Origin of the sequence: Amycolatopsis iheyensis, assembly GCF_024703995.1 — a bacterium.
Taxonomy (GTDB): Bacteria; Actinomycetota; Actinomycetes; order Mycobacteriales; family Pseudonocardiaceae; genus Amycolatopsis; species Amycolatopsis iheyensis.
Map to the genome: position 1 here is coordinate 56,392 of NZ_JAMXQV010000020.1, position 56,388 is coordinate 112,779.

The 56,388-nt window shown below is 70.7% G+C and carries 54 protein-coding genes and 1 pseudogene (2 of these 55 cut by a window edge); 30 read left to right on the forward strand and 25 right to left on the reverse strand.

Annotated features, from left to right (window positions below):
* Together M8542_RS32760 and M8542_RS32765 are read right to left on the reverse strand one after the other, a co-directional pair.
* Positions 1-1,233, reverse strand: partial view of a PQQ-dependent sugar dehydrogenase gene (locus M8542_RS32760; protein WP_257924169.1) — the 5' portion only. 843 nt of this gene lie to the left of the window's left edge; 1,233 of the gene's 2,076 nt are visible here — the first part of the coding sequence; it begins with the start codon at positions 1,231-1,233; its stop codon lies beyond the left edge, outside the window.
* Between the two features lie 191 nt (positions 1,234-1,424).
* Entirely contained in the window at positions 1,425-2,282 is an 858-nt protein-coding gene (locus M8542_RS32765; RefSeq protein WP_257924170.1) for an alpha/beta fold hydrolase, read from the reverse strand.
* A 105-nt stretch (positions 2,283-2,387) separates the two neighbouring features.
* Here M8542_RS32765 and M8542_RS32770 point away from each other — a divergent pair, with 105 nt between their 5' ends.
* Complete coding sequence (locus M8542_RS32770) at positions 2,388-2,963, forward strand: CGNR zinc finger domain-containing protein (RefSeq protein WP_257924171.1); 576 nt, start codon at positions 2,388-2,390, stop codon at positions 2,961-2,963.
* A 187-nt stretch (positions 2,964-3,150) separates the two neighbouring features.
* Here the strand turns inward: M8542_RS32770 and M8542_RS32775 are convergent, their stop codons facing one another.
* Positions 3,151-3,987, reverse strand: a complete 837-nt coding sequence (locus tag M8542_RS32775) for an oxidoreductase (RefSeq protein WP_257924172.1) — start codon at positions 3,985-3,987, stop codon at positions 3,151-3,153.
* A gap of 101 nt (positions 3,988-4,088) precedes the next feature.
* Between M8542_RS32775 and M8542_RS32780 the strand changes: the two genes are divergently transcribed.
* Both M8542_RS32780 and M8542_RS32785 read left to right on the forward strand, forming a co-directional pair.
* On the forward strand, positions 4,089-4,649 hold the full coding sequence (locus M8542_RS32780; protein WP_257924173.1) for a TetR/AcrR family transcriptional regulator: 561 nt from the start codon (positions 4,089-4,091) through the stop codon (positions 4,647-4,649).
* 73 nt (positions 4,650-4,722) lie between these two features.
* Complete coding sequence (locus M8542_RS32785) at positions 4,723-5,130, forward strand: VOC family protein (RefSeq protein ID WP_257924174.1); 408 nt, start codon at positions 4,723-4,725, stop codon at positions 5,128-5,130.
* Positions 5,131-5,536: 406 nt separating this feature from the next.
* Here M8542_RS32785 and M8542_RS32790 read toward each other — a convergent pair whose 3' ends face one another.
* The 4 genes from M8542_RS32790 to M8542_RS50420 all read right to left on the reverse strand — a co-directional run bounded on the left by M8542_RS32790 (position 5,537) and on the right by M8542_RS50420 (position 9,914).
* A complete protein-coding gene (locus M8542_RS32790; protein ID WP_257924175.1) occupies positions 5,537-6,292 on the reverse strand; it encodes an SDR family NAD(P)-dependent oxidoreductase in 756 nt (251 codons plus the stop codon).
* A 65-nt stretch (positions 6,293-6,357) separates the two neighbouring features.
* The gene (locus M8542_RS32795; RefSeq protein WP_257924176.1) at positions 6,358-7,182 is read right to left on the reverse strand and encodes an SCO6745 family protein; all 825 of its coding nucleotides are present in this window, start codon (positions 7,180-7,182) and stop codon (positions 6,358-6,360) included.
* Between the two features lie 10 nt (positions 7,183-7,192).
* A complete protein-coding gene (aspS, locus tag M8542_RS32800) occupies positions 7,193-8,410 on the reverse strand; it encodes an aspartate--tRNA(Asn) ligase (RefSeq protein ID WP_257924177.1) in 1,218 nt (405 codons plus the stop codon).
* Between the two features lie 298 nt (positions 8,411-8,708).
* The gene (locus M8542_RS50420) at positions 8,709-9,914 is read right to left on the reverse strand and encodes a cytochrome P450 (protein WP_257924178.1); all 1,206 of its coding nucleotides are present in this window, start codon (positions 9,912-9,914) and stop codon (positions 8,709-8,711) included.
* 267 nt (positions 9,915-10,181) lie between these two features.
* Between M8542_RS50420 and M8542_RS32810 the strand changes: the two genes are divergently transcribed.
* Together M8542_RS32810 and M8542_RS32815 are read left to right on the forward strand one after the other, a co-directional pair.
* Positions 10,182-11,762: a discoidin domain-containing protein gene (locus tag M8542_RS32810; RefSeq protein ID WP_257924179.1), complete on the forward strand. Its 1,581-nt coding sequence runs from the start codon at positions 10,182-10,184 to the stop codon at positions 11,760-11,762.
* Positions 11,763-11,837: 75 nt separating this feature from the next.
* A complete protein-coding gene (locus M8542_RS32815; protein WP_257924180.1) occupies positions 11,838-12,461 on the forward strand; it encodes an SAM-dependent methyltransferase in 624 nt (207 codons plus the stop codon).
* A 56-nt stretch (positions 12,462-12,517) separates the two neighbouring features.
* Here the strand turns inward: M8542_RS32815 and M8542_RS32820 are convergent, their stop codons facing one another.
* Positions 12,518-13,534, reverse strand: a complete 1,017-nt coding sequence (locus tag M8542_RS32820) for a S1 family peptidase (protein ID WP_257924181.1) — start codon at positions 13,532-13,534, stop codon at positions 12,518-12,520.
* A gap of 163 nt (positions 13,535-13,697) precedes the next feature.
* Complete coding sequence (locus M8542_RS32825; RefSeq protein WP_257924182.1) at positions 13,698-13,991, reverse strand: GNAT family N-acetyltransferase; 294 nt, start codon at positions 13,989-13,991, stop codon at positions 13,698-13,700.
* A 108-nt stretch (positions 13,992-14,099) separates the two neighbouring features.
* On the opposite strand from M8542_RS32825, the gene M8542_RS32830 reads away from it, so the two are divergent.
* The 7 genes and pseudogenes from M8542_RS32830 to M8542_RS32860 all read left to right on the forward strand — a co-directional run bounded on the left by M8542_RS32830 (position 14,100) and on the right by M8542_RS32860 (position 20,924).
* On the forward strand, positions 14,100-16,208 hold the full coding sequence (locus M8542_RS32830) for a terpene synthase family protein (protein ID WP_257924183.1): 2,109 nt from the start codon (positions 14,100-14,102) through the stop codon (positions 16,206-16,208).
* Between the two features lie 61 nt (positions 16,209-16,269).
* On the forward strand, positions 16,270-17,061 hold the full coding sequence (locus M8542_RS32835; protein ID WP_257924184.1) for an MBL fold metallo-hydrolase: 792 nt from the start codon (positions 16,270-16,272) through the stop codon (positions 17,059-17,061).
* The gene (locus M8542_RS32840; protein WP_257924185.1) at positions 17,058-17,651 is read left to right on the forward strand and encodes a DedA family protein; all 594 of its coding nucleotides are present in this window, start codon (positions 17,058-17,060) and stop codon (positions 17,649-17,651) included. The genes M8542_RS32835 and M8542_RS32840 overlap by 4 nt, the downstream gene beginning before the upstream one ends.
* Positions 17,648-19,756 carry a phage holin family protein gene (locus M8542_RS32845; RefSeq protein ID WP_257924186.1) on the forward strand — a complete coding sequence of 703 codons (2,109 nt, stop codon included), beginning with the start codon at positions 17,648-17,650 and terminating at the stop codon, positions 19,754-19,756. The genes M8542_RS32840 and M8542_RS32845 overlap by 4 nt, the downstream gene beginning before the upstream one ends.
* Complete coding sequence (locus tag M8542_RS32850; protein WP_257924187.1) at positions 19,753-19,983, forward strand: glutaredoxin domain-containing protein; 231 nt, start codon at positions 19,753-19,755, stop codon at positions 19,981-19,983. The genes M8542_RS32845 and M8542_RS32850 overlap by 4 nt, the downstream gene beginning before the upstream one ends.
* Positions 19,980-20,114 (forward strand): annotated as a pseudogene (locus M8542_RS32855) (putative acetyltransferase); the annotation flags it as partial. The gene M8542_RS32850 and the pseudogene M8542_RS32855, both read left to right, overlap by 4 nt.
* Positions 20,115-20,144: 30 nt before the next feature.
* Entirely contained in the window at positions 20,145-20,924 is a 780-nt protein-coding gene (locus tag M8542_RS32860) for a class I SAM-dependent methyltransferase (protein ID WP_443642529.1), read from the forward strand.
* On the opposite strand, the gene M8542_RS32865 is transcribed toward M8542_RS32860, so the two are convergent.
* Positions 20,902-21,687 carry a TetR/AcrR family transcriptional regulator C-terminal domain-containing protein gene (locus M8542_RS32865; RefSeq protein ID WP_257924188.1) on the reverse strand — a complete coding sequence of 262 codons (786 nt, stop codon included), beginning with the start codon at positions 21,685-21,687 and terminating at the stop codon, positions 20,902-20,904. The two genes, M8542_RS32860 and M8542_RS32865, sit on opposite strands and share 23 nt — an antisense overlap.
* 76 nt (positions 21,688-21,763) lie before the next feature.
* Between M8542_RS32865 and M8542_RS32870 the strand changes: the two genes are divergently transcribed.
* The 4 genes from M8542_RS32870 to M8542_RS32885 are packed head-to-tail and all read left to right on the forward strand — an operon-like array spanning position 21,764 to position 26,188.
* On the forward strand, positions 21,764-24,037 hold the full coding sequence (locus tag M8542_RS32870; protein WP_257924189.1) for an ATP-binding cassette domain-containing protein: 2,274 nt from the start codon (positions 21,764-21,766) through the stop codon (positions 24,035-24,037).
* On the forward strand, positions 24,034-24,822 hold the full coding sequence (locus M8542_RS32875; protein ID WP_257924190.1) for a siderophore-interacting protein: 789 nt from the start codon (positions 24,034-24,036) through the stop codon (positions 24,820-24,822). Before M8542_RS32870 ends, M8542_RS32875 begins: the two co-directional genes overlap by 4 nt.
* 16 nt (positions 24,823-24,838) lie before the next feature.
* On the forward strand, positions 24,839-25,729 hold the full coding sequence (locus tag M8542_RS32880; RefSeq protein ID WP_257924191.1) for a phosphotransferase family protein: 891 nt from the start codon (positions 24,839-24,841) through the stop codon (positions 25,727-25,729).
* Between the two features lie 54 nt (positions 25,730-25,783).
* Positions 25,784-26,188: a nuclear transport factor 2 family protein gene (locus M8542_RS32885; protein WP_257924192.1), complete on the forward strand. Its 405-nt coding sequence runs from the start codon at positions 25,784-25,786 to the stop codon at positions 26,186-26,188.
* A 7-nt stretch (positions 26,189-26,195) separates the two neighbouring features.
* On the opposite strand, the gene M8542_RS32890 is transcribed toward M8542_RS32885, so the two are convergent.
* Together M8542_RS32890 and M8542_RS32895 are read right to left on the reverse strand one after the other, a co-directional pair.
* Positions 26,196-26,759: a TetR/AcrR family transcriptional regulator gene (locus M8542_RS32890; RefSeq protein WP_308210309.1), complete on the reverse strand. Its 564-nt coding sequence runs from the start codon at positions 26,757-26,759 to the stop codon at positions 26,196-26,198.
* Between the two features lie 120 nt (positions 26,760-26,879).
* A complete protein-coding gene (locus M8542_RS32895; protein WP_257924194.1) occupies positions 26,880-27,584 on the reverse strand; it encodes an SDR family oxidoreductase in 705 nt (234 codons plus the stop codon).
* A gap of 102 nt (positions 27,585-27,686) precedes the next feature.
* Between M8542_RS32895 and M8542_RS32900 the strand changes: the two genes are divergently transcribed.
* A complete protein-coding gene (locus M8542_RS32900; RefSeq protein ID WP_257924195.1) occupies positions 27,687-28,178 on the forward strand; it encodes a winged helix-turn-helix transcriptional regulator in 492 nt (163 codons plus the stop codon).
* A 175-nt stretch (positions 28,179-28,353) separates the two neighbouring features.
* Entirely contained in the window at positions 28,354-28,908 is a 555-nt protein-coding gene (locus M8542_RS32905) for a snapalysin family zinc-dependent metalloprotease (RefSeq protein WP_257924196.1), read from the forward strand.
* A 194-nt stretch (positions 28,909-29,102) separates the two neighbouring features.
* Here M8542_RS32905 and M8542_RS32910 read toward each other — a convergent pair whose 3' ends face one another.
* Genes M8542_RS32910 through M8542_RS32940 form a run of 7 tightly spaced genes read right to left on the reverse strand, consistent with a single transcriptional unit; the run spans position 29,103 to position 38,151 of the window.
* On the reverse strand, positions 29,103-29,774 hold the full coding sequence (locus M8542_RS32910; RefSeq protein WP_257924197.1) for a GntR family transcriptional regulator: 672 nt from the start codon (positions 29,772-29,774) through the stop codon (positions 29,103-29,105).
* Positions 29,775-29,802: 28 nt separating this feature from the next.
* Entirely contained in the window at positions 29,803-31,158 is a 1,356-nt protein-coding gene (locus M8542_RS32915; RefSeq protein ID WP_257924198.1) for an ABC transporter substrate-binding protein, read from the reverse strand.
* A complete protein-coding gene (locus M8542_RS32920; RefSeq protein WP_257924199.1) occupies positions 31,155-32,108 on the reverse strand; it encodes an acetylxylan esterase in 954 nt (317 codons plus the stop codon). Before M8542_RS32920 ends, M8542_RS32915 begins: the two co-directional genes overlap by 4 nt.
* On the reverse strand, positions 32,108-34,381 hold the full coding sequence (locus tag M8542_RS32925; RefSeq protein ID WP_257924200.1) for a glycosyl hydrolase family 95 catalytic domain-containing protein: 2,274 nt from the start codon (positions 34,379-34,381) through the stop codon (positions 32,108-32,110). Before M8542_RS32925 ends, M8542_RS32920 begins: the two co-directional genes overlap by 1 nt.
* A complete protein-coding gene (locus M8542_RS32930; RefSeq protein ID WP_257924201.1) occupies positions 34,378-35,256 on the reverse strand; it encodes a carbohydrate ABC transporter permease in 879 nt (292 codons plus the stop codon). Before M8542_RS32930 ends, M8542_RS32925 begins: the two co-directional genes overlap by 4 nt.
* An 8-nt stretch (positions 35,257-35,264) precedes the next feature.
* Positions 35,265-36,161: a carbohydrate ABC transporter permease gene (locus tag M8542_RS32935; RefSeq protein WP_257924202.1), complete on the reverse strand. Its 897-nt coding sequence runs from the start codon at positions 36,159-36,161 to the stop codon at positions 35,265-35,267.
* Positions 36,130-38,151: a fibronectin type III domain-containing protein gene (locus M8542_RS32940; protein ID WP_257924203.1), complete on the reverse strand. Its 2,022-nt coding sequence runs from the start codon at positions 38,149-38,151 to the stop codon at positions 36,130-36,132. Before M8542_RS32940 ends, M8542_RS32935 begins: the two co-directional genes overlap by 32 nt.
* A 151-nt stretch (positions 38,152-38,302) precedes the next feature.
* On the opposite strand from M8542_RS32940, the gene M8542_RS32945 reads away from it, so the two are divergent.
* Positions 38,303-39,454 (forward strand): AAA family ATPase, encoded by a 1,152-nt coding sequence (locus tag M8542_RS32945; protein ID WP_257924204.1) that lies wholly within the window; start codon positions 38,303-38,305, stop codon positions 39,452-39,454.
* Between the two features lie 425 nt (positions 39,455-39,879).
* Here M8542_RS32945 and M8542_RS32950 read toward each other — a convergent pair whose 3' ends face one another.
* On the reverse strand, positions 39,880-40,878 hold the full coding sequence (locus M8542_RS32950; RefSeq protein WP_257924205.1) for a LacI family DNA-binding transcriptional regulator: 999 nt from the start codon (positions 40,876-40,878) through the stop codon (positions 39,880-39,882).
* 154 nt (positions 40,879-41,032) lie between these two features.
* On the opposite strand from M8542_RS32950, the gene M8542_RS32955 reads away from it, so the two are divergent.
* The 8 genes from M8542_RS32955 to M8542_RS32990 all read left to right on the forward strand — a co-directional run bounded on the left by M8542_RS32955 (position 41,033) and on the right by M8542_RS32990 (position 51,769).
* The gene (locus tag M8542_RS32955) at positions 41,033-42,109 is read left to right on the forward strand and encodes an ABC transporter substrate-binding protein (RefSeq protein WP_257924206.1); all 1,077 of its coding nucleotides are present in this window, start codon (positions 41,033-41,035) and stop codon (positions 42,107-42,109) included.
* Positions 42,109-43,665 carry a sugar ABC transporter ATP-binding protein gene (locus tag M8542_RS32960; protein WP_257924207.1) on the forward strand — a complete coding sequence of 519 codons (1,557 nt, stop codon included), beginning with the start codon at positions 42,109-42,111 and terminating at the stop codon, positions 43,663-43,665. The genes M8542_RS32955 and M8542_RS32960 overlap by 1 nt, the downstream gene beginning before the upstream one ends.
* Positions 43,658-44,614 carry an ABC transporter permease gene (locus M8542_RS32965; RefSeq protein WP_257924208.1) on the forward strand — a complete coding sequence of 319 codons (957 nt, stop codon included), beginning with the start codon at positions 43,658-43,660 and terminating at the stop codon, positions 44,612-44,614. The genes M8542_RS32960 and M8542_RS32965 overlap by 8 nt, the downstream gene beginning before the upstream one ends.
* Positions 44,611-45,585 (forward strand): ABC transporter permease, encoded by a 975-nt coding sequence (locus tag M8542_RS32970; protein ID WP_257924209.1) that lies wholly within the window; start codon positions 44,611-44,613, stop codon positions 45,583-45,585. The genes M8542_RS32965 and M8542_RS32970 overlap by 4 nt, the downstream gene beginning before the upstream one ends.
* Before the next feature lie 31 nt (positions 45,586-45,616).
* Entirely contained in the window at positions 45,617-48,112 is a 2,496-nt protein-coding gene (locus M8542_RS32975; RefSeq protein ID WP_257924210.1) for a LamG-like jellyroll fold domain-containing protein, read from the forward strand.
* Positions 48,113-48,189: 77 nt separating this feature from the next.
* Positions 48,190-50,586 (forward strand): DNRLRE domain-containing protein, encoded by a 2,397-nt coding sequence (locus M8542_RS32980; protein ID WP_257924211.1) that lies wholly within the window; start codon positions 48,190-48,192, stop codon positions 50,584-50,586.
* A gap of 112 nt (positions 50,587-50,698) precedes the next feature.
* Positions 50,699-51,094 carry a carboxymuconolactone decarboxylase family protein gene (locus M8542_RS32985; RefSeq protein ID WP_257924212.1) on the forward strand — a complete coding sequence of 132 codons (396 nt, stop codon included), beginning with the start codon at positions 50,699-50,701 and terminating at the stop codon, positions 51,092-51,094.
* Between the two features lie 9 nt (positions 51,095-51,103).
* On the forward strand, positions 51,104-51,769 hold the full coding sequence (locus M8542_RS32990) for a Rossmann-fold NAD(P)-binding domain-containing protein (RefSeq protein ID WP_257924213.1): 666 nt from the start codon (positions 51,104-51,106) through the stop codon (positions 51,767-51,769).
* On the opposite strand, the gene M8542_RS32995 is transcribed toward M8542_RS32990, so the two are convergent.
* From M8542_RS32995 to M8542_RS33005, 3 genes are read right to left on the reverse strand one after another with little or no spacing between them, the layout of a single operon-like run.
* On the reverse strand, positions 51,729-52,364 hold the full coding sequence (locus M8542_RS32995; RefSeq protein ID WP_257924214.1) for a TetR family transcriptional regulator: 636 nt from the start codon (positions 52,362-52,364) through the stop codon (positions 51,729-51,731). The genes M8542_RS32990 and M8542_RS32995 overlap by 41 nt on opposite strands.
* Before the next feature lie 9 nt (positions 52,365-52,373).
* Positions 52,374-52,793 (reverse strand): PGPGW domain-containing protein, encoded by a 420-nt coding sequence (locus M8542_RS33000; protein WP_257924215.1) that lies wholly within the window; start codon positions 52,791-52,793, stop codon positions 52,374-52,376.
* Entirely contained in the window at positions 52,760-54,172 is a 1,413-nt protein-coding gene (locus tag M8542_RS33005; protein WP_257924216.1) for a serine hydrolase domain-containing protein, read from the reverse strand. The genes M8542_RS33000 and M8542_RS33005 overlap by 34 nt, the downstream gene beginning before the upstream one ends.
* A gap of 143 nt (positions 54,173-54,315) precedes the next feature.
* On the opposite strand from M8542_RS33005, the gene M8542_RS33010 reads away from it, so the two are divergent.
* The 3 genes from M8542_RS33010 to M8542_RS33020 are packed head-to-tail and all read left to right on the forward strand — an operon-like array spanning position 54,316 to position 55,693.
* A complete protein-coding gene (locus tag M8542_RS33010) occupies positions 54,316-54,648 on the forward strand; it encodes an ArsR/SmtB family transcription factor (RefSeq protein ID WP_257924217.1) in 333 nt (110 codons plus the stop codon).
* The gene (locus tag M8542_RS33015) at positions 54,645-55,100 is read left to right on the forward strand and encodes an SRPBCC family protein (RefSeq protein WP_257924218.1); all 456 of its coding nucleotides are present in this window, start codon (positions 54,645-54,647) and stop codon (positions 55,098-55,100) included. The genes M8542_RS33010 and M8542_RS33015 overlap by 4 nt, the downstream gene beginning before the upstream one ends.
* Positions 55,097-55,693: a dihydrofolate reductase family protein gene (locus M8542_RS33020; protein WP_257924219.1), complete on the forward strand. Its 597-nt coding sequence runs from the start codon at positions 55,097-55,099 to the stop codon at positions 55,691-55,693. The genes M8542_RS33015 and M8542_RS33020 overlap by 4 nt, the downstream gene beginning before the upstream one ends.
* On the opposite strand, the gene M8542_RS33025 is transcribed toward M8542_RS33020, so the two are convergent.
* Positions 55,681-56,277: an FMN reductase gene (locus M8542_RS33025; protein ID WP_257924220.1), complete on the reverse strand. Its 597-nt coding sequence runs from the start codon at positions 56,275-56,277 to the stop codon at positions 55,681-55,683. The genes M8542_RS33020 and M8542_RS33025 overlap by 13 nt on opposite strands.
* Positions 56,274-56,388 carry the end of an LLM class flavin-dependent oxidoreductase gene (locus M8542_RS33030; RefSeq protein ID WP_257924221.1) on the reverse strand. Its footprint extends 971 nt past the window's final position, so only the last 115 of its 1,086 coding nucleotides appear in the window; its start codon lies beyond the right edge, outside the window — the gene reads right to left on this strand; its stop codon occupies positions 56,274-56,276. The genes M8542_RS33025 and M8542_RS33030 overlap by 4 nt, the downstream gene beginning before the upstream one ends.

The following is a 56,388-nucleotide window of genomic DNA, read 5'->3' on the forward strand; positions in this document are numbered from 1 at the left end:
CACGGTGCCGATCGTCTTCTTCGCACCGGTCTTCGGGTTCAGGTGGACGATCGCATGCGCGTCGCGCTGGTTGTAGAGGATCGTGCCGTCGGGCAGGGTGACCAGGCCCCACACGACGTCGTCGTCGGTGCCGACCTGCGTCGCGCCGCAGACGCCCTGCGACGGCGTGCAGCTCGACCCGCCGGTCGTCGTGACGTCCACGACCGGGGTGCTCGGTTCGCTGAGGTTGCCGTTGCCGTCCACGGCCCGCACCTGCAGGTGGTAGGCGGTGTTCGGGGTCAGGCCGCCGAGTGTGGTGCTGGTCGTGTCGGCCGTGCCGATCTGCGTGCCGGCGTTGAAGATCCGGTACCCGGTGACGCCGACGTCGTCGGTCGACGCGGTCCACGCCAGCCCGATCGAAGTGCTGTTGACGGCGGTGGTGTGCACACCCGCCGGCGCCGACGGCGGCGTGTGGTCGTCGGACGGCGGTGTCTTCACCGGGAGCGTCCCGCTGGCCTGCGAGACGTTCCCGGCCGCGTCCCGCGCGTTGACGTAGAAGCCGTAGGTGCCGTTAGGGCCGAGGTTGCCGCAGGTCGCCGTCAGCGCGCCGGCGGTGCTGGCGCAAAGCTGGCCGTCGCGGTAGACGTCGTAGCCGGTGACGCCCTCGTTGTCGGTGGCCGCGGTCCACGAGATGGTCGCGCTGGTGGGCGTGACCCCGACGAGCGTCGGCGTGCCGGGCGGTGACGGCGGCACGACGTCGCCGGTCGACCCGTAGACGCCGAACTCCTGCAGTGAGTAGCCTTTCGACGCGTCGGTGCGGCAGCGTTTCGTGCCGTAGACCCGCACGTAGCGGCCGGTGCCGTCGAGGGAGGTCAGGTCTTCGACGCCGCCCTTGCCCGCGGTGGTCGAGTAGATCCGCGTCCAGGCGGCGTGGTCGTTCGAAGTGTCTATTTCGTACGCCGTCGCGCACGAGGCGTCCCACTGCAGCCGGACGCGGCTGACGTGCGCCGCCGCGCCGAGGTCGACGTAGATCCATTGTGGATCGACACCGGCCGCGCTGGCCCACCGCGTCGCCGAGTCGCCGTCGACGGCGTCCGGCGCCGGGCAGCACCCGCCGGCCGAGGACGCTGTCACCGGTTTTCCTTGCGACAGCAACGGATCCGCGGCGGATGCCGGCCCTGCTGCGGTGAGCGCTGCCGCGACGAGTGTGCCCGCGACGAGCGCGATGGAGCCAACCCGGATGCCTCTGGTCATTCCGTCCTCCACGGAGTACGGCTCCGGTCACGCCTTCCCGGGCCCGTGCTGCGAACGACCCGTCGGCGCAGGCAGAGGCGGATACCTGACGACGACGGCGAGGTTCTCCGGGGCCGGGACCGACCGGGAGCCATGGCGGTCTCGGGAAGACCGTACGAGCGGCTCGTCCGGGCGGTCAACCGGCTTCCCGCTCACCGGGCCGGGTTCACTCGCCCGAGGAAGCCGCGGATGTACCCGGCGATGGCGTCCAAGTGGCTTTCCAGCGCGAAGTGGCCGGAGTCGAGCAGGTGGATCTCGGCGTCGGGCAGGTCGCGGGCGTAGGCGCGGGCGCCGTCGGCGATGAAGATGTCGTCGTTGGCGCCCCAGACGGCCAGGAGCGGGACCTGGCTGGTGCGGAAGTACTCGTGGAACTTCGGGTAGAGGCCGATGTTGTGGTGGTAGTCGGCGAGCAGCGCCATCTGGATCTCCGCGCCACCCGGGCGGTCGAGCAGGGCCTGGTCGTGGATCCAGACGTCCGGGCTGACGAGCGCCGGGTCGGGCACGCCGTCGAGGTACTGCGCCTTGGTCGCTTCGAGCGTGACCATGGCCCGCAGGTCGTCGTCGGTCAGCGTGCCGGCGGCGAGCTTCTGCGGGAGCCCGGCGCCCAGCCCGTCGACGTAGGCGTTGCCGTTCTGCGTGACGATCGCGGTGACCCGCTCGGGGTTCCCGGCGGCGATGCGCAGGCCGACGGGGGCGCCGAAGTCCTGGATGTAGAGCGCGAAGCGGCCGAGGCCGATCTGGTCGAGCAGCCCGAGGGTGAGCTCGGCGAGCGCGTCGAAGGTGTAGGTGAACTCGTCGACGGACGGAGCGTCGGAGGCACCCGAGCCGAGGTAGTCGGGTGCGACGACGTGGTAGCGGTCGGCCAGCGCCGGGATGAGGTGCCGGTACATGTGCGAGCTCGTGGGGAACCCGTGGAGCAGGACGATCGTGGGCGCGTCGGCGGGCCCGGCCTCCCGGTAGAAGAGCCGGCGCCCGGCAACGGTGGCACTCCGGTGGTGAACGGCGACCATGACTGTCTCCCTCTCGCGTCTCATGTTTACTTTTCTATTTATCCATGAGACGACGTAGACTGTCAACGGCTCGGGAAGACTGGAGCTCTCACTTGGGAGGCGAACGTGGTCACTGCGGCACCCGGCGAAGAGCGCTCACCAGCGCTGGCGCTGGTCAACACCCGCCGGCTGAGCCCCGCCGGCGAGGTGGACGACCTCGCCGAGCCAGGCGACGCAACGGAGTGGCTACGCCGCCACGACCTCCCCCCGGCCCGGCTCACCCCGGACGACCTGCCCGGCTTGCTGGACCTCCGCGCCGCGATCCGCGAAGTGCTGGCGGCCTCGGCGGAGGACCGCACACCGGCGGCCAAGGCGGTCGAGACGGTGAACGCGACGGCCCGCGCGGACGCGGCGGCGCCTCAGCTGACGTGGCTCGCGCAGCCGCATCGCGAGTGGCGCAGCACCCGGCCGGGCAGCGCGGAGGAGGCACTGGCATCCCTGGCCCGCGACGCGATCACGGTGGTGACCGGCGAGCTCGGTCGGCTGGTGCGCCCGTGCGAGGCCCATGGTTGCGTGCGGTTCTTCTTCCGCGAGCACGCCCGCCGCCGCTGGTGCTCGACGACGTGCGGAGACCGAGTTCGGGCGGCCCGGCACCAGCGGTTGGTCGTCGAGCAGCGGGGGGCCACGGAGGGGCCTCGCTGAGCGGTTGACACGCTGGTCGCGCCGGTCCACGCTCGCCGCGCCACGCCCCACCAAGGCCCGATCCGCACCGCCGATCCCGCCACGCCTTCCGCCGAAGCTGCCCCTCACTCTCATAGCCGGCACTCGGGGTCTCGCGTCCACACCCGTCCATCCGGCCGCCAGTTCCGCTCGCCGGAAACTCGGAGCGTCAGTTCGTCGCGAACACCGCCGATCGGCTTACGTCAGCCCACTCCGCCACCTCTTCTCCTCGTGCTCGCTCCGAACGTTGGACCGCTTCCACCGCGTCCGCGCCGAGCAGCAGCCTCAGTGGGGGCTTGTCCAAGCGGACCACGTCGGCCAGGATGCGGGCTGCTCGGGCCGGGTCGCCCGGCTGCTTGCCGTCGCTTGCGTCGCGCAGGCGGTGCATCTCGCCCACCGATGCGTCGTACTCCGGGCGGACCGCGGCTCGCTCCATCGAGGCGCCCTGCCAGTCCGTGCGGAACGCGCCCGGCTCGACGATCGTGACCTTCACGCCAAACGGCTTCACCTCCGCGGTGAGCACCTCGGAGAACCCCTCCACCGCGAACTTCGCCGCCTGGTAGGCGCTCAGCCCCGGCGAGCCGCCGACCCGGCCGCCGACCGACGAGAACTGCAGGAAGTGGCCCGAGCCCTGCTCGCGGAACACCGGCAGCGCGGCCCGCGTCACGTTGACGACGCCGAAGAAGTTCGCTTCGACCTGGGCCCGGAAGTCGTCCTCCGGCATGTCCTCGATCGGGGCGCTGTTCGCGTAACCCGCGTTGTTGGCCACCACGTCGAGCCCGCCGAACTCCCGCACCGCGAACGCCACCGCCTCCTTCGCGGCCGCCGCGTCCGTGACGTCGAGCGCGAACGCGCGGACCGCGTCGCCGTATTCGGCCACCAAATCCTTCAACTGCTCCGGGCGGCGCGCGGTGGCGACCACCCGGTCACCGTCCTCGAGTGCCACCTTGACCAGCTCTCGCCCGAAACCACGCGAACTGCCCGTGATCAGCCACGTCCTGCCCATGATCCCTCTCCTCGCTCCGCCAACCAACTGGTTGGTTGCCTCCATGGAACACCTCGCGGCGGCACTTGTCAACCAACCGGTTGGTTGCTAATCTCGAAGGCATGGGAAACGCGGCGGAGACCAAGCGGCGCTTGCTCGCCGCCGCCACGGAGGAGTTCGCGGAACGGGGCATCGCGGGGGCCCGCGTAGACCGGATCGCGGCCATCGCCGAGTGCAACAAGGCGATGATCTACTCGTACTTCGGCAGCAAGGACCGCCTCTTCGACACGGTGTTCGGCGAGTCGGTGGGCAGGTTCGTCCTCGACGTCCCGGTCGACATCGGCGACCTGCCGGAGTACGCCGGGAAGCTCTTCGACCAGTACGAGGAGCGGCCGGACCTGCTGCGGCTCGCGACCTGGCACCGGCTGGAGCGCCCCGAAGGCAAGTGGGTCCACGAGATCTTCCTGGCGAACAAGATCCGCTTGAACGAGCTGCGCAACGCACAAGCAGAAGGGAGGCTGTCCAAGCACTACACACCGATGGAGCTGCTGGTGCTGGTCCAGTCGGTCTCGACGGCGTGGGCGACGACCAATGCGGAACTCGGCGCGAGCGCGACGATCCCCCGCGAGAAGCGGCGGGAGCTGGTGGTGGACGCGGTCCGGCGGCTGGTCGCGGAGGGCTGACGAGCGGTACGCGCACACCTCGGGGCCGAGGTAGCGTGTGGTCCGCCGAGCCGGGCCGAGGAGAGGACGCTCGATGGACTGGACGCTCGAAGTGGTCGTGGTGCCGGTGTCCGATGTGGACCGGGCGAAGGCGTTCTACGCCGACCAGCTCGGGTTCGTGCTCGACCACGACCTGTCGTTCGACGAGAACACGCGGATCGTCCAGCTGACGCCGCCGGGCTCGGGCTGCTCGATCGTGCTCGGCAAGGGGGCCGTGCCGGACATGCCGCCGGGCTCGCTCAAGGGGCTGCAGCTCGTGGTCAAGGACCTGCCGAAGGCGCACGCGATGCTGCTCGAGCGGGGCGTCGACGCCGGCGAGATCCAAGTCCACGGCGTGGGCGCCTGGGACGGGAAGGCCGACCTGAACAACGTCGGCTTCGTGAACTTCGCCGACCCGGACGGCAACAGCTGGGCCGTACAGCAGATCTCGGCGCGCCACTGAGAGTTGGCGGGTGGGCGGGCGGCCGGGTGGAAGGCGCCCGGGGCGCGAGCGGCCAGGCCGAAGGCGCTCCAGGGACGAGCGGGCGGGCCGACGGCGCCCGCCGAGGGGCAAGCGGCCAGGCCGAAGGCGCCCCAGGGACGAGCCGGCCAAGCCGAAGGCACCCCGGGGGCGAGCGGCCGGCCGGGGCGAGGTGCGCGGGGTGGTGAGCGGGCTGCGGCAGCAGCCGAGTGTGGGTGCTGCCAGCCTGCGGGCTGGCGGCCGAGCACACGGGTCGGCAGCGGCGCACCGGACTCAGCTACAAACGCGCCCAGCGGCCGCCGGGTAACCGCGGGGCGAGCCGCCCGGAGGCGGCCCGCCCGCGAGGCCGATCAACCACCGCCGATCAACCCCCCTCAAGCAACCACAGCTAATCGACCAGAGCCCCGCAGCTCACATTGACCGTCGAAGCCGTCATCGACCGCGCTCGGTCCGAAGCCACGAACGCCGCCACCGCCCCCACGTCCGCCAGCGTCGCCGCGCGGCCCAGCATCGTCTTCGCGGCGATGTTCTCCTCCAGCTCCCGCCGGCCCGCGTAACCCTCCGGCAGCGTCTCCGGGATTCCGCCCGTCCGGAGCGTCACCGTGCGGATCCCGTGTGGGCCCAGCTCCGCCGCCAGCTGGCGGCGCATCGCCTCCAGTGCGTGGAACGCCACCTGCAGCCCGCCCACCGAAAACTCGCGGACCGGCTCACCGTCGCCGCCGAACAGCAGGATTGCTCCTGATCCCTGCTTGATCATGTGCCTGGCCGCCGCACGGGCGGTCAGGAACTGGGTCCGGACCGCCGTGTGGACCGGGCGCTCGTAGTCCTCCACACTCATCTCCACCAGCGGCGTGCCCTGGACGTCGCCGTGAGCGATCAAGTTGAACGACACGTCCAGCGTGCCCGCCGCGGCCACCGCGTCCGCGTGCTCGTCGACCGACCGCTCGTCCAGGGCGTCCACCTCCGCCGTCGAGACCGACCCGCCTGCTGCTCGGATGCGGTCGGCCACCTCCTCCAGCCGGGCCACCGTGCGGCCGGCCAGGTGGACCGTCGCGCCTTCCGCCGCGAATGCCGTGGCCACCGCCGCGCCGATGCGGCCTCCGCCGCCGTAGACGATCGCGTTCTTGCCTTCGAGCAACGTCATGAGTCCTCCGATGTCCGGGTTCGCTCACCCCTGCGTCGAACGGGACCGCCGCCGATCGACAACGCTCAGGGACGCGGGACACCCATCGGGTTCGGCACCGGCACCACCCCCGCGTCGATCACCGCCCGGCTCAGCGGCACCGCCAGCTCCAGCACCCGCGCCAGCCCCGCCGGGCCCAGCGCCTCGACCGGGGCCGCGGCCAGGCGATCCGTGTCGTCCTCCAAAAGCCGGCGCACCGCCCGTCCCGACGCAGTCAGGCCCGCCGAGGACAGGAGCCCGCGTGCGCGCAACGCCCCTGCCGCCGCGTCCCACTCGGCGTCCGACCAGCCTCGATGCGGCTGGACGTCTTCGCGGGCGATATCCGGGTGGGTCAGCGTCGTCTCCAGGCCGGACAGGCCCGCGTGGACCGCCGCGAGGACGTGGCCGTCGCCGCGGTGCTCGCGCAGCACCGTCGCCGCCAGCCACAACCGTCCGTACACATCCGAAGGGCGGGGCACCGACGCCCACGCCGCCGCCAGTGGCCGGCCGTCGAAACTGCACGCGTCAGCCGCGCGTTCCAGCAACGAAGCGAGTTCCGCCAGGTCAGCGTCACCAAGAGCGCGGCGCAGCGACGCCGAGACTGCGGCAAGGCGGGAGCCGAGAACGTCCGCGGGGGCGGCGAACGACCACGCGTCCGGCAGCGCCCGCGCGACCATCGCCGGGGCGAAGCCGAACAACACCGCCGTCGCCGGGCCGGGGCCGATCGGGCCCAGTGGCGCCAGGCGACCCGCGAAGTAGCCCATCCAGTACCCGCGCAGGCCGACCTCCTTCGCCGCCGAAGCCGTCTCCGGTGCGAAGTAGACGACGGCGTGCAGCGGCTCCACCGCCGTCCACAGCCCGCGTGCGGTCATGACTCCCTCCTCAGGGACTCAGCCGGTGCAGGTCGCGCGGGAACAGCGTGACCTCCCGGACGTTGGCGACGCCGAGCAGCCGCGCCAGGAAACGCTCCAGGCCGATCGCGAACCCGCCGTGCGGTGGCATGCCGTGCGCGAACGCCGCCAGGTAGTCACCGTACGACGACACGTCGCCGCCCAGTGCCGCGACGTAGTCCTCGTGCCGGTGCAGCCGCTGACCGCCCGTCACCAGCTCCAGCCCGCGGAACAACAGGTCGAAGCTGTTCGAGTAGCCGGGCCGGGCGGGGTCGGGGTGCGTGTAGAACGGCCGTTTCGCCATCGGGTACCCCGTGACGAACAGGAACTCCGAGGAGTGCTCGCGCACCGCCCACTCCGACAACGCGCGCTCGTGCGCGGGCGCCAGGTCCGGCTCGCGCGGGTCCGCGCCCACCAGCTCCAACGCCGCCGCGAAGTGGATCTCCGGGATCCGCTCGGGCACGGTGACCCCGCCCGTCTCGGCGGCCATGCCGGCCAGCACCTCGCGCAGCACCGCCATGACGTCGTGGTGGTCCTCGATGAACCCCAGCTCCGCGTCCAGGCTCGTGTACTGCGCCAGGTGCCGCGCGGTGTCGTGCGGCTCGGCGCGGAACACCGGGCCGACCTCGTAGACACGCTCGAACACGCCGACCAGCGCCTGCTTGAAGAACTGCGGTGACTGCGCGAGGTACGCGGGCCGGCCGAAGTAGTCGATGCCGAACACGTTCGCCCCCGACTCGGTCGCCGACGCCACGATCTTCGGCGTGTGCGTCTCGGTGAACCCGAGGGCGTCCAAAGTGGACCGGAAGCCGCGCACCGCCGCCGCGGCCAGCGAGAACCGTTCGCGGAGCAAGGGGTGCCGGAGCGCGACCGGCGCGTGGTCGAGGATCGTCGGCAGCGCGGGCAGCACCGGCCGGTAGAGGTCGAACGGCGGTGGTGACACCGGCGCGGAAAGCGTCTCCAGCACCGGCGAAGTCAGCTCGACACCGCCGGGTGCGCGCGGGTTCGCCGAGACCGTCGCCCGCACCTCGACGACGGTTTCTTCGGGCGGGGCCGCACCGGACGTCACGACCTGCGCGAACCCGGACCGGTCCCGGAGCACGACGAACGTGACGGACTTGAGGCGACGCCGGCGGTGCACCCAGCCGGCGACGCGGACGCGGGCGCCGACGTGCCGGGACAGCTCGGCGGCCAGAACGCGAGAACTCATCACCCTCCCAACGTGGATCCCTCGGGAGTGCGGGCGATCGGGAAAACCGCGGTGCCACCGCACTTTCACCGCCGGTGAGGCGGCCTCGTCGTGGCCCGGTGACGGGGGCCGGCCGGCGGGGCATCGGGCGCGGACGCCGTTCCTCCCCGCACTCCGGAGGGTCTTCACGCACCGGACACGGGACCGCCTTCCCAGCTGCCGGCGGCTCTCTCTTCCCGTGCGCTCCGGGGGCTACTCGTCTCCATCAGCGCGTTGACGAAGACGGTAGCTCCTCCGCGGCGAAGACGCTCCCGCTTTTTTAGCCCCAGGCGACCGGCAGCTCCCGGACGCCGTAGACCAGCGTGTTGTGCTTGTACGCCAACGATTCCCGCGGCACCGCCAGCCGCAGGTCCGGCACCCGCCGGAACAGCCGGGTCAGCGCCTCCTGCAGCTCGACGCGCGCCAGCTGCTGGCCGATGCACTGGTGCGCGCCGAACCCGAAGGCGACGTGCGTGCGCGGTGACTCGCGGTGGAAGTCGAGCTTGTCGCCGCCCGGGAACAGCTCGTCGTCGCGGTTGGCCGAGTTCAGCGCCGCGACCAGCCACTCCCCCGCCTTCACCGCGCGCGAACCGACCTGGACGTCGGCCGTGGCGTACCGCAGCACGCCGAACTGCACGACCGACAGGTACCGCAGCAGCTCCTCGACCGCGCGTTCCGGCGCCGCCAGCACGGTTTCGCGCTGCTCCGGGTGCTCCAGCAGCACGAGCGTGCTCAGCGCGATCATGTTGGCCGTCGTCTCGTGGCCGGCCACGAGCAGGCTCAGCCCGAGCACGACCAGCTCCTCCATCGTGAGCGGGTCACCCGACGAAGAACCGCGGGAAATCAGCCTGCTGAACAGGTCGTCGCCCGGGTTCCGCCCCTTCTCGGTGAACAGCTCGGCCAGGAACCCGGAAAGCTCGTCGTAGGCCTGCTTCCCCTCCTCCGGCGTGGCATCCGTGCTGACCAGCAACCCGCTTTGGTGCTGGAACCGCGACCGGTCCGCGTACGGGACGCCGAGCAGCTCGCAGATCACCAGCGACGGGATCGGCAACGCGAAGTCCCGCACCAGGTCGGCTTCGCCGGGCCGGGCGAGCATCGCGTCGAGGTGGCTTTCGACCAGCTCTTGGACGTACTCGCGCATCGCCTCCACGCGCCGCACGGTGAACTCCGCGATCACCTTCTTGCGCAGCCGGGAGTGCGCCGCGCCGTCGAGCTGGATGATCGACCCCGGGCTGACGTCGATGTCGAGGTCGGCGTCGGGCTTCACGTGCACCGAAGACGCGCCGCGCGAGCTCATCGAGCGGTCGGCGAGCACCGCGCGGACGTCGCTGTAGCGCGTGACCAGCCAGGCGTCCATGCCGGCCGGGCAGCGCACCTGCGACGTCGGCGCGGTGCCCCGCAGCGCGGCGTAGTCCTCGGGCGGGTCGAACGGGCATCCGGCCGGTCGTGCCGTGGGGAGGGCCGGGGTTTCGGATGCTGCCGTCACGGCGGATCACACCTCTCTTCCAGTGGGCTCAACACCTCCACCTTGGAGAGAACCGGGCCGGTCGTGGGACGTTCGACCCACTTCCGACCCGGATGGCCTAACCGGCGCCGCGAACGGCGCCGCGAACGGCGTTCCCGCCGACCGGGACACGAAACCGGATTTGTTAGGACACTTTACGAACAGGTCTTGACGGCACGCCGCCGTCCGGCGAACCTGGACCCACGCCGCACGTCATCGTCCGCCCCACCCCCTTCCTCCGGAGGCAGCATGACCCGGCGCGCGCTCGTGCTCGTCGTGACCCTGTTCCTCGCTCTGACCTCCGCGCTCTTCGGCGCGGGCACGGCGAGCGCGGCCACCACGCAGCCGACCTTCCTCACCTTCTACGGCTGGTGGGACAACACCCCGCCCGGCGGCGACATCTCCTACCCGCAGATCCACGACACCGCGGGCGGCAAGGGCAGCTACGCCGACCCGATCACCTTCGCCACCAGCAGCGACGAGCTCAAGCCCGGCACCAAGGTCTGGGTGCCGCGGGTGAAGAAGTACTTCATCATGGAGGACGGCTGCGACGAGTGTTCCGACGACTGGAACAGCGAGGGCCCGAACGGCGGACCCGGCCTGCGCCACATCGACCTCTGGCTCGGCGGCAAGGGCGGCAGCGCGTTCGACGCGATCGACTGCGAAGACGCGCTCACGCACTACAACGCCGACAACACGCCGGTCATGGAGCCGGTGGTCGTCGACCCGCCGTCGAACGAGCCCTACGACGCGACGCCGATCTTCAACACCAGCACCGGCGAGTGCTGGGGCGGCGCGCAGCCGAACACCACGGTGGGCCAGTACAAGAACAACTCCACCGGCACCTGCCTGGAAGCCCCGAGCAGCGGCACCACGCTGAAAGTAGCCACCTGCACCGGCGGCGACGCGCAGCGCTTCACTTTCCACGGCGCGTTCCTGGTGATCAACGACAAGTGCGCGGGCATCTCCGGCAGCTCGATCGTGCTGCAGACGTGCACCGGCGGCCCGGCCCAGCAGTGGTCGATCAACCCGGACGGCACCATTTCCGACATCCAGACGAGCAAGAAGTGCTTCCGCGCCTCGGGCAGCACGCTCACCGCGGGCAGCTGTTCGGGCACCCAGGCCCGCTGGACATTCACCGCGGCCGGCAGCACGTCGAGCCTCAGCGTGACACCGTCGGCGGTGTCGGTCGCGCCGGGCGGCACCACGACGGCCACCGTCACCAGCACGGACGCCGTCACGCTGTCGGCGAGCGGCGCTCCCGCGGGCGTCACGGTGTCCTTCTCCCCCGCGTCGGTGCCGGCCGGCGGCACCTCGACCGTCACGGTCGCCGCCGCCGCGAGCGCGACCCCGGGTTCGGCGACGATCACCCTCACCGGCGGCACGAAAACCGCTTCCCTCGGCGTCACCGTCACCGGCAGCGGCGGCCCGGAAACCCTGCTCTCCCAGGGTAAGACCGCGACGGCGTCGTCGACCGAGTCGTCGTCCTACCCGGCGAGCGCGGCCGTCGACGGCAACCTGACGAGCACGCGGTGGGCGTCCAAGGAAGGCGCCGACCCGCAGTGGCTGCGCGTCGACCTCGGCGCGACCAAGGCGATCTCGCACGTCAAGCTGACCTGGGAAGCCGCGTACGGGAAGGCGTACAGCGTCCAGACCTCGGCCGACGGCACGAACTGGACGACGATCTACAGCACCACGACCGGCAACGGTGGCGCCGACGACCTCACCGGGCTCACCGGCAGCGGCCGCTACCTGCGGGTGAACGGCACGGCCCGCGGCACGTCGTACGGCTACTCGCTCTACGAGCTGCAGGTGTACGGCACGGCCTGAGTTGCCGGATCGGCAACACGATTTGCCTCCTCGGTGGCGTTCTCCGCATGCTGGGAACGTCACCGAGGAGGAACCATGCCGCACGACCAGCCGATGACCGTCGAGAACATGCTCAAGCAGGAGTTCTGGGAAGAGATGTACCAGCGCGACGAGCACCGGATCTGGAGCGGGAACGTCAACGCGAACCTCAGCTCCGAGGTCGAGGGGCTGACGCCCGGACGCGCGCTCGACCTCGGCTGCGGCGAAGGCGGCGACGCGATCTGGCTCGCCAAGCGCGGCTGGGAGGTCGATGGCGCTGACATCTCGACCCTCGCGCTCGCCCGCGCGGAAGAAGCCGGCAAGGAAGCCGGGGTCGACGTCCGCTGGCTGCACCGCAACATCGTCGAGTGGCAGCCGGAAGAGCAGTACGACCTGATCTCCGCGCAGTACATGCACCTGCCGCCGAAGCTCCGCGAAGACGTCTTCACGGCGGCCGCGAAGGCGATCCGGCCGGGCGGGTCACTGCTGGTCGTCGGGCACTCGCCGAAGGCCATGCGCGAGTTCGACGGCCAGACGCCGCCGCAGGAGCTGTTCTTCGAGCCGGAGGAGATCACGAACTACCTGGGCGACGCCTGGGAGTGGCTCGTCGAAACCTGCGAGACGCGCGGCGAAGGCCACCACACCGACGCCGTCTACCGCGCGAAGCGGCTCGCGGCATGAGAAAGGCCCCCTCCCCGCGCCCTCGACGCGCGTGAAGGGGGCCTTGGCCCGGTTTATCAGGCGAGCTCGAGGCCGTAAGCCTGCAGCTCCAGGGTGAGCGGGTAGAAGTAGCTGGTCACGGTGTCGCCGCCGGACAGCGTGCCGAGGCCCTTCGAACCGTCGTAGGCCGGGCCACCCGAGTCACCGTGGTCGGTGTGCGCGGTGGTGCCGAACTCGTGGTTCAGAACGCCGACGTCGAAGTTGACCGACTCGTCGACCGAGGTGACCTCGCCGCTGCCGCCACCGGTGGTCGAGCCCTGCTTCTGGATCTGCTCGCCGACCGTCGGCTCCGCCGCGGAGGTGATCGCCTGGCCGGTGTTGATCTCGCCGGGGCCGGAGCCGTTCGGGCGGGTCAGCAGGCCGGAGTCGGCGCCGGGGCAGTCGCTCTCGACGACCTGCGCGCCGGAGACGTCACCGCCGGCCCAGGTGCCGCCGAGGTTGGTGCAGTGGCCCGCGGTGAGCAGGAACGGCGAGCCGCCGCGCGTCACGTTGAAGCCGAGCGAGCAGCGGCCCTGGTCGTTCTGGATCGCGTCGCCGTCGGCGATGTGCAGCTCCAGCTTGCCGGTGCGGTGCTCGACGCGGACGCTGTCGCCGTACTTCGCGGCGGCGGCGGCGACCTTGTCCGAGGTCTCCTTGCTGGCCGCGTCGTAGACCTTCACCACGACCTGGTTGGTCTTGGTGTCGATGCCCCACGCGGTCTGCGGCACGTTCTTCACCGCGTCCAGCTGGTTCTTGACGCCGGTCAGCGCGGCGAAGGTGTGCTTGACCTTCTTCGCGGTCAGGCCGGCTTCGGTCACCTTCTGCGCCGCGGCGTCGTCGACGACGTTCACGACGGCCTTGCCGTTCTCCAGGTAGACACCGCCGGAAGCGGCGCCCAGCGCACCGGCGACCTGGGTGGCGTTGGTGATGGCGTGGGCCTGCATCTCGGCGAAGGCCAGTGGGGACGCGGTGGCCGCCGACGCGCACAAGCCGCTGGTCAGCGCGGCAGCCGACAAGACGGCGAAGGTCTTGAGGGCGGTCTTCCGGGGAGTCATCAACTTCCTCCAGTTTGCCGGTTCGAAGCCTTGTGCCGGTCACTTTCGTTGCCGAGCAACCAACGCAACACCGACGAAGGTTGGTTAATAACCAATCGATCCGGACATACCTCTCAACTCCGACGCGGACAGCTCAGTGACGCTACTGCGTTCGGCGTAACACTCACTCGCTCGGCCAGCGAACGTGGTCCTCGTAGCCCGGGTTCTTCTTCAGATATCCGGCGATGAAGGGGCAGACGGGCACGATCGTCCGGCCGCGCGCGACGACGTCGTCCAGCGCGCCGGCCGCCAGGACCTTGCCCAGCCCCTGTCCGCCGAACGCGTCGTCGATCTCGGTGTGGGTGAACACGGTGAGCTCGCCGCGCTGGTTGTACCGCGCGAACCCGGCCAGCTTTTCGTCCGCCCACAGCTCGTACCGGCTCTCGGCCGGGTTGTCGACCACTCGGGTTTCGGGCATCGGATCTCCTGTCGTCACTGGGCCGGCCGGGGGACGTGCCCGGCCCGTTCGTGTGCATCCGGCCTGGTTCTCTTGGCGGCCCCCGACCCGGTTTGGTTGCCTCACGGGGTGCCTGAGACGCCGTTCGTCCTCCCCGAGTTCTACCTCCCCTACCCGGCGCGGCTGAACCCGCACCTCGAGCAGGCCCGCACGCACAGCAAGGCGTGGGCGCGCGAGCTGGACATGGTCGACGTCCCGCAGCACGGCACGGTGATCTGGACCGAGCACGACCTCGACTCCCACGACTACGCGCTGCTCTGCGCCTACACCCACCCGGACGCCGGCGCCGACGAGCTCGACCTGATCACCGACTGGTACGTCTGGGTGTTCTACTTCGACGACCACTTCCTCGAGCTGTACAAGCGCACCGGCGACATCGACAGCGCCCGCGCCTACCTCGACCGGCTCGACCTCTTCATGCCGCGCGAAGGCGAGATCACCGCGACGCCGGAGAACCCGGTCGAGCGCGGCCTCACCGACCTGTGGACCCGGACGATCCCGCACCGCTCGGCGGGCTGGCGGCGCCGGTTCGTCGAGAGCACGAAGGCGCTCCTCGAAGAGTCGCTGTGGGAGCTGTCGAACATCAACGAAGGCCGGCTCGCCAACCCGATCGAGTACGTCGAGATGCGGCGGAAGGTCGGCGGCGCGCCGTGGTCGGCGAACCTCGTCGAGCACTCGGTGCACGCCGAGGTGCCCGACGAGATCGCCGCGTCCCGGCCCCTGGAGGTCCTGCGCGACTGCTTCGCCGACAGCGTCCACCTGCGCAACGACCTGTTCTCCTACCAGCGCGAGGTGCAGGACGAAGGCGAGCTGTCCAACGGCGTGCTCGTGTTCGAGAAGTTCCTCGGGCTGACCACCCAGGAGGCGGCCGAAGCCGTCAACGACCTCATCACCTCGCGCCTGCACCAGTTCGAGCACACGGCGCTGACCGAGGTGCCGGCGCTGTTCGACGAGCACGGCGTCGACCCGGCCGCCCGCGCGGCGACGTTCGCCTACGTCAAGGGCCTGCAGGACTGGCAGGCCGGCGGGCACGAATGGCACCTGCGCTCGAGCCGCTACATGAACGAGGGAGCGCTGGCGAGCCGCGGCGGCCCGGAACTGGGTGGCGTGAGCGGCCTCGGGACGTCGGCGGCGCGCGTGTTCTCGTCGGTGCTCGCGACGGCGCCGCAGCGGCTGCGCGCGTACGGGCATTCGCCGTTCTCCGCGGTTCCGGTGCCGCGGCCGGTTTTCGAGCCCCCGTTCCCGCCGCGGCTGAGCCCGCACCTGGCCGCGTGCCGCCACCGCAACGTCGACTGGGCGCGCCGGACCGGTCTGCTCGACGGCGTGGTGTGGGACGAGCGGAAGCTGCGCGCGGCCGACCTGCCGCTGTGCGCGGCGGGCATCGCACCGGACGCGAAACCCGATCGGCTCGACGTCGTCAGCGACTGGCTGACGTGGGCCACCTACGCCGACGACTACTACCAGGCGGTGTTCGGCGCGACCCGCGACCTCGCCGGGGCGAAGGCGTGCAACGAACGCCTGACGCTGCTCATGACCGACGGCGGGCAGCCGCTGAACCCCCTCGAGGCGGCGCTGGCCGACCTCTGGCCGCGCACGGCGAACCGCGACGCGATCCGGCGAGCCGTCGAGTCGATGACCGGGAGCTGGCTGTGGCGGCTGGCGAACCTGGCCCAGAACCGCGTCCCGGACCCGATCGACCACGTCGAGATGCGGCGGCGGACGTTCGGCGCGGACCTCTCGCTGAGCCTCGTCCTGCCCCCGGAACCGCGGGGCAGCCGCCCGGCGGAGACACTGGAGCACACCGCGGCCGACTACAGCGGGCTGCTCAACGATCTGCGTTCGTACGACAAGGAAGTCCGCTCCGAAGGCGAGCTGAACAACGCGGTGCTGGTGGTGCGGAACTTCCTCGACTGCCCACCGGAACGCGCGGCCGAGGTGGTGACGGACCTGGTGCGGGCCCGGCTCGAGGAGTTCCGGCACACCGCGGACGCCGCGCCGGGCGTGCCCCCGGAGTACGTCGAGGCGCTGCGGAACTGGCTGGCGGGCAGCGCGCACTGGCACGAGAACGCCGGTCGCTACACCGAGATCGAGCTGGGCTACCAGCCGTGGTCGGGCCGGCCGAGCGGGATCGGGACGTCGTCGCTGCGGATCTCGGCGCTGCTGCCGGCCGGTCACTGAGCAGCGTTGTCCGCGCCACTCCGCCGGGCGTTCGCCGGGCGCGAGGGCGATACTCGACACCGTGAGCGGCTTCAACCTGCGTTTCCTCGGCCATTCGACGGTCCGGCTCGAACTCGGTGAGCGCGTCCTGCTGACCGATCCCGTGCTCACCACGCGGGTCGGCGGCCTCACCCGGGTCGTCCCGCCGCCCGCACCCGAGACCTACGAGGGTGTCGACCTCGTCCTGCTCTCCCACCTCCACGGCGACCACCTGCACGTCCCCTCGCTGAAGCTGCTCGGCAAGCGGACCCGGATCGTCGTCCCGCGCGGGGCCGGGGCCTGGCTCGCCAAGAAGGGCTTCACGCGCGTCGAAGAGATCGCGCCCGGGGAGACCCTCGACGAAGGCGGCCTCACCATCACCGCCACGAAGGCCGTCCACTCCGGACACCGGTGGGGCCCGCGGCTCACCCACGGCCCGCAGAGTCCCGCCATCGGGCACGTGATCGAGACCAAGACCACGAAGGTCTACCACGCCGGCGACACCGACCTCTTCGACGAGATGGCGGACTTCGGCCCGGTCGACGTCGCGCTCCTGCCCGTCTGGGGCTGGGGGCCGAACCTCGGGCCGGGTCACCTGGACCCGGCCCGAGCCGCGCAGGCCGCCGAGCTCACCCAGGCCCGCGCCGCGCTCCCGGTGCACTGGGGCACCCTCGCCGTGCCCGGGCTGAAACGCACCGCCCGGATGCGCCGGCTGCTCGCCGACCCGCCGCGCGTGTTCGCCGCCGAGGTGCGCGCCAAGGGCATCGCCACCGAGGTCCTCTTCACCGAGCCCGGCGACGCCGTCGTGCTCCCCGCGGCCACGGACCGGGCGTGAACTGGACCGACCCGGCCGCCATCGGGTACCCGGCCCTCTTCGGCGGCGTGCTGCTCGGCTCGATCATCCCGATCGTCCCCACCGGCGCGGTCGTCGGCGCCGCGGCCGCCGTCGCGACCACCACCGACCACCTGTCCCTGCCGCTGGTCATCGTCCTGGCCACGCTCGGCGCGTACCTCGGCGACGTCGTGACGTTCGGGATCCCGCGCCTGGGCAGCGAAGCCGCCTTCCGGTGGATCAGCCGCCGCCAGCCCGCCGAACGGCTCGAGAAGGCCCGCGAGCAGTTCACCCGGCGCGGCTGGCAGCTCATCGTCGTCGGCCGGCTCGTCCCGGCCGGGCGGATCCCGGTGCTCCTGGCCGCCGCCGCGCTCGGCTACCCGTGGCGGCGGCTGCTGCCCGCCGCGCTCGTCGCCTGCGTGCTGTGGGCGACCGCGTACGCCTTGCTCGGGATCGTCAGCGGGGGCATCTTCGACTCACCGCTCGTCGCGACGCTGCTGGCGACGGTGCTGGTCCTGCTGGTCACCGTGCTGCTCAACCTGATCGCCCGGTGGCGCCGCAAAGCCAAGGAGAAGACGGGAGACCGAGTGTGACGACGACCGCGCCGAAGGGCCGCCTGCTGCGCGGCGGCCGCGCCGTCGCCCGCATCCTGCTGGTGTGGGCCGCCGTGACCGGCGCGCTGCGCCTGCTCGACGTGCTGCTCGACGGCTTCCGGATGACGCACTGGTGGCAGCCGACGGTCTGCGCGCTGGCGCTGGGTGTGCTGGTCGCCTTCGGCTGGCCGCTGGCCATGCGGATCGCCTACCCGCTGGCGTTCTTCACGTTCGGGCTCTTCGGGTTCCTGCTGCTCGGCGCGGGCACGCTCGCGGTGTTCCGGACGATCCCCGGCGTCGAGCTGGTCGGGTTCCGGACCGCGGTGATCGTCACCGTCGCCATGGCCGGGGTCGGCGCGCTCATCTCGACGGCGCTCGCCGTGGACGAGGACGAGATCTTCTTCCGCCGCGCCAACCGCCGCCGTCGTCGCCACGCCACCGCGCCCGGCGCCGCCGAGCAGCCGCCCGGCGTGGTCTTCCTGCAGATCGACGGCCTCGGCTTCGACACCGTCCGCCGCGCGGTCCGCGACGGCGACATGCCGACGCTGGCCGCCTGGCTCGCCGAGGGCAGCCACACGCTGACGCCGTGGCACACCGACTGGAGCTCGCAGACCGGCGCGAGCGTGTGCGGCATCCTGCACGGGGACAACCACGACATCCTCGGCTTCCGCTGGTACGAAAAGGACCGCGACCACGTGATGGCGTGCGCGCACCCGACCGACGCGGCCGAGATCGAACGCCGGCACTCCGACGGGCGCGGGCTGCTCTCGGGCGACGGCGCCAGCCGCGGCAACCTCTTCTCCGGCGACGCCGAGCACGTCAGCCTCACCATGAGCTCGATCCCGGTGCTGGTGCCGAAGGACCTGCGCCACCGGCAGCGCGACCGGCTCGGCGCGGGGTACTACGCCTACTTCGCGAACCCGGTCAACGCGCTGCGGACGTTCGTCGTCGCGCTGGCCGACGTCTTCCGCGAGATCAACGCGTCGGTCCGCCAGCGCCGGGCCGGCGTGGTGCCGCGGATCCCGCGCGGCGGCTGGTACCCGCTGGCCCGCCCGGGCACGACGGTGATCGCGCGTGACGTCGTCGTGTCGGCGATCCTCGGCGACATGCTGGCCGGGCGGCCGGTGGTGTACGCGGACTTCCTCGGCTACGACGAGGTCGCGCACCACTCCGGCATCGAGCGGTTCGACACGCTGTCCGTGCTGCGCTCGATCGACCAGCAGATCGCGCGGCTGCACCGGGCTTCGCGGCTCGCCCCGCGCCGCTACCACATCGTCGCGCTGTCGGACCACGGCCAGACCCAGGGCCAGGCGTTCTCGGAGCGGTTCGGCGAGACGATCGAGGCGTACGTCGGCCGGCTGTGCGGTGGTTCGCCGACGGCGTCCGCCGGCAAGCGGCGGCAGGCCGAGAGCTGGCAGATCAACGCGGCGCTGGCGGAGGCGACGAAGGGCGGCGGCCTGATCGCGCGCCGGCTGCGGGGCCGCGTCGAGAACGCCGAGTGCGCCGACGACCGCCCCCGCACGGAGTCCGGGTCACCGGGCGCGGTGACGCGCGTGGCGCCGGGCGTGGTCGTGGTGGTGTCCGGGCACACGGCGATGGTGTCGTTCACCGAGCACGAAGGCCGGGTCGAGCTGGAGACGATCGAGCGCGAGCACCCCGACCTGCTGCCGACGCTGGTGGATCACCCGGGCGTCGGGTTCATGCTGGTGCGCAGCCGCGAGTTCGGCCCGGTGGTCCTGGGCCGCGACGGCCTGCACCGGCTCGCGTCCGGCGTCGTCATCGGCGAGGACCCGCTGCTGCCCTACGGCCCGCACGCGGCGGACCTGGTCCGCCGGGTCGACACGTTCCCGCACTGCGCGGACGTGATGATCAACAGCCGCTACGACCCGGACTCGGACCAGGCGTCCCCGTTCGAGACGCACGTGGGCTCGCACGGCGGGCTCGGCGGGCCGCAGCAGCGCGGGTTCGTGGTGCACCCGCGTTCGCTGGCGCCGCTGGGTGAGGTCGTCGGGGCGGAGGCGCTGCACCGGGTGTTTCGAGGTTGGCTGACCGAGCTGGGGCACCCTTCGCCCGTTCCCGACGCTGTTTCGGAGGTTGTTTCGTGAGTTTGACGGTGTACGGCGCTTCCTGGTGCCCGGACGTGAAGCGCAGCCGCGCGCTGCTCGACCGCGAGGGCGTCGAATATTCCTATGTGGACGTCGAGGCGGACGAGGCCGCCGAGGCGCGGGTCCGCGAGTTGCAGGATGGCGCCCGGCGGATTCCGACGATCGTCTGGGACGACGGGAGTTTCCTGGTCGAGCCGTCCGACGACGAGCTGAGCGCACGGCTGTGAAGCTGCTGCGCGAACTGCCGCTCGGCACGCGGGTCGTCGTGCGGTACCGGATCGACGGCGGGTTCACCGACGCGCTCGGGAACCTCATTGCCCGGGACGACACCACGTGCACCGTGGACACCCGCCGGGGACCGGTCGTCGTGGCGTTCGACGCCGTCTCCCTGGCCAAGCCGGTTCCCCCGCCGCCGACCCGGAAATCGCGGTTCGACGAACTGGTCGTCGAAGCCGACGCGGTGTCCGTCGACGGCTGGGACTTCTCCTGGCTCGACGGCCGCGCCACCGAAACCCGCCCGTCCTGGGGTTACCAGCGGCTGCTGGGCGAGCGCCTCGCGGGCGTCCAGGCCGCGCTCGACCTCGAGACCGGCGGCGGCGAAGTCCTCGACGGCTGCCCGTCCCTGCCGCCGCTGATGGCCGCCACCGAGTCGTGGCCGCCCAACGTCGCGCGCGCGTCGGAGCTGCTGAGGCAGCGTGGGGTCGTCGTCGTGGCCACCGAGGGCATTCCCTTCGGCGACAACGTGTTCGACCTCGTCTCCAGCCGGCACCCGGTGACGACCGCGTGGGCCGAGATCGCCCGCGTCCTGCGCCCGGGCGGGAGCTACTTCTCGCAGCAGGTCGGGCCGGCGAGTGTGTTCGAGCTGGTCGAGTTCTTCCTCGGTCCCCAGCCGGCGGAAGGACGCAACAGCCGCCACCCCGACCGCGCCGTGAAGGCAGCCGGGGAAGCAGGCCTCGAAGTCATCGATCTGCGGTCGGAGTCCCTCCGCACCGAGTTCTTCGACATCGGCGCGGTGGTCTACTTCCTGCGCAAGGTGATCTGGATGGTGCCGGGCTTCACGGTGGAGCAGTACCTGCCGAAACTACGGGAGCTGCACGAGCTGATCGAGCGCGACGGCCCGTTCGTCGCGCACACCACGCGGTTCCTCATCGAGGCCCGGAAGCCTTGACGATCGCCGCTTCGACGCCGTCCAGCAGCAGCTCCAAGCCCGCCTCGAACGCCAGCCGCGCCTCGCGTTCGAGGTAGGGCTCGTCCGACGGCTCACCCGACGGCAACCGCGCCACCGTCGGGAAGCGGGCCGCCAGGTCCGGCACCAGCTCGCCGAGCAGCGCCGACCGCGCGTACCACCAGTCCTCTTCGGACAGTCCGGTCTCGCGGGCCGCCTGGCGGGACTCCGCCGCCGTCTGGACCGAGCCGCGGACGACGTTGAACAGCGCCGACACCACCCAGCGCACCCGCGCCAGCGGCAATCCCGTCGTTGCCAGTACCGACAGCAGCGTCTCCTGGACGTGGAACTCCCCCGGTCCCAACACCGGCCGCGCCGGGGAGACCTGCAGCAGCCAGGGGTGGCGCAGGTGCAGGTCCCACAGGGCGTCGGCCAAAGCCAAAGCCGCCGGACGCCAACCGTCGGACGAAGAAAACGATGAAGGCAGTTCACCCAGGGTCCGGTCGTACATGAGGTCGACCAGCTCGGTCTTGCCCGGCACGTACGTGTACAGCGCCATCGCCGTCCGGCCGAGCCGCTCGCCGACCGAGCGCATCGACAGCGCCGTCATGCCCTCGGCGTCGGCGATGTCGATCGCCGCCGCGACGATCGCCTCCACCGACAGCCCCGGTTTGGGGCCTGGGCCCGTGCGCGGCGCGACCACGCGCGGCCCCCACAGCAGCTCCATGGACCGGCGGGCGTCGCCCTGACCCGCGAAGACGACCACCTTGCCGACTCCTTACACCCTAAAGTATTGTACGATCGAGAATCACTTTACAGCCTAAAGTATCAAGAAGGACAGCATGACCTCACCCAGGCGGGCCGCCGACACCCACGACGTGATCGAGGTCCGGGGAGCCCGGGAGAACAACCTGACCGGCGTCGACCTGGACATCCCGAAGCGCCGGCTCACGGTGTTCACCGGCGTGTCCGGCTCCGGCAAGTCGTCCCTGGTCTTCGGCACCATCGCGGCCGAGTCCCAGCGGCTGATCAACGAGACCTACAGCGCCTTCCTCCAGTCGTTCATGCCGAGCCTCTCGCGCCCGGACGTCGACCTGCTGGAGAACCTCAGCGCGGCCATCGTCGTCGACCAGGAGCGGATGGGCGCGAACTCGCGCTCCACGGTCGGCACCGCGACCGACGCCTACGCCATGCTGCGGATCGCCTTCTCGCGCCTGGGCGAACCGCACGTCGGCACGTCCGGCGCGTTCAGCTTCAACCTGCCCGAGGGCATGTGCCCCGCCTGCGAGGGCCTCGGGCGCGTGTCCGACCTCGACGTCGACGCCCTGCTGGACTTCGACAAATCGCTGCACGACGGCGCGATCCTCGTCCCCGGCTTCACGCCGGACAACTGGTACGTGCAGACCTACCTCTCGTGCGGCTTCTTCGACCCGGACACCCCGATCCGCGACTTCACGCCGCAGCAGCTGGCCGACCTGCTGCACAAGGGCCCGTGCAAGGTGAAGGTCGGCAAGACCAACATCACTTACGAAGGTCTCGCGGTGAAGGTCCGGCGGCTCTACCTGCAGAAGGACACCGAGTCACTGCAGCCGCGGCTGCGCGCGTTCATCGAGAAGGCCGCGACGTTCAAGACGTGTGACGCCTGCGGTGGCGCCCGGCTCAACCAGGCCGCGCTGTCGGCGAAGATCGACGGCAAGAACATCGCCGACTGCGCCGCGCTGCAGATCAGCGACCTCGCCGAGTTCGTCCGGAACCTCGACGCGCCGTCGATCCGGCCGCTGCTGGGCAACCTGCGTGACACCCTGGACTCGCTCGTCGAGATCGGTCTCGGCTACCTCTCCCTCGATCGCGAGTCCGCGACGCTCTCCGGTGGTGAGGCGCAGCGCGTGAAGATGGTGCGGCACCTGGGATCCAGCCTCACCGACGTCACCTACGTGTTCGACGAGCCGACCGTCGGGCTGCACCCGCACGACATCGAGCGGATGAACAACCTGCTGTTGTGCCTGCGGGACAAGGGGAACACGATCCTCGTCGTCGAGCACAAGCCGGAGACGATCCGGATCGCCGACCACGTCGTCGACCTCGGGCCCGGCGCGGGCGCCGACGGCGGCCGGCTCTGCTACACCGGCAGCGTCGACGGCCTGCGCGCGTCCGGCACGCTCACCGGCCGCCACCTCGACCACCGCGTGACACTGCGGGCCCACACCCGGAAGCCCACCGGGCACGTCTCCATCACCGGCGCTCGCCTGCACAACCTGCGCGACGTCAGCGTGGCCGTCCCGCTCGGGGTGCTGACCGTGGTCACCGGCGTGGCGGGCTCCGGGAAGTCGTCGCTCATCCACGGTTCGCTGGCGGGCCGCGACGACGTCGTCGTGGTCGACCAGTCGGCGATCCGCGGGTCCCGGCGGTCCAACCCGGCGACCTACACCGGCCTGCTCGACCCGATCCGCGCGGCCTTCGCCAAGGCCAACGGGGTCAAGGCCAGCCTGTTCAGCGCCAACTCCGAAGGCGCCTGCCCGCACTGCAAGGGGCTCGGCGTGATCTACACCGACCTGGCGATGATGGCCGGCGTCGCGTCGGTCTGCGAAGAGTGCGAGGGCCGGCGGTTCACGCCCAAGGTGCTCATGTTCGAGCTGCGCGGCAAGAACATCAGCGAGGTGCTGGCGATGTCCGTCGCCGAAGCACGCGAGTTCTTCCCGTCCGGCAACGCACGCACGGTGCTCGACCGCCTCGGCGACGTCGGCCTCGGCTACCTGACGCTCGGGCAGCCGCTGACCACGCTGTCCGGCGGAGAGCGGCAGCGGCTCAAGCTGGCCATCCGGATGGCCGAGAAGGGCTCGACCTACATCCTCGACGAGCCGACGACCGGGCTGCACCTAGCCGACGTCGACCAGCTGCTGGCGCTGCTCGACCGGATCGTCGACGCGGGCAACACGGTGATCGTCATCGAGCACCACCAGGCCGTGATGGCGCACGCCGACTGGCTGATCGACCTCGGCCCCGGCGCGGGTCACGACGGCGGCCGCGTCGTGTTCGAAGGCACGCCGGCGTCCCTCGTCGAGAACGCCTCGACGCTTACCGCCCGGCACCTGCGCGAATACCTGGGGCAGCCGTGAACGCCACCGGACTGCTCGAAGTGACGGCGGTGCGGCGGGTGACCCCGGGCACCGTGCGCGTGACGTTCACCGGCTCCGGGTTGCGCGAGCTGGACGCGTGGCCGGACCAGCAGCTCAAGCTCCTGTTCCCGCCGCCGGGCCGCCCGGTGCGGCTGCCGTCCGCCGACGACGACGTCATGCGCTGGTACCAGGCGTACCTGGCGATCCCCGAGGACGAGCGGCCGGTGATGCGCAGCTACACGGTGCGCGGCCGGGACGGCGCCACGATCGACGTCGACTTCGTGCTGCACACCGGCGCGGACGGCCCGGCGACGGCGTGGGCCCGGACGGCGTCGCCGGGGGACGTCCTGGGCCGCTACGGGCCGGACGCCGCCTACCGCCGTCCGGTGCCGAAGGCGGACACGGTGCTGCTGGCCGGGGACGAGACCGCGCTGCCCGCCATCGCCACCCTGCTGTCCGAAGTGGACAACGCGGTGGTGTTCGTCGAGATCCCGGACGCGGCCGAGGAGCAGCCGCTGCCCGTCCACTGGCTGCACCGGAACGGCGCGCCCCACGGGGCCAAGCTGCTCGACTCCGTGCGCGGCGCCGAGCTGGCGCCGGGATCGGCCGCCTGGCTCGCGGGCGAGGCAGGCATGGTGCGGTCGCTGCGCCGGCACCTCGTGCGGGAGCGGGGCTTCGCCAAGAGCGTCGTCGAGTTCACCGGCTACTGGCGGCGCGCGCTGACCCAGGACGATGCGCCGACGCCCGAGGACCTGGCCGACGCACAGGAAAAGCTGGGCGGCTAGTGGCAGACTCGCCGGCGTGGGCACGGAAGAAGCGCTGGCCGCGGCGGGCATCGACCCGGCTTCGGTGGTCGCGAGCGAAGTCATCGGCGGGGGCACCTACAACACGGCGATCCGGCTGAGGCTGGCCGACGGCCGGCGGCTGGTGCTGAAGATCGCGCCGGTCGCGGCGGGTCTGTCCCACGAACACGACCTCCTGGCCACGGAGGCGGAGTACTACCGCCTGGCGTCCGGGCCGCTGCCGTCGGTCGTCGGCGCCGGGCCCGGGTTCCTGCTGATGACGGAGCTGCCGGGCGTCCCGTGGTCGCAGGTGCCCGACACTCGTCCGCGAGCGCGGGCCGAGCTGGGCGGGATCGTCGCCGGGCTGCACAAGACCACCGGCGACCGGTACGGCTACCCGCAGGAGCCGCCGCACCCGACGTGGCCGGCGGCGTTCACGGCGATGATGGACGCGGTCCTGGCCGACGCCGTCCGGTACGGCGTCCCGCTGCCCCGCCCGGCCGCCGAGATCGCCCACCTGACGCGCCGGCACGAGCCGCTCCTCGAGCTCGTCACGACGCCGGTGCTGGTCCACTTCGACCTGTGGGACGGCAACATCCTGCTCGACGGCGGCCGGGTGTCCGGCATCATCGACGCCGAGCGGGCCTTCTGGGGCGACCCGGTGGCGGAGTTCGTCTCGCTGACGTTGTTCCGCGAACCCGACCGCGAGCTCCTGGACGGCTACCGCGCGGCGGGCGGCCCGGTGGAGTTCGGCATGCCGGCGTGGGCGCGGCTCGGGCTCTACCGCGTCTACCTCGACCTGATCATGCTGGTGGAGATGGTCCCGCGGCACTACGACGACGCGGACCGCGCGCGCTTCCTGAGGGCTCGCTTGAGCGACGACCTCGACGCCCTGCGACGCGCGGTGTGATGAAGTCGCGAACTCGCCAGCCCGGAACCCCCTGTGCCACTTAGGGTCGCGGGCATGAGCCGCGAGATCGTCCAGCACGCCTGGCGGGAGTTCGCCAGCCACGACGCCGACCGCATCGCCGCGGTGTTCACCGAGGACGCCGAATGGCTGGCGCCGCCGGGAAACGCCACCGCGGTCGCTCTCGGCGGGACGTCGCACATGGTCGGGCGGGACGCGATCGTGCGGTTCCTCGCGGTGGACTTCCCCCGCTTCTTCGTCAGCGACGTGGCGGTCACGGTCCACGGCATGCACGCCGACGGCGACCGCGTCGTCGTGGAGGAGACCATGACGGCGACGCTGGCGAACGGCAACCACTACGCCAACGACTACTGCCTGGTGTTCGAGCTGCGCGACGGGCGCATCCACCGGGTGCGCGAGTACATGGACACCGCCCGCGGCCACCGCATGGTCTTCGGCTGACCCGCGATCAGACGAAGACCAGCGACACCAGCTCGTCCACGAACGGCTCGACCAGCTCGGCCCCGGTCCGGTTGAGCGCGCCGTGGAACAGGGCGACCCGTCCGTGCGCGCCGACGAACACCACCGCCGCCGCGCGGCCCGGTGTCACCCGCAGCTCGTGGCCCGCCTCCACACAGCGTTCGAAGCCCGCGGTGAGGCGGTCGACGACGTCCAGCAGCGGGCCCTTCGGGCGGGTGCCCGGCTCGATGCCGGACGTGCCGTTCGCCAGCATCAGGCGGTAGTGCCCCGGATTCCGCATCGCGAAGGCGCAGTAAGCGCGAATCTGCGCGCGAACGCGGCCGACGACGTCGGTTTCGCCCAGTGACTCCTCGGCCGCACGCATCGATTCGGCCAGCCGCGCGAATTCGTGGTCGAGCAGCCCGCGCACCAATTCCGCACGATCGGAGAAATGCTGGTAGATGCTCGCCGGGGCGATGCCGACCGCGCGCGCCACCCCGCGGATCGTCAGGCCGTCCTCGCCGCCGAGCTCGGCCAGCAACCGCCCGGCGGCCTCCAGGATCTCCCCGCGCAGCCGCTCGCCTTCGCCCCAGCGATTCCTCGTCCGGCCATTTCCGGTTTCGACGTTCTCCGGCACCCGCCCATTCATACGCCCGCGGTTACCGGCCCCGTTTTCCGGGGTGGCGGAATGGGCTCAGGAAGCGAGCGCCGGATACAGCCCGGCGAGGTCACCGGACAGGCCGGCCCGCACGTTCCGGCTGACGTCGTCGGCCAGCACCTCGAAGCGGCCCTGCTCGACGCCGTCGAGGGCGAGGCCGGCGACCAGCGCCGGGTCGATCTTCGGGCCGTCGACGTGCTTGGCCATGTCGGTGTCCATGTAGCCGACGTGCAGCGCGGTCACCCGCGTCTGCTGCGCCGCCAGCTCCAGGCGCAGCGCGTTGGTCAGCGACCAGGCCGCCGACTTCGCCGCCGAGTACGCCGCGACCTGCGGCGAGGTGAACCAGGACAGCACCGACAGCACGTTCAGCACCGCGCCGCCGCCGTTGCGTTCGAGGATCGGCGCGAACTCCCGCGTCACCGCGAGGGTGCCGAAGTAGTGCGTGTCCATCTCCAGCTTGATGTCGTCCAGCGAACCCCCGAGCAGCGACGCGCCGGTGGACGAACCGGCGTTGTTGACCAGCAGCGTGACGTCGCCCGCTTCCGCGGCGGCGGCCCGGATCGACGCCGGGTCGGTCACGTCGAGCTTGAGCGGCACGACTCCCGGCAGATCCACCGACTCCGGATTCCGCGCGGCGGCATAGACCTTGGCCGCGCCGCGCTCGAGGAGAGCGGCGGCGAACTGCCGGCCGAGCCCCCGATTGGCCCCGGTGACCAGCGCCACCGCACCCGTGATCTCCATGACGAGCTCCTCTCGCACCTGACTTGCTCATTGCAAGCTAGCTGCAGCCGACTGTACGACGTAGACTTGCTTGGAGCAAGTCAGGTAGGAGGGATCACAGTCATGAGCCGCCGCATCACCTTCGAGGACAACTCCTGCCCGATCGCGCGCGCCGCCGACGTCCTGGCCGAGCCGTGGACGCTGCTGATCCTGCGCAACGCGACCGCGGGCACCACCCGGTTCGAGGACTTCCGCGCCCAGCTCGGCATCGCCGACAACGTGCTGACGACCCGGCTGGCCAAGCTCGTCGAACGCGGCCTGCTCACGAAGCTCCCCTACCGCGACGGCGGCCGGACCCGGCACGAGTACCGGCTCACGAAGGCCGGCTCGGACGCGTTGCCGGTGCTGCACGCGCTCGGCGCGTGGGGTGACGCGCACACGACGTCGGAGAACGCGTACGGCCCGATGCAGCTCGTCCACTGCGCCTGCGGGTCGCTCACGCGCCCGGGCGAGAAGTGCGACGCCTGCGGAAAACCGCTGGCCAGGGACGATCTGGCGTGGCGCGGCTCATGGCTGTCGGAGGGCGAGATCCCGCTGGCGGATCCGGTCGGCTAGGCCGGACGGGGCATCCTCGTATGCGCTGCCATGCATGTCAACCAGTCGTGGTGGTTGGTAAATCACCGTTCGCAGCGCAGTACGAAAGTCGGGTCACAAGAGCCGGGCGATTCCGTAAGTTCGACACCCAGCGCGCGCAAACCCGGCAAATTCCCCACGGCAAGGAGTCGTCCCGATGTCCAGGAAGTACCTGCTGCCCGGTGCCGCCGTCGCGCTGGCGATGATCGCGACCCCGCTGACCGCCGCCCCGGCCTTCGCGGCTCCGGAAGCGGCCACGACCGTCTACTACGACACCTCGGACGCCCCCACCTTCCGCGACCAGATCAACGCGGGCGCCGCCAACTGGAACGCGGCGGTGTCGAACGTCAAGCTCCAGGAAAGCTCTTCGGGCGCGACGCTGCACTACACGGAGGGCAACGACCCGCGCGGCTCGTACGCCCAGACCGACGGCCACGGCAGCGGCACGATCTTCATCGACTACACCCAGGCCGAGCAGTACAACCAGACCCGCATCACCGCCCACGAGACCGGGCACGCGCTGGGTCTGCCGGACCACTACGAGGGCCCGTGCTCGGAGCTGATGTCGGGTGGCGGCCCCGGCCCGTCGTGCACCAACGCGAACCCGAACGCGGAGGAGTCCGCGCAGGTGGAATCCCTGTGGGCCAACGGCTTCCGCGCGGCGGCCGCTCAGCAGCACCGCATCTACGAAGTGACCATGCCGGTCAAGTGACCCAGGTCTGACGTCGTCGGGGGAGGCCGCACCGGGTACGCCCGGTGCGGCCTTCGCACGTGCGGAAAAGGTCGACACGCGTGATTGGGGAGTCAACTCGCGTGTTTGGAGGGTCGACACGACTTCGCGGCCGTGTCGACCCTTCAATCACGCGTGTCGACCGCTGAATCACGCGTGTCGACCCTTCTGTCACGTCAGAGGCGGGACAGCAGGCGATCCCGCGCCACTTCCAGGTGATCCGTCATCGCCTTTCGCGCAGCCGAAGCGTTTCCCGCGATCAGGGCGTTCACGATCAGGCTGTGCTCCGAGATCGTCTGCTCGCCGAACGGCTGGTTGTAGTTCAGCCGGAAGAAGTGCAGGTGGCAGTGGGTGCGGGCGAACGCCTGCTCCACCGCCACGTTGCCGGCCAGGCGCAGGATCAGCTCGTGGAGCCGCTGGTCGTGCGCCGTCAACGCCTTGTAGTCGCTGTACGCGTCCTCCGCCGGCGCCGCCGGGCACGTCGCCAGCTCCGCCTCCAGCAGAGCCACGTTCGCGGCCGACATCGCCGCCGCCGCGCGGGCCGCCGACGGCGGCTCCAGCAGCAGCCGCAACGCGTACATGTCGTCGACTTCCTTGCGGTTCAGCAGTTCCGTGACGCGGTAGCCGCGCAGCGGGAGCCGGCTGACGAGCTCCTCCGACTCCAGCCGCGCCAGCGCCTCGCGCACCGGCGTGCCCGACACGCCCAGCTCGCGGGCGATCTCGTCGATGTTGACGCGGGCGCCGGGCTCGATGCCGTCGTTCATGATCAGCGCCCGGATCTGCTCGTAGACGCCGTCCGCCAGCACCTGCCGGCCCGGCAGGGCTTCGAGGCGGCGACCCTCCACCATGGCTCCCCTCACGTGTGGTGACTACAGGCTACTGCTTGGCCAGGACGTCCCGGCTCTTCGACGCCATCTCCGCGAAGACGTCGTCGTCGCGCTGATGCGCGAAGTACGCCTCGAACAGCGGCCGTTCCGCGTCCTGCAGGGCCGCGCCGTTGCCGTAGACGACCGCCGGGACGAGCGAGCCGTCCTTCATCATCGTGGTGAACACCGACAAGTCGACACCCTGGCCCCGCATGGCCGCCGCGGCCGCGTCCATCGACGCCGGGATCGACGGGAAGAACGTGCCGCTCGCCCCGGCCGCGGACTGGCACTCCGGCGAACCCATGTAGGACACCCACTTCCAGGTCAGGTCGGGGTTCTTGGTGCCGGCCCAGATGTTGTTGCCGTTCGAGTTGGTCAGCGCCGCGCGCTTGCCGGAAGTGCCGAGCACGGTCGGCGCGATGCCGACCTTCACCCCGGGCAGCTTGGCGAACGTGCCCGCCGACCACGAGCCCGCGGTCTCCATCGCCACCTTGCCCGACCCGATCAGGTCGACGTCGCTGATGGTCGCCTGGCCGCCGGTGGTGAACGTGCCGAGCTTCGGCGCGAACCCGCGGTCGGTCAGCGATCGCACCCAGCGCAGGGTCTTCGCGAACACCGGGTCGCCGTAGCTGAACGTCGTCGGCCAGGACTGCTTGTCGGCGAGCCGCCAGCCGGTGGTCATGGCGAACGAGCTCCACGTCGCCTCGCCGATGAAGTCCCGCGACGCGAGCTGCCCGGTGCCGTAGGTCGCGACGTGGTCCTTGTCGAACCCGGGCTGGTCGCCCCGGACGCCGTTCTTGTCCACGGACAGGTGCGCCGCGACCTTCTCGAACGTGCCGCCGTCGTCGGGGTTCCAGGTCAGCTTCGCCAGGTCCGCCGGTGTGTAGCCGGCCTTCGTGATCGCGTCGGTGTTGTAGTACAGCCCGGTCGCGGACCAGTCGAGCGGCAGCGCGTACTGCTTGCCGTCGGTGAACTTCCACGAGTCGACGCCGACGGAAAACCGCTTCAGGTCGAACTTGTCGCGGGCGATCAGGTCGTCGAGCGGCAGCAGCTGGTGCTGGGACGCGTACGCCTGGAAGTACTGGACGCTGTTCTGGAACGCGTCGGGCGCGGTCCCGCCGACGAACCCGGCGGTCAGCTTGGTGAAGTAGTCGTCCACGTTGTACTGCGTGATCTTCACCGTGGTGCCGGGGTTGGCCTTCTCGAAGGCCGACGCGCACGTCTGGTACGCCGCCGCCTGCTTGTCGTCCCAGGTCCACCAGTTCACGGTGGACCCGCTGCCGCTCGCCGAACCGCCACCGCAGGCGGCCACGAGCGCTCCGAGGGTCGCCGCCAATCCGGCGGCGGTGAGGGTGCGCAACTTCATGTCAACTCCAGAATGGGCCGGAATCCTTCGAGTACCGCCTGAATGTCGTCGGGGCCACCGGCTTCGTGGCCGTTGTATTCCCAGACGGCGAGCTGCTTCGGTCCTTTGTAGACGTGGTAGGCGCCGAACACCGTGGACGGCGGCACGATGCCGTCCATCAACCCGGCGCTGAACCAGGCCGGTGCCGTCGCACGCGAAGCGAACCCGAGACCGTCGAAATAGGACAGTGTCTCGAAGACCCGCCCGACCGCGTCCCGGTGATCGGCGAGGAAGCGGGACAGCTCGACGTACGGCCGTTCTCCGCCGATCAGGCTCGCGCGACGGAAGTCGCAGAGGAACGGCGCTTGCGCGTGCAACGCCGCGACGTCCGGGACGAGCCCGGCCGTGGCGAGGGCGATGCCGCCGCCCTGGCTGTTGCCGAGCACGGCCACCCGCGCCGGGTCGACCTGGGGCAACGCCCGGGCAGCGTCGACCGCGCGCGCCGCGTCGGTGAAGATCCTTCGGTAGACGTAGGTTTCGCGGCTCTCGATGCCGCGGGTCAGGTGCCCCGGGTACGCCGGTCCGCTGCCCACCGGGTCGGGCGTCACGCCACCCTGCCCGCGGACGTCGACCTGCAGGTGCGCGTACCCGGCGGAGGCCCAGTGCAGCTCCTGGAGAGCGCTTCCCCGGCTGCCGCCGTAGCCGTGGAACTGGACGATCGCCGGCAACGGCCCTTCGACGCCGCGAGGCACCCGCAGCCAGGCACGGATCGGGTGGCCCCCGAAACCGGCGAACGTCACGTCGAAAACGTCGAGCGTCCGCAGGGGCGTGTCCACCGGAGTCAGCTTGAGAGCCAGGTCGTGGTCGCGGGCTTCGGCGAGCGTCGACGTCCAGAAGGCGTCGAAGTCCAGCGGCGCCGCGTAGTCGCTGCGGTACTCCCACAGCGCGTCGAGGCCGAGGTCGGTCTGCATCAGAGTCCTTTCAGGACGGTCGATTCGCCGGTTCGCAGCCACAGCTCGGTCTCCCGGCCGCGGTAGCGCACTCGGACCGGCTCGGCCGGGTCACCGGACAGCCGCCGCACGACGGCGTAGCGCAGTTCGCCGTCCCGCCACTCGACGTCGGCGGCGAGCCCGCCCCGGCACCGCAGCCCGCGTGCCTCGCCTTCGGACCAGTCCGCGGGCAAGGCCGGGAGTAACGAGAGCACGCCGTTTTGGCTCTGCAGCACGAGTTCCGCGAGGCCGGCCGGGAAGCCGTAGTTGCCGTCGATCTGGAACGGCGGGTGCGTGCTGAACAGGTTGGGCAGCAGCCCACCCCACTCGGAGCCGTCGAACGGCGCGTCGCGGTGCCGGTCGCCGGTGAACGGCTGGAATGCCTCACTCAGCAGCTTCCGCGCGGTCTCGCCGTCGCCGAGCCGGGCCCGCAGCGCGATCTTCCAGGCCCACGACCAGCCCATCGCGCCCGGCCCGCGCCGGTCCAGGACCCGGCGGGCCGCGTCCGCCAGGTCCGCGTCGATCAGCCCGAGCGGGTACAGCGCCACCAGGTGGGACAGGTGCCGGTGCGTCGAGTCCGCCTCGGGCAGGTCCGACGCCCACTCCCCCAGCCGGCCGTCGGGCAGGACGGGCAGCGGGCGCAGCCGGGGCAGCGCGGCCTCGATCTCGGCGTACAGCGGGTCGTGCACGGCCAGGGCGTTCATCGCCGCGAGGCTGCGCTCGAACACCGCGCGGATCAACGCGACGTCCATCGTCACCGAGTGCGTCAGCGACTCCTTCGTCCCGGCTTCGGAAAGGAACAGGTTCTCCGGGGACGTCGACGGGCACGTCTCGAGGAAGCCGTCGCGCTCGACCAGCCAGTCCAGGCAGAACTCGGCGCAGCCGCGCAGCAGCGGCCACGCCGTCGCCGCCAGGAAGCCGAGGTCCCGGGTGAAGTCGTAGTGCTCCCAGGCGTGCTGGACCAGCCACGCGCCACCCATCGGCCAGATCGCCCACGACGGGTTGCCGTGACCCATGCCGACCGGCAGCGCCCAGCCCCACGGGTCGGTGTTGTGGTGGGTGACCCAGCCGCGGGTCCCGTACAGCTCGCGGGCGACGTCGGCGCCGGTGACCGCCAGCTTGCCGAGCAGGTCGAACAGCGGGCGGTGGCATTCGCCGAGCCCGGTGGTTTCGGCGGCCCAGTAGTTCATCTGGGTGTTGATGTTGATCGTGTAGTTCGACGACCAGGCCGGGCGCGGGTCGTCGTTCCAGATGCCCTGCAGGTTGGCCGGCGGCGCGCCGGGCCGGGACGCGCTCGCCAGGAGGTACCGGCCGTACTGGAAGAGCACGGTCGCGGTGAGCTGTTCGTCCTTGCCGGACAGCAACTCGGCGACGTCGTGGGTGCCGCCGCGGCGGTCACCGATCCGGAGCGAAGACGCGCCGAGCAGCGGCCGCAGGTCGGCTTCGTGGGCGCGCCGCAACTCGGCCGCCCCGGTCTCGACGGCGCGTTCGGCGAGGACGGCCGCGCGACGCCGGTGCTCGTCGCGGGTGTGCTGGCGGTCGCCGATCCAGGCGTCGTACGCGCTGGTCGAGCTGGCCAGGACGATCAGGACGCCGGTTTCGGTCCGGGCGACCCGGACCGAAACCGCGCCGAACGGGTCGTAGCCCTCGGTGGTCCCGTACCGCAGCGGCTCTTCGACCTGCGGCTCGTGCCGCGGTGCGCCGTCGATCGGGATCTCGATGCCGAGGTCGAGGCCGTCCCGGGAGGCTTCCCGCAGCGGTGTCGACACATCGACTTCGACGTCGACCGGGCCGGACAGCGCGACGCACAGGACCTGCGCGGGCCGGCTCACCCAGGTCGTCCGCACGACTTCGTGACCGCCGATGGTCAGCTGTTCGGCGGCGATGCCGTTGTCCAGGTTGAGGGTCCGGCCGTGGGAGGCGCCCTCGGGCAGCGTCAGCCAGAGGTCCACATAGGGCAGGAACTCCTGGCTGTAGGGCCCTTCGAACGCCATCAGCAGGTCCTCGGCACGCCGGAAGTCCTTCGCGAACACGGCCTCGCGCACCTCGGCGAGGCGGTCCGGTCCGGCATCGATCCCGGCGAGCGCGGCGGCCGGGCCACCCGGGGTGCCGGACCAGACCGTGGCGTCGTTGACCTGGATCCGCGTGCGGCCGGCGCCGCCGAAGACCATCGCGCCGAGCCGGCCGTTGCCGACCGGCGCCGCTTCGGTCCAGTCCGCCGCCGGGTGCGGCCAGGAGAGCAGGAGATCCGTCATTTCAACCCCGTGAAGCCGATGGAATTGACCAGCCGGCGGCCGAACACCACGAACAGCAGCAGCATCGGCAGTGCGGCGACGAGCGTGGCGGCCATCAGGCCGGCCCAGTCCAGCGCCGCCTGCGGCGAGGACTGCTTGAACACCGCGAGCGCCAGGGTGAGCGGGCGGACGGTGTCGTCGTTGGTGACCAGCAGCGGCCACAGGTAGTCGTTCCAGGTGTTGATGAACGTGAGCAGCGCCAGCGTCGCGATCGGGGCCGCACTCATCGGCAGCACGATCCGGAAGCAGACGCGCAGCGGGCCGGCGCCGTCGATGATCGCGGCCTCCTCGATTTCATTGCTGAGCCCGAGCATGAACTGCCGCAGGAAGAAGATGTTGAACGCGGAGAAGAACGCCGTCGGCAGGATCATCCCGCCGAAGCTGTTGAGCAGGCCGAGGTCCTTGATCAGCACGAAGTTCGGCAGCAGCGTCAGCACCTGCGGCACCATCAGCGCGCTCAGCAGCACCGCGAACACGGCGTTGCGGCCCTTCCAGCGCAGCCGCGAGAACGCGAACGCGGCCAGTGCGGAGAAGAACACTGTGCAGAGCGTCAGCAGCACCGCGTAGATCACCGAGTTCCGCAGCGCGGACAGCAGGTCGATCGACGCCGCCGACCCGCCCTGGGCCGCGGCTTCGGCGGGCGACGCCAGGCCCAGCGCGCGCTTGAACGCGCCGAGCGTGAACCCGACCGGGCCGGGTGACGACGGGTCCGTGGCCAGGGCGTAGTTGTTCGACAGCGCGGTCCGCACGATCCAGTAGAACGGGAAGATCGTGACGACCAGGACGAGCACGAGGTACGCCCAGGCGACAACCCGGCCCGGCGAGATCCGGCGCACGATCCCTCCTAGTTGGTGTCGGACTCGCCGGCGCGAGCCAGCTTCAGCTGGGCGAAGGTGACGGCGGCCAGCAGCACGAACAGGGCCAGCGACATGGTCGCGGCGTAGCCGAAGTCGAACTGGCCGAACGCCTTGTCGTAGATGTACATCTGCAGCACCTTCGACGCGTTCGCCGGACCGCCCTTGGTGGTCACCTGGACGATGTCGAAGATCTGGAACGAGCTGATCACCGTCAGCACCACGACCATCACCAGGATCGGCCGCAGCAGCGGGACGGTGAGCCGGCGGAACATCTGGAGCTCGCTCGCGCCGTCGATCCGGCCGGCTTCGTACACAGTGGACGGGATGGTCTGCAGCCCGGCGAAGATCAGCACCGCGTTGTAGCCCATGGACTTCCAGACGTTGAGCCCGGCGAGCGTCGGCACTGCCCAGCCGCTGGAGCCGAAGAACAGGACCGGGTGCCCGGTCAGCTTCGCCAGGACGATGTTGACGACGCCGAGCTGCGGGTCCAGCATCCACGACCAGACCAGCGCGGTGACCACGCCCGAGATGAGGAACGGCAGGATCAGCAGCCCGCGGATCGTGGCCGACACCGCGAGCCGGTGCAGGATCACCGCCGTCACCAGGGAAACGAGGATCCCGAGCACCACCGACAGCGCCACGAAGTAGACCGTGACGAAGAGGGAGTGCCAGAACTCGCCGTCCCGCACGAGGTCCTCGAAGTTGCGCACCCCGATCCAGCGCGGCTCGGTGAGGACGTGGAACTCGGTGAAGCTGAGGTAGAGCCCCCGCAGGGTCGGGTAGGCGAAGAACACCGCGAACCCGCCGAGCGCGGGGCTGACGAGCAGCCACGCGATCGGCGCGTCCCGGCCCCTAGACGGTGATCTTGTCGACGTCGTAGACATAGCCTGCCTGGTTGCCGATCTGGACGGTGTTGGCCCCGGCCTGGAGGTACACCGGCACGGTGACGGTCTGCGGCGTGTTCCAGTCGTTGTCGTTGCTGCCGGCGACCGGCAGCGGGAACGACGTCCCGTTCACCGTGACGATGCCGGTCCGGCTGGAGTCGCCGTCCACATAGGACAACTGCATCAGGTAGGTGCCGGCCTTGGCCGCGGTGACCGTCGGCAGGACGACGTAGCCGCTGCCGCCGAGGTAGCCGACCTTCTTGCCGTTGCTGCAGTTGCAGTCGTACACGGTCGCGCCGCCCTGCGGGCTGCCGTTCTCGGCCTCGTACGCCTTGGGGCCGTCGGCGGCTGTCGTCGTCACGCTGATCTTCTTGCTGTTCGCGGACGGCCTTCCGTGCCGCTGGTCGGCGACGACCGTGAAGTCGTAGCTCGTCGACGGCTTGAGCCCGGTGACCGTGGCTTTCGCGTCGCTGGTCGTGGCGGTCTTGCGGCCGTTGACGTAGACGTCGTAGCTCTGCGCGCCCTTCGACGCGTCCCAGGCGAGGGAAACGCTGGTGCCGGTGGCCGCGGTGCCGTGCACGACGGCCGGGGCCGCCAGGGCGCCGCGGTCGCGCGGGGTGACCTTGAACAGCCGCGAACCGTGCACGGGCAGGTCGGCGGTGGTGGTGCCGACGTTCTGGTGCGCCCAGAGGTCGCGGATCTCGACCGGGCCGGTGATACCGAGCTGCGCGAGGTCGGCGGAGACGCGGGCGGGCGTCGCGGCGAGGTTGAACAGCGCGACCGTGTAGCTGCCGTCGGCGTTGCGGTTGTACCAGACCTGCTGGTCGGTCGTCTGGCTCACCGGCTTGGCCGGGATCCCGGCCTGGTTGACCGCGATCACCTCGTCGTTGGTGAGCAGCTTGACGCCGTAGTCGTCGAGCTGGGTCAAGTCGTCGCCGATGTAGAGCGGCGCGGCCTCGATGGCCCACAGCGTCATGTAGCTCTGGCGCTCGGCCGGGGTGAGGCCGTCCATTTTGCCGCTGCCGACGTCGAGGGAGTCGAGGTTGTTCCAGTGCCCGGGGCCGGCGTCGGGGATCCACTGCACGACGTCGTTCCAGCGCTGCTTGACCGAGTTGTTCCAGGTCACGAGCGTGTCGCAGTAGCACTCGACGTCGGTGTCGACGCGCCAGCCGTTGGTGTTGGCCTGCCAGACGTCGGCCTGGCGGTGGCTCAGCGCCCAGGAGACGACGAACTCCATCGGGCGGCCGGTCTTCGCGATGGCTTTGTGCCACGCTTCGACGTCGGAAGTGTTGGTGTAGTTCTCGCCGCCCTTGAAGGAGCCGGGGCCGACGCCGTCGAGCTTGAGGAAGTCGACGCCCCAGCCGGCCAGCAGCTTCGCCACGGAGTCCACGTAGGACTGGGCGCACGGGTTCGTGAAGTCGATCTTGTAGGCGGAGTCCCAGCCGTTGGTCTTGCGCAGGTCGGGGTAGACGAGGTCCTTGGTGTGGCAGTTCGTGGTGCCCGCGATGGGGGAATTGCCGTCGTTGTAGGCCTTGAGGTCGAGGCCGACGGCCAGGTAGGACCCGAGCTTCAGGCCCTTCTTGTGGACGTAGTCGGCGACGTGCTTCATGCCGTCCGGGAACGTCGTCGGGTTGACGACCGGGCGGGCGTTCTCGTCGAAGCCGTTCGACCAGCCGGCGTCGATGTTGACGTAGGTGTAGCCATGCTCCTTGAACTTCGCGGCGAGGACGTCGGCCTGCTGGAGGACGTGGGCCTCGGTGAGCCAGCTGGCCGGGCCGGTCGGGTTGACGCCCGGGTAGTTCGTCGACTCGAGGCTCCAGCTGCTCCAGCCCAGGTAGGGCTTCTGGGCGACCGGGGTCGTCGCTTGTTCGGCTTCCGCGGCGGGCGCGGTGAGCAGGCCCGCGATCACCGTCAGTCCGGCGAGGGCACCCAAGGCCCGTCTGCCGCGTGCTGCCATGACCACTCCTTCGAGGTCGAGGTCGTCAGACATCGGAGGACCACGGCTCGTTTCGCGCGAACCGTGGATCCTATAGGATCGATGACTGGAGATTCTTGCTGCTCGCGATCGCGGCTGTCAACGGCCGAACCGGACAGAGATCGGACGAATCTGAACTGTCGGGGGTGGCGGTTAGGTTCGGGGCATGCTCACCACGCTGGCCGTCGAGAACTACCGCTCCCTGCGCGACCTGGTGCTGCCGCTGTCCGGGCTGACGGTGGTGACGGGCCCGAACGGCAGCGGCAAGTCGAGCCTGTACCGCGCGCTGCGGCTGCTGGCGGAGGCGTCGCGCAACGGCGCGGTGGCCGCGTTGGCCCTCGAAGGCGGTCTTCCGTCGACGTTGTGGGCGGGCCCGGAGAACGGCTCCCACCCGGGCCGGCGTGTCCAAGGGACGGTCCGCACGAAGCCGGTCGGCCTCAGGCTGGGTTTCGCGGGCGACGAGTTCGGCTACGCGCTGGACCTCGGGCTGCCGGTGCCGACCGAGACGATGTTCAACCTGGACCCGGAGTTCAAGCGGGAGGCGGTCTGGTCGGGGCCGGTGCTTCGCCCGGCTGCCCTGCTGGCGGACCGGGCCGGCCCTTCGGTGCGCACGCGCGGTTCCTCGGGCGGCTGGGATCCAGAGACGTTCCGGATCCGGCTGACGGACAGCATGCTGAGCGAGTTCGCGGACCCGCGGGCGTGCCCGGAGCTGCTGGTGGTGCGGGAGCGGATCCGCTCGTGGCGCTTCTACGACCACTTCCGCACGGACGCGGCGGCGCCGGCCCGCCAGCCCCGGGCGGGAACCCGCACGTTCGTGCTGGCCCACGACGGTTCCGACTTGGCATCGGCGTTGCAGACGATCATCGAGATCGGCCGCGCTTCGGAGCTGGCGTCGGTGGTGGACGCGGCGTTCCCGGGATCCCGTCTCGCGGTGGAGCCGCTGGACGGCGTGCTGTCATTGCGCTTCCACCAGCACGGGTTGCTGCGGCCGTTGTCGGCGGCGGAGCTGTCGGACGGGACGTTGCGGTTCCTGCTGTGGGTGGCGGCGTTGCTGACGCCGCGGCCGCCTGAGCTGTTGGTGCTGAACGAGCCGGAGACTTCGCTGCACCCTGACTTGCTCCCGGCGTTGGCTGTTTTGATCGCTACCGCGGCCAAGGAGACTCAGCTGGTGGTGGTTTCGCACGCGTCTTCGCTGATCAGGGCGTTGGCCGAGGTGGCGGAGGTCGGGGCGGTGGAGCTGGAGAAGGAGAACGGGGAGACCAAGCTGGTCGAGCAGGGGCGGCTGGACCGGCCGAGCTGGCACTGGCCGAAGCGCTGACCGTGCCCGCGACGGCGGCCGGCAACTCGAGCCGGCCACGAGATCACCAGACCTCCCCCGCCCCTCGTCCTCGCCGCCCTTCAGTCGGCGGTTGAGCTTGTCAAGGCACGCTTTCCCGCCTTGACAAGCTCAACCGGCGGCTGAACACTCCGCGAGGAGGGGCGGGGGATGTCGGTTCCGGCCTTTCAAGAAATGTCCTCGCCGGACGGGCAGGCTCCGGGATGACCGGGGCTCCCACAGTCCCGTCACGTTGTCGAGGGGGTCGCTGGGTGGTCATCCCGTCGCCTGATCGAGGCCTATCACTTTGAGCCAGGCCCGCAAGCCTTCGTACTTCTCCGCGCCTCGATGAGGTGGTTGCGGGCCTGGCTCAAAGTGATTTTCTGGCCTCAGGCGACGGGATGACCACCCAGCTTCGTGTTGTGGGCTCAGCCGCGCGTGCTCTCCCTGATCTCCAGGGCGAACGGCGTCTGGATGTCCTGGGCCGGCAGGGTCTTCTCCCCCGTGATGCGCCGGTGCACCAGGTCGATCGCCGCCTCCGCCAACGCCATCTTGTCCGGGGCGATCGTTGTCAGCGACGGCAACGAGAACGCGCTCTCCTCGTTGTTGTCGAACCCCACGATCGCCACGTCCTCCGGTACCCGCAACCCCAGCTCCGCCACCGCGCGCAACGCGCCGATCGCCAGCAGGTCGTTGAAGCAGAACACCGCGTCCGGGGGCGATGGCAGGGCCAGCAACGAGCGCATCGCCGCCGCGCCCACCGAGCGGTGCCATTTCTCCGCCGGTGCCACCAGCTCGTCCGAATAGGACAGACCGGCCGCCGACAACCCCGACCGGTAGCCGGCCAGACGCTGCGAAGACGTCCCACGTGCGGGATTGCGCCCGATCGCCGCAATCCGGGTCCGCCCCAACGAGGCCAAGTGCGACACCGCGGTCTGCGCCGCCAGGACGTTGTCGATCGCCACATGATCGATCGGCACGTCGACCGCGTGCTCGCCCAGCATCACCAGCGGAATCTCCCCCGGCGACGGGAAGTCGGCCGCCTCCAGGGCTTCCGGGTGCACCAGCGCTCCGTCGACCAGGTGCGGGCCCAGCGAGAACAGCGTCTCGCGCTCGCGGGACCGCGTGCCCTGCGTCTGTTCGATCAGGACGCTCCACCCGCGCTTCTGCGCCGCCGTGATGACCAGACCGGCCAGCTCGCCGAAGTACGGGATCGACAGCTCCGGCACCATCAGCGCCAGGAACCCCGTGCGCCCGCGACGCAGGTTGCGTGCTCCGACGTTCGGCCGGTAACCGGTCGCCGCCAGGGCTTCTTCGACGCGGCGGCGGTTTTCCGGCTTCACGAAGGCGTAGCCGTTCACCACGTTCGACACCGTCTTCACCGACACTCCGGCGAGCGTGGCGACGTCTTTGAGCGTCACGGTCACGGGCGGCTCCTTCTCAGGTGGTGAGCACGAAGCATAGCGACATTTTGCCGGTTTACAACGTTGTTCCAACGATGTAAAAAGTACCTCAAGGCTCCCGCGGTGACTCCGATCACCCCGGTGAGCGGGCCCCACCGTCGCTGCCCGAGGAGTCACCGTGCCGCTGTCCACCCGTCCCCGCCTGGTCCTGGTCACCGCGGCCGCCGCCGCGCTCACCCTCACCTCCTGCACCGCCCGGGAGGAGACGCCGGCCGCCCCGTCGAACGGGAGCGGGCCGGCCGCGTCCGCGCAGTCCGTCGCGCCGAGCGCCGATGGCTGCACCATCGACAAGACCGGTTACCCCAAGGTCGACCTGAAGACCGCGGTGGTCGGTTTCTCACAGTCCGAAAAGGAAGCCAACCCCTTCCGGATCGCCGAGACGCAGTCCATCAAGGACGAAGCCGCCAAGGTCGGCATCGCGAGCGACAAGCTGCTCGTCACCAACGCCCAGAGCGACCTGAACAAGCAGATCAGCGACATCAAGTCGATGCTCGACCGGGGCGCGCAGCTGCTCGTCGTCGCGCCGCTGAACTCCGACGGCCTCCAGCCCGCGCTCGACGCGGCGAAGGCCAAGAAGGTCCCGGTCGTCACCATCGACCGCAAGGTGACGTCGCAGCCGTGCACCGACTACCTGACCTTCATCGGCTCGAACTTCGTCGAGCAGGGCAAGCGCGCCGCGCAGGCCATGGTCAAGGCGACGGGCGGCAACGGCAAGGTCGCCATCCTGCTCGGCTCGTCCGGCAACAACGTGACCACCGACCGCACCTCGGGCTTCAAGGACGAGCTCGCGAAGACGCCCGGCCTGTCCGTGGTCGTCGAGCAGACCGGTGAGTTCGACCGGTCCAAGGGCCAGTCCGTGATGGAGCAGCTCATCCAGAGCCACCCGGACATCACCGCCGTCTACGCCGAAAACGACGAGATGGGCGTGGGCGCGGTCAACGCGCTCAAGACCGCCGGCAAGGCGCCGGGCAAGGACGTCAAGATCGTCTCGGTCGACGGCACCCGCAACGCCGTGCAGCTCATCGCCGACGGCAGCTACAACGCCGTGATCGAGTCCAACCCGCGCTTCGGCCCGCTGGCCTTCCAGACGCTGCAGAAGTTCGAGGGCGGCGAGGCCATCCCGGCGAGCATCGTCATCACCGACGACCAGTACGACGAGACCAACGCGGCCCAGAAGGTCGGGAACGCGTACTGATGACCGCAGCCACCGAAGAGGACGTCGCCATGACGACCGCACCGGTGCTCGAGGTGACCGGGGTGACCAAGCGGTTCCCCGGCACCCTCGCGCTCGACGACGTCAGCTTCGCGCTGCGGCCCGGTGAAGTGCACGCGCTGGTCGGGGAGAACGGCGCCGGGAAGTCCACCCTCATCAAGGTGCTCACCGGCGTCTACCAGCCGGACGAGGGCGAGGTGCGCCACCTCGGCGCGCCCGTCACGTTCAAGCAGCCGATCGACGCGCAGCGGGCCGGGATCTCCACGATCTACCAGGAGGTCAACCTCGTCCCGCTGATGAGCATCGCCGGCAACGTCTTCCTCGGCCGCGAGCCGCGCACCAAGGCGGGGCTGGTCGACTGGTCCAGGATGTACGCCGACGCCCGCGAGCTGCTCAAGGGCTACGGCATCGACGACGACGTCAAGCGCCCGCTGCACACGCTCGCCGTCGGCGCCCAGCAGATGGTCGCGCTCGCCCGCGCGGTCTCGACCGACGCCAAGGTCGTCATCATGGACGAACCGACGTCGTCGCTCGAGCCGCGCGAGGTCGAGACGCTCTTCGAGGTGCTGAACCGCCTGCACGGCGAGGGCATCGCGATCATCTACGTCAGCCACCGCATGGACGAGCTGTACCGGGTCTGCCAGAGCGTCACCGTGCTGCGCGACGGCCGGGTCGTCCACAGTGGACCGTTGAAGGACCTGCCGCGCATCGAGCTGGTGTCGAAGATGCTCGGCCGGGAAATCAAGCAGATCCGCGAAGACGGCGTCACGGCGTTCGGCGAGGAACACGACGTCGAACGCGAGCCGCTGCTCAAGGCCGAAGGCCTGTCCGGCATGCGGCGGCTGCACGACGTCTCGGTGAGCATCCGGCCGGGCGAGGTCGTCGGCCTCGCCGGACTGCTCGGCTCCGGCCGCAGCGAGACCGCGCGGGCCATCGTCGGGGCCTTCCCGCTCGACGGCGGATCCGTGCTGCTGGCCGGGAAACCGCTCAAGAAGGGCAAGATCGCCCAAGCCATGCGGGCCGGGATCGCGTTGCTGGCCGAAGACCGCAAGACCGACGGGATCATCCCGAACCTGTCGGTCCGCGAGAACATCGTGCTGGCCGCGCTGCCGACGCTCTCGCCGTTCGGCCTGGTCAGCAAGGCCAAGCAGGACAAGGTCGTCAAGATCTTCATGGAACGCCTGCGGATCAAGGCGTCCAGCCCGGAACAGAAGGTGTCCGAGCTGTCCGGCGGCAACCAGCAGAAGGTGCTGCTCGCCCGCTGGCTCGCCACCGGCCCGAAGATCCTGCTGCTCGACGAGCCCACGCGCGGCATCGACGTCGGCGCCAAGGCCGAAGTGCAGGCGCTGATCGACGAGCTCGCGCAGGAAGGGCTCGGCGTGCTGCTCATCTCGTCCGAGCTGGAGGAGCTGATCGACGGTTCCGACCGCGTGGTCGTGCTGCGCGACGGCTCGGTCGTCGGCGAGCTGACCGGCGACAACATCACCGAGGAGAACGTCCTGACCGCGATCGCAGCTGAGGGTGACAACGATGTCTAGCGTCACCTTGACGAGAGACCGCGCGAAAGTCACCGCGTGGCTGCAGAACTACGGCGTCTACCTGGCCGTCGTCGTGCTGCTGCTGTTCAACATCGTGTTCACCGAGAACTTCCTGTCCGCGGCCAACTTCCGCACGCAGCTGGTGCAGGCGGCGCCGGTCTGCATCGTCGCGCTCGGCATGGCGCTGGTGATCGGCACCGAGGGCATCGACCTGTCGGTCGGCTCGGTGATGGCGATCGCCGCCGCGCTCATCCCGCTCTACCTCGGCGCCGGCCCGCTGATGGCGGTCATCGTCGCCGTCATCGCCGGGATCGTGTCCGGCCTGTTCAGCGGGTACCTGGTGGCGTACCTGGGCATCCAGCCGATCATCGCGACCCTCGCCCTGCTGGTCGGCGGGCGCGGGCTCGCGCTCGTCATCGCCAACGGCCAGCTCGTCCAGCTGCACAACCAGGACTTCCTGGAGCTGGGCACCGGCGACTTCCTGGGCATCCCGATCATGGTCATCGTCGCGGGTGTGCTCGCGGTGCTGGCCGGGCTGGTCGTCCAGCGCACGACGTTCGGCCGGCACCTGGTCGCCGTCGGCGGCAACCGCACGGCCAGCACCCTGGCCGGGCTGCCGGTGAAACGCGTGCTCATCAGCGTCTACGTCATCTCCGGCGCACTGGCCGCGGTGGCCGGCGTGCTGGCGACGTCACGGCTGGGCGCCAGCGACCCGAGCGACGTCGGCCTGCTCATGGAGCTGTCCGCGATCACCGCGGTCGTCGTCGGCGGCACGCCGCTGACCGGCGGCCGGGTCCGGGTGCTCGGCACCGTGTTCGGCGCGCTGCTCATGCAGCTCGTCCAGGCCACCCTGATCAAGCACAACCTGCCGGACTCGACCGCGCAGATGGTCCAGGCGGCCATCATCGTCGTCGCGGTCTACGTCGCACGCGAGCGGAGCAGCAAATGACCGCGACCCAGACCCAGGCCCGCAACGCGGCCTTCGCCGGGGTTCTGCAGCGCCAGGGCGCGGCCGTCGTCCTCGTGCTCGGCATCTTCGCCTCGTGGTTCGCCTTCCCGCACTTCGGTTCCCCGGACAACCTCCGCAACCTCGTGCTGCAGGGCTCGTTCCTCGCGGTGATCGCCCTCGGGATGACGTTCGTGATCATCTCCGGTGGCATCGACCTCTCGGTCGGCTCGAACTACGCGCTCGGCGGCGTGCTCGCCGCATACGGCGCGCAGTACGGCTTCTTCGTCGCGATCCTGCTGCCGCTGGTGGTGTGTTCGCTGATCGGGCTGGTCAACGGCCTGCTCATCGCCCGCACCGGGATGGCGCCGTTCATCGTCACGCTGGCGACGCTGCTGTTCGCCCGAGGGCTCCTGCTGGCCCTGACGTCCGAAGGCTCGACGACGTACAAGGTCGAACCCGGCTCGGCGTTCCTCTGGCTGGGCCAGGGCACGATCTTCGGCGTCGGCGTGCCGGTGTACATCACGCTCGTCCTGTTCGCCCTCGGCGGGCTTCTGTTGCGCCGCACGCGGTTCGGGCAGTCGGTGTTCGCCATCGGCGGCGCCGAGCAGTCGGCGATGCTGATGGGGCTTCCGGTGGCCCGCACCAAGATCAGCCTCTACACGCTCAGCGGCGGGCTGGCCGGGTTCGCCGGGGTCCTCACCGCCGCGTACCTCCAGTCCGGCGTCACGGTCATCGGCGTCGGCACCGAACTGGACGCGATCTCGGTCGTCGTCATCGGCGGCACGCTGCTCACCGGCGGCGCCGGGACGATCATCGGCACCCTCGTCGGCGTGCTGCTGCGCACGCTGATCCAGAACGTCATCAACCAGATCGGCACCCTCGACTCCAACTACCAGACGGTGGTGAGCGGGGCCTTCCTGCTCGTCGTCGTGGTGATCCAGCGCCTGCTGGCGCGCTCCCGAACCCGCTGAGCCCCAGTCCCCCCAACAGGAGGTCTCAACGATGTTCCGTCCTGCCCGAAAAACCCGCAGATGGCTGACCGCCGCCGCGGCGTTCGCCGTCGCGGTCGCCGGCCTCGGCACCGTCCCGGCGGCGAGCGCCGCCGAAGGACCGCAGTGGCAACGGCTCACCCCACCGCTGTCGACGCCCTGGACCAAGGACGTCTCCCCCACCAACGCCCTGCCCGACTACCCCCGGCCACAGCTGACCCGCAACCAGTGGCAGAACCTCAACGGCGTCTGGGAGTTCGCGAAAGCGACCCCGGGTGAGGCCGCGCCGATCGGGAAGACGCTCGGCGAGCGGATCCTCGTGCCGTACCCGGTCGAGTCCGCGCTGTCCGGGATCATGCGTCACGAGACGAACATGTGGTACCGCCGCACGTTCGAGGTCCCGAAGAACTGGCAGATCGGCAAGGGGCAGCGGCTGCAGCTGCACTTCCAGGCCGTCGACTACGACGCGACGGTCATCGTCAACGGCAAGACCGTCGCCCGCCACACCGGCGGTTACGACGCCTGGTCCGTCGACGTCACGGATGCGTTGACCACCAAGAAGACCCAGGAGATCGTCGTCGGGGTCGCCGACCCGAACGACCAGGGCGGGCAGCCGATCGGCAAGCAGCGCCAGCCCGGCGACGGCATCTTCTACACGCCGTCCTCCGGCATCTGGCAGACCGTCTGGATGGAGCCGGTCGCCACCGCGCACATCGACCGGCTCGACGTCACCCCCGACGTCGCGAGTGGGTCGGTCACGGTGAACGCCGTGGTCGGCGGGCCGGTCAAGCAGCGCGTCGAAGCCGTCGCCTACGACCACGGCCGCCCGGTCGGGCGCGTGTCCGGCGACGCGAACAAGCCGTTGAAGCTCAAGGTGGACCGGCCGCACCTGTGGTCGCCGGACGACCCGTTCCTCTACGACCTGCGCGTCAAGCTGTCGGGCGGGGACGAGGTCGGCTCGTACTTCGGCATCCGGTCGATCAGCGTCGGCAAGACCGCCGACGGCAAGCAGCGGATGCTGCTCAACGGCAAGTTCGTCATGCAGGTCGGCCCCCTCGACCAGGGCTTCTGGCCGGACGGCATCTACACCGCGCCGACCGACGCGGCGCTGAAGTTCGACCTGCAGCAGGAGAAGGCGCTCGGCTTCAACATGGTGCGCAAGCACATCAAGGTCGAGCCGGACCGCTGGTACTACTACGCCGACAAGCTGGGCCTCATGGTCTGGCAGGACATGCCGGCGATGAAGGACGACATCGAGCCGTCCGCGGCTTCGCGCGTCAACTACGAGTCCGAGATGAAGCGGATGATCGACCAGCACCGCAGCTTCCCGTCGATCGTCACGTGGGTGCCGTTCAACGAAGGCTGGGGCGACTACGAAGTCGGCCGCATCGCCGACGAGGTCAAGTCCTGGGACCCGTCCCGGCTGGTGAACGCCGAATCCGGAGTGAACTGCTGCCGCTCCGAACCGGACAGCGGCAAGGGTGACATCTACGACGACCACACCTACACCGGGCCCGGCACGCCGATCCAGACCGGCACCCGCGCGGCGGTCGACGGCGAGTACGGCGGCCTCGGCCTCAAGGTCGACGGCCACCAGTTCGACCCGGCGGGCAGCTTCGCCTACGAGATGGAGCCCGACAGCGCGACGCTGACCCGGCGCTACGGCGAGCTTCAGCAGCGCCTGCTGCTGGTCGCCCAGCGGTGCGGTGTTTCGGCGGGTGTCTACACGCAGACCACCGACGTCGAGAAGGAGGTCAACGGCTTCTTCACCTACGACCGGCAGGTGAAGAAGATGGACTTCGCGGCGGTCCGCGCGGCGAATCTCGCGGTGATCAAGGGCGCGACGGGTGCGCCCGTTTCCGGGCCTTCGGTGCCCCAGGGCACGCCGGGCATCGACGGCATCGCGGCCTACGGGTTCGACGAGAACACCGGCACCACGGCCGCGGACAGCGTCGGCGACCACGACGCCACGCTCGTCGGCGGCGCGTCCTGGACCGAAGGCAAGAGCGGTTCGGCCTTGGCGGTCAACGGTTCCGGCCAGTTCGCCGACACGGGTGCCGCGCTGGTGAACACCGCAGGCAGCTACAGCGCGGCGGCGTGGGTGAAGTTCAACGCCGTGGGTGACGGCTTCCAGACCGTGGTCAGCCAGGACGGCGACAGCAACAGCGCGTTCTTCCTGCAGTACTCCGGTCAGGACCACCGGCTGGCGATGAGCTTCGTCGGCACGCGGGCCCTGGCGCCCACCGCGCCGGAGCCGAACCACTGGTACCACGTGGTCGGCGTCCGCGACGCGGCCGCGGGCACGCTCAAGCTGTACGTCGACGGCCAGCTGGCGTCGACGAAGAGCGTCTGCCTCGGTGACGCTTCGACGGGTCACACGGTGATCGGCCGCGGCAAGTACGGCGGCAACCCGGTGGACTTCCTCAACGGGGCGGTCGACCAGGTGCACGTCTACGACCGGGCGCTGACCGACGCGGACGTGAGCGCGTTGTACTCCAGCGGCAAGTAGGGCAACCGGAAAGGCTCTTGGCGCGTGTTCGGCCCGGGGATCGCGATCGCGGTCCCCGGGCCACACGTTTCCAGGGGGTGAGCCTTTTGGGCTCTCGAAGATCGTTCCTGCCCGCCAGAGCGGGCGTCCTCACACTCGTCACGGCGCTGGTCGCGACCGGCACCGCGGTGCTCACCGCGGCCCCGGCCTCGGCGCAGACGATCACCGAGACCGCGGCCTCGTCGTGGGCCTACGTCGACTCGGCGGCGCCGAAGGCGAGTTTCGTCAACCAGGCCGGGGACGCGCCGGTCGGCGCGCACACCTACGCCGGCGGCAAGAACCACGTGTTCAAGTCCTACGTCACCTTCGACATCTCCGCGTTGAAGGGCAACCCGCTCGAGCGGGCGTACGTGAGCACCGGCGAAACGGCCGTCACCGACTGCTCCCACCCGCGCTCGACCGAGGTCTGGCTGACAGAGCCCGCGAAGAAGCCGACCTGGAACACCCAGCCGGCGGAGCTCGTCAAGGCCACCGGCCCGTACATCGACTCCTCCTGCCCGTCGCGGCAGATCACCTGGACGGTCACCGCGGCGGTCAAGGCCGCGGTCGAAGCCGGCCGCACCACGGCGACGTTCGTCCTGCGGCTGCCCGACGACCAGCTGAACGACCCGTCGTTCGGCCGTGAGTACAGCCCGAAGGCCGTGCTCGGGCTGACCTTCGACAAGGTGCCGGCCAAGCCGTCCGCGCTGAGCGTCAACTACCAGGCGTGCACGGCGAAGCCCCTCGTGGTCTCGCGCCAAGCGCACCTGAGCGCTTCGGTGCCCGACGGTGACGACACCCTCTACCAGGGGGAGTTCGCGTTCTGGCCGGACGGCGCGCCGGACCAGCGCAAGACCGTCGGGGCCATGGGCGCCAGCGGGGCCGACCAGATCTGGACCGACGTCGACACGCTCATCACCGAAGGCGTCACCTACGTTTGGCAGGTGCGGGGCAAGGACTACGAAGGCAACTTCGGTCCGTGGAGCGGGACCTGCAAGTTCACCACGGACTTCACCCCGCCGGCGGCGGCCCCGGTGATCACTTCGCCGGACTACACCTACGACTACCCGGGCACCGGCGGCACCGGCGTGCCGGGCACGTTCGTCTTCGACGCCAAGGGCGACAAGGACGTCGTCGGCTTCCGGTGGGACGGCGGGTACGTCGCCGCCGACCGCAAGGGCGGCAAGGCGACCGTCCGCTACGCACCCAAGAGCAGCGGGCCGGTCAGCATCGGGGCGGTCTCCGTCGACGCGGCGGGCAACCAGTCACCCTCGGCCGACTACCGGTTCTGGGTGGCCTCCAACGAGCCCGGGGTCACCTGCGCGCCGTTCGACGACTTCGTCGGCGTGGCCCGGACGTGCACGTTCACCCCGGTCGGCAGCACTCCGGTCACGGCGTACGTGTACCACCTGGGTCAGCAGTCCGAAGAGACCGTGGCGGCCGGCCCGGACGGGACGGCGACCGTGCAGGTCTACCCGACCGACCCGCAGCTGACCTACCTCCAGCTGTCCGTGCGGGCGCGGCTCGCCAGCGGCTACCTGACGTCGGAGAGCAGCGAAACCGTCATCAGCGAGCCCGGCGAGCCGGAGGTCGAGTCGCTGACCGCGAACCCGACCCAGGGCCTGCCCGCGCAGTTCCGGGCGCACGCCGTGCTGCCCGGGTCGGTCTCGTTCACCTACCACTGGAACGACGGCGAAATGCTCACCGTGCCGCTCGAAGCCGACGGCACCGCGACCGTCACGGTGACGCCGACGACATCGTTTTCGGGCTCGCTCTACGGCTACACCACCACCGCTTCGGGGCAGAACTCCGGCTGGGGTGGGGTGAACGTCTCGGTCGCCTCGAACAAACCGCACGTGACGAGCGCGGAGTACCCGGAGGGCGGCGGCGCGACCGGGGCCGTCGGTGTCCCGGGCACGTTCGTGTTCTCCTCGCCCGTGCCGGGCGCGGTCAGCTACACGTACGACTTCGACGACGGTCCCTCGGGGACGGTGGCCGCGGGGCCGGACGGCACCGCGAGCGTCGTCTTCGCGCCGACGGTGCCGTACATCAACGGCGTCTGGGTGACCACGAAGTTCGCCGACGGCTCGGTGTCCGAGCTGGGTGGCTACACGTTCTACGTCAGCTACTCGGCGCCGCGGTTCGAGTGTGACGCCACCGGCTGGTCGGTGTCGCCCGGGCAGCACATCCAGTGCACCCTGACCCCGGTGCAGGCGAACCTCGCGTCCTACGGGTACGCGCTGGGCTCGGGTCCGGAGACGACCGTGGCCCCGGGCCCGGACGGCACGGCGACGATCGGCTTCGACGTGCCGGCCGACCAGCCGAGCGGTTCGTACCTGCAGCTGCGGCTGTGGAGCACGAACACGGCGGGCACCCGGACGGAGGAGACCGGGACCAGCTTCTACGTCTACGTGAACACCGGTTCGTCGGCCCGGGGAACCTCGCTGGCGATCTGATACCCGGCGACCGTGACGGCCACCGGACGTGGTGGCCGTCACGGTTGTCCTGGAGTGCGCTCCAGCCCCTAACGTCGGTTTCGGCAAGACGAACTGGGGAAAGGAACCCGACATGACCGACGAGCGCTTCGAACTCGGCCTGAAGACCCTCACCGCCATCGACGGCGACAGCGGGCAGCGCGTGCTCGACAACCTCGCCGACGTCTCCCCCGCGCTGGCCGAGGCCGTCGTCTCGTGGGGCTTCGGCGAGATCTACGCCAGGCCCGGGCTGGCGCCCCGCGACCGGCAGCTGGTCACCCTCGGCATGCTCACCGCGCTCGGCGGGTGCGAGCCGCAGCTGGAGGTGCACGTCAACGCGTCGCTCAACGTCGGGCTCACCCCGGCGGAGATCGTCGAAGCGCTCCTGCACTCGGCCGTCTACTGTGGATTCCCGAAGGCGCTGAACGCGACCTTCACGGCGAAGAAGGTCTTCGGCGAGCGGGGACTGCTGCCGGTGACCGCGGACTGAGGTGGGCTCGTGCGGGTGATCCTGTTCGGTGCGACCGGCATGGTCGGGCAAGGCGCGTTGCGCGAGTGCCTGCTCGACGACCGGGTCGAGGCGGTGCTGGTGGTCGGCCGGACGCCGCTCGGCACGAGCGACCCGAAGCTCACCGAGGTCGTGGCGGAGGACCTCTTCGCCATCGAGCCGATCACCGGCTACGACGCGTGCCTCTTCTGCCTCGGCACGTCTTCGGTCGGGGTGAAACCCGAGGAGTACGAGCGGATCACCTACCAGCTCACCCTTTCGGTGGCCCGGAAGCTGCCCGCGGACACCACTTTCGTGTACGTCTCGGGGGCCGGCACCGACAGCACCGAACGCGGCCGGGTGCGCTGGGCGCGGGTCAAGGGCGCCACGGAGAACGCGCTGGCGAAGCTGCCGCTGAAGGCGTACTCCGTGCGGCCCGGGTACATCCAGCCGATGGGCGGGGTGACGTCGAAGACCACGCTGTACCGGACGCTCTACCGCGTCGCCATGCCGCTGTACCCGGCGCTGCGGCGGCTGTTCCCGCGCTTCGTGACGACGAACCGGGAAATCGGCCTGGCCATGCTGGAAGTCGCCGAGAACGGTTACCAGAAGCCGATCCTGGAGAACACCGACCTCGTCACCGCCGCCGCGCGACGAGCCCGGCCAGCAGGTTCGTGAGCCCTTCGGCCAGCCCGTCCGCGAACGACGGCGCGCCGCCCAGCTCGGCCGCGGCGGCCGCGACCACCTCGGTCGGGTTGGCGAGCGGCCACGCCCCGGACACCAGCACCACCACGCCGAGCGCGAAGTGCCGCGCGGCCGCGTCCGAGAGCTCGGGCACCCGCGCCCGGACCAGGCCGCCGAGCCGCTCGGTGTTCGCCGCCGCGCGGCGCTTGAAGTCGCGGGCGAACTCCAGGGAGATGTTGCGCTCCAGCACCGGCGCCATCGAGCTGATCAGCTCGCACAGCAGCCGGCGCTCCGCGAGCGTCGCGGCGATCGTGCCCGCGACGCGCTCGAGGTCGGCCGAGGCGCCGAACTCGAGCCGGTCGAGCCAGTCCGTCCACTCGCCGTCGAGGACCTCGAGGAAGACCGCCTCGCGGCTGTCGAAGTAGCGGAGCACATTGGACTTCGCCAGCCCGACCCGGCACGCCAGCTCCCGCAGGCTGATCTCGGCGACCGGCCGCTGCGCGAGCAGCTCCCGCGCGGCGGCCAGGATCGCGGTGCGGCGCGCCGCGACCTGCTCGGGACGGCGCGCGCGCTGGAATCCGGCGCTCATGCGCCGAGGCTACCGATCGGCGGCGGTGGCGGCCCGGCGCGTCTTGACCCGCCGGTAGCTCCAGCCCAGCAACGCGAACAGGATCACCGACGACAGGATCAGGCTCGACCCGGTGCTCCAGCCGGCGAACGGCAGCGACTTCACCGTGCCCCAGACGATCCCCGCGGCCAGCAGCGCCAGCCCGGCCAGCACCGAGCCGGCGATCCGCAGCGGCGAGGACACGCTGTCCTCGGCCGCCTTCATCGCACGGTCGCGGACCGGGTCGACGTACTTCTCGAGCGCCGGGAACTCCGAGGCGAGCAGCAGCAGCCCGGCCAGCACCAGCAGCAGGCCGGGGCCGGGCAGGACGAGCAGCAGCACGCCGACCACCAGCAGGATGGCTCCCGCCGTCGCGATCAGGATCCGCTTGGCCTGTTTGCCGATACCCACTCGCCGGCTCCCCTCGTTTCGCCCGATTGTTCCTGGTTGCGGGCTCGCGTGCCACTCACGAGCACCCGCGCCCTGGCCGCGGCCACGACCACACCCGCCAGCGCGACCACGCCGAGCGCGACCACGAGGCCGGGCCAGACGTAGAGCACTTGGCCGTAGGTACCCCGCCGGCCGGCGAACACCACCCCGAGCAGCTGCGGGAGGAAGACGAGCGGGACGAGCGGCAGCAACGGCGGCACGAGCCGCCACCACCGGGGCTTCCGGCCCGCCCGCCGGACACCCACGACGGCGAGGCCCACGGCGAGCAACGCCAAGCCCGCGAGGACCCAGTCCGCGACCACTCCGGCAGGCAGCGAGGGCTCCGGCGAACCACCTTCGACCAGGTCGGCGAGGCCCCGGGCCAGCACCTCGGCCTCGTTGTCGAGCGCCATCCCCATGGTCGTCAGCACCGCGATGCCGTACCCGTCCGGGAGCAGGATCTGCGCGGCGGTGTGGCTGAACCACTCGCCCGTGTGCGACGCCCGCCCGTCGCGGACGGTCCAGCCCAGCGCGTAGTCGCGCCCCGGCGCCGGGGTGTGCGCCAGCCGGACCGACGCCGGCGACAGCACTCCGCCGCCGTCCCGTTGCGCGACCAGCCAGCGGGCCAGGTCGGCGGGGGTGCTCAGGACACCGTGGCTGCCGCCGGTGAACCAGTCCGGTTCGGACACCGGCACCTCGAACCCGAAGGCCCGGACGTACCCGGCGGTCCCGGCGGGCGGGGTGTCCACGCTGGTGCTCGACGTCATCCCGAGCGGCGCGAACAGCCGGGTCCGCAGGTACTCGGCGAACGGCTGCCCGGCGACGACCTCGACGATCCGGGCGGCGACCTCGTAGTTCGGGTTGTGGTAGTGGAATTCGGCGCCCGGTTCGCTCGCCAGCGGCGCGTCCCGCAGGCGCTCGACCGCCTCCGCGAGCGTGTGCGGCTGCGCCAGCTTCAGGTCGGGGAACGCCGAGTCGGCCATCCCGGACGTCTGGTCCAGGAGCATCCGGACGGTGATCCGGGCCCCGCGCGGGTCGGCGAGCCGGAACTCCGAGAGGTACCGCGTGACCGGCTCGTCGAGCCCGACCCGACCGGCCTCGACGAGCTGGAGTACCGCGAACGCCGTCATGGACTTGCTCACCGACGCGATCGGCAGCGGCGTCGACGCGCTGACCGTGCCGTACCCGGCGGCGCGGACGACGTCGGTGCCGTGGGTGACGGCCACGGCAGCGCCGGGCAGGCCGGTGTGGTCGAGGTAGGCCCGGACGTAACCGTCGATGTCGGGTGCCGGGGCCGCCGCGGCGGCGGGGGTCGCGGTGCCCAGCAGCAGGGCCGCGAGCACGAGGAAGAGCCTGGTCATGCGGGTAAAACTAGGGATTTCCGGGGGTCGCCCACCGCTGCCGGACGACGTCGGGCACCCCCTACTTTCGGCAGGTTGTTGACGGCGGCGGCCCGCCCTGTCATAGTCAACACATCGGTTGATAAACAGATTGGTTGATAAAGATGGCGGTTGACGAGGAGGCGCTGGACCGGGCGTTCACCGCGCTCGGCGACCCGGTGCGGCGCGCGATCGTCGCCCGGCTGTCCCGCGGCGAAGCGACGGTCAACGAGCTGGCCGAGCCCTTCGCGATCACCAAGCAGGCGATCTCCCGGCACGTCCAGGTCCTGGAGCAGGCCGGGCTGATCACGCGCAGCCGTGACGGCCAGCGCCGGCCGTGCCACCTCGTGCCGGCCGCCCTCGAAGCCCTCACCGGCTGGATCGACACCTACCGGCTGGCCACCGAACGCAGCTACCGGCGGCTCGACGCCGTCCTGGAAACCCTGGAGGACTCATGAGCACGACGATCACCGCCGCTCCCGGCACCCCGTTCATCGAGATCACCCGCGAGTTCGCGGCCGCGCCGGAGCAGGTCCTGCGCGCCCACACCGACCCGGACCTGGTCGTCCGCTGGCTGGGCCCGCACGGCATGGAGATGGAGATCCTGGAGTTCGACGCCCGCTCGGGCGGCGGCTACCACTACGTCCACCGCGACGACCGCGGCGAGTACCGCTTCCGCGGCGTCTTCCACACGGTGAGCGAGGACCGGATCATCCAGACCTTCGAGTTCGAGGGCGCGCCCGGCGAGGTCACGCTCGAGTCGATGACCTTGATCGACCTCGGCGGCCGCACGCGGATCGAAGGGCGCTCGGTCTTCCCGTCGGTCGAAGCGCGCGACGCGGCGATCGAGAGCGGCATGAGCGCGGGCATCACGCAGTCCTACGAGCGGTTGGACGCGGTGCTGGCATGACGGTCATCGCGAGCTTCTGCACGTCACTCGACGGCTTCGTGGCGCGCCCCGACGACAGCGTCGGGCCACTGTTCGACTGGTACACCGCGGGTGACGTCGAGGTGCCGATGGTCGGCTACCCGATCACGTTCCGCGTCTCCCCGTCGAGCGCCGGCTACCTGCGCGAACAGCTGGCTTCGGCACGCCACAGCGCGTTCGTCTGCGGTCGCCGCGTCTTCGACCACACCCACGGCTGGGGCGGAAACCCACCCGGCGGCGGGAAGGCGTTCGTCGTGACGCACCGGCCGCCGCCCGACTGGCCCGAGGAGAACCTGGCGCCGTTCACCTTCGTCGACGACGTCGCCGAAGCGATCGAGCGGGCGAAGGCGGCCGGAGACGGCAACGTCGGCGTCTCCGGGCCGGACATCGCCCGGCAGTGCCTGCGCCTGGGCCTGCTGGACGAGGTGCGGATCGACCTGGTGCCGGTGTTCCTCGGCGAGGGCGTCCGCTACTTCGATGACCTCGGCAGCACCCCGGCCGAGCTGGAGCGCGTCGAGGTCGTCGCGGGCGAAGGCGTCACCCACCTGCGCTACCGGGTGCGTTATCCGTCCTGAGTGGACACTTCCGCCAGCAGCCGGTCGAAGGGCACGAAGTCCGGCTCGACCGCGGCGGCGGGACGTCCCGCCGCCAGCGCGGCCAGCTCCGCGCCGGCTTTCTCGATCCGCCGTTGCAGCGCGCCTTCCCCACTGCCCCAGTCCGACGACGCCGCGTACACGCCCGTCGCCACCGGATCCGCCTTCAGGTAGCCGAACAACGGCCGCAGCTGGTAGTCCAGCACCAGCGAGTGCCGCTCGGTCCCGCCCGTGGCGCCCAACAGGACCGGCTTGCCCACCAGCGAATCCGCGTCCAGCACGTCGAAGAACGACTTGAACAGGCCGCTGTAGCCCGCCGTGAACACCGGTGTCACCGCGATCAGCGCGTCCGCGCCGGTCACCGCGTCGATCGCGGTGCGCAGCTGCGGGCTCGGGAAGCCGGTGAGCAGGTTCTTCGTGACGTCGAGGGCGATGTCCCGCAGCTCGACGACGGTCACCGAGACCGGCTCGCCGGCCGCGGCGACGGTCGCCGCGGCCAGCCGGTCGGCCAGCAGCCGGGTCGAGGAGGGCACCGAAAGCCCGGCCGTCACCACCGCGAGCTTCATGCCGGCACCTTCTCCGAAGCCGCCTTGAGCGACTCGTGGGTCGGCGCGTCCGGGACGTGCGCCGGGCGCAGGGCGTCGAGCTCCTTGCGCAGCACCGGGACCACCTCCTCG

Bases quoted from the DNA above. Each gene is read 5' to 3' on its own strand.
- M8542_RS32870 (WP_257924189.1), top strand. From the start codon at position 21,764: ATGACCTCACCCAGGCGGGCCGCCGACACCCACGACGTGATCGAGGTC.
- M8542_RS32995 (WP_257924214.1), bottom strand. From the start codon at position 52,364: ATGAGCGCCGGATTCCAGCGCGCGCGCCGTCCCGAGCAGGTCGCGGCG.
- M8542_RS32790 (WP_257924175.1), bottom strand. From the start codon at position 6,292: ATGACGTTGCTCGAAGGCAAGAACGCGATCGTCTACGGCGGCGGAGGC.
- M8542_RS32935 (WP_257924202.1), bottom strand. From the start codon at position 36,161: ATGTCTACGACGTCGACAAGATCACCGTCTAGGGGCCGGGACGCGCCG.
- M8542_RS32945 (WP_257924204.1), top strand. From the start codon at position 38,303: ATGCTCACCACGCTGGCCGTCGAGAACTACCGCTCCCTGCGCGACCTG.
- M8542_RS32985 (WP_257924212.1), top strand. From the start codon at position 50,699: ATGACCGACGAGCGCTTCGAACTCGGCCTGAAGACCCTCACCGCCATC.
- M8542_RS32910 (WP_257924197.1), bottom strand. From the start codon at position 29,774: ATGGTGGAGGGTCGCCGCCTCGAAGCCCTGCCGGGCCGGCAGGTGCTG.
- M8542_RS32940 (WP_257924203.1), bottom strand. From the start codon at position 38,151: ATGTCTGACGACCTCGACCTCGAAGGAGTGGTCATGGCAGCACGCGGC.
- M8542_RS32785 (WP_257924174.1), top strand. From the start codon at position 4,723: ATGGACTGGACGCTCGAAGTGGTCGTGGTGCCGGTGTCCGATGTGGAC.
- M8542_RS32965 (WP_257924208.1), top strand. From the start codon at position 43,658: ATGTCTAGCGTCACCTTGACGAGAGACCGCGCGAAAGTCACCGCGTGG.
- M8542_RS32975 (WP_257924210.1), top strand. From the start codon at position 45,617: ATGTTCCGTCCTGCCCGAAAAACCCGCAGATGGCTGACCGCCGCCGCG.
- M8542_RS32825 (WP_257924182.1), bottom strand. From the start codon at position 13,991: ATGCCCGAAACCCGAGTGGTCGACAACCCGGCCGAGAGCCGGTACGAG.
- M8542_RS33025 (WP_257924220.1), bottom strand. From the start codon at position 56,277: ATGAAGCTCGCGGTGGTGACGGCCGGGCTTTCGGTGCCCTCCTCGACC.
- M8542_RS33020 (WP_257924219.1), top strand. From the start codon at position 55,097: ATGACGGTCATCGCGAGCTTCTGCACGTCACTCGACGGCTTCGTGGCG.
- M8542_RS32900 (WP_257924195.1), top strand. From the start codon at position 27,687: ATGAGCCGCCGCATCACCTTCGAGGACAACTCCTGCCCGATCGCGCGC.
- M8542_RS32960 (WP_257924207.1), top strand. From the start codon at position 42,109: ATGACCGCAGCCACCGAAGAGGACGTCGCCATGACGACCGCACCGGTG.
- M8542_RS32895 (WP_257924194.1), bottom strand. From the start codon at position 27,584: ATGGAGATCACGGGTGCGGTGGCGCTGGTCACCGGGGCCAATCGGGGG.
- M8542_RS32775 (WP_257924172.1), bottom strand. From the start codon at position 3,987: ATGGGCAGGACGTGGCTGATCACGGGCAGTTCGCGTGGTTTCGGGCGA.
- M8542_RS32795 (WP_257924176.1), bottom strand. From the start codon at position 7,182: ATGACCGCACGCGGGCTGTGGACGGCGGTGGAGCCGCTGCACGCCGTC.
- M8542_RS32765 (WP_257924170.1), bottom strand. From the start codon at position 2,282: ATGGTCGCCGTTCACCACCGGAGTGCCACCGTTGCCGGGCGCCGGCTC.
- M8542_RS32925 (WP_257924200.1), bottom strand. From the start codon at position 34,381: ATGACGGATCTCCTGCTCTCCTGGCCGCACCCGGCGGCGGACTGGACC.
- M8542_RS32905 (WP_257924196.1), top strand. From the start codon at position 28,354: ATGTCCAGGAAGTACCTGCTGCCCGGTGCCGCCGTCGCGCTGGCGATG.
- M8542_RS33005 (WP_257924216.1), bottom strand. From the start codon at position 54,172: ATGACCAGGCTCTTCCTCGTGCTCGCGGCCCTGCTGCTGGGCACCGCG.
- M8542_RS32815 (WP_257924180.1), top strand. From the start codon at position 11,838: ATGCCGCACGACCAGCCGATGACCGTCGAGAACATGCTCAAGCAGGAG.
- M8542_RS32970 (WP_257924209.1), top strand. From the start codon at position 44,611: ATGACCGCGACCCAGACCCAGGCCCGCAACGCGGCCTTCGCCGGGGTT.
- M8542_RS32915 (WP_257924198.1), bottom strand. From the start codon at position 31,158: ATGAAGTTGCGCACCCTCACCGCCGCCGGATTGGCGGCGACCCTCGGA.
- aspS (WP_257924177.1), bottom strand. From the start codon at position 8,410: ATGAGTTCTCGCGTTCTGGCCGCCGAGCTGTCCCGGCACGTCGGCGCC.
- M8542_RS32810 (WP_257924179.1), top strand. From the start codon at position 10,182: ATGACCCGGCGCGCGCTCGTGCTCGTCGTGACCCTGTTCCTCGCTCTG.
- M8542_RS33015 (WP_257924218.1), top strand. From the start codon at position 54,645: ATGAGCACGACGATCACCGCCGCTCCCGGCACCCCGTTCATCGAGATC.
- M8542_RS32780 (WP_257924173.1), top strand. From the start codon at position 4,089: ATGGGAAACGCGGCGGAGACCAAGCGGCGCTTGCTCGCCGCCGCCACG.
- M8542_RS33010 (WP_257924217.1), top strand. From the start codon at position 54,316: ATGGCGGTTGACGAGGAGGCGCTGGACCGGGCGTTCACCGCGCTCGGC.
- M8542_RS32885 (WP_257924192.1), top strand. From the start codon at position 25,784: ATGAGCCGCGAGATCGTCCAGCACGCCTGGCGGGAGTTCGCCAGCCAC.
- M8542_RS32920 (WP_257924199.1), bottom strand. From the start codon at position 32,108: ATGCAGACCGACCTCGGCCTCGACGCGCTGTGGGAGTACCGCAGCGAC.
- M8542_RS32820 (WP_257924181.1), bottom strand. From the start codon at position 13,534: ATGACTCCCCGGAAGACCGCCCTCAAGACCTTCGCCGTCTTGTCGGCT.